The 56,102-nt window shown below is 35.0% G+C and carries 63 protein-coding genes and 1 pseudogene (1 of these 64 running past the window's edge); 32 read left to right on the forward strand and 32 right to left on the reverse strand.

Going from position 1 to position 56,102, the window contains the following annotated elements:
• Positions 1 to 7 precede the first annotated feature (7 nt).
• The 3 genes from ACQ76T_RS05850 (at position 8) to ACQ76T_RS05860 (ending at position 1,835) form a co-directional block, all read left to right on the forward strand.
• Positions 8 to 784 (forward strand): XRE family transcriptional regulator, encoded by a 777-nt coding sequence (locus ACQ76T_RS05850; RefSeq protein ID WP_431342390.1) that lies wholly within the window; start codon positions 8 to 10, stop codon positions 782 to 784.
• Positions 785 to 911: 127 nt separating this feature from the next.
• Positions 912 to 1,526, forward strand: coding sequence for an alpha-ketoglutarate-dependent dioxygenase AlkB family protein (locus tag ACQ76T_RS05855; RefSeq protein ID WP_431342391.1), 615 nt, complete (start codon positions 912 to 914; stop codon positions 1,524 to 1,526).
• A gap of 90 nt (positions 1,527 to 1,616) precedes the next feature.
• A complete protein-coding gene (locus ACQ76T_RS05860) occupies positions 1,617 to 1,835 on the forward strand; it encodes a hypothetical protein (protein WP_431342392.1) in 219 nt (72 codons plus the stop codon).
• 85 nt (positions 1,836 to 1,920) lie between these two features.
• On the opposite strand, the gene ACQ76T_RS05865 is transcribed toward ACQ76T_RS05860, so the two are convergent.
• Positions 1,921 to 2,406, reverse strand: a complete 486-nt coding sequence (locus ACQ76T_RS05865; RefSeq protein ID WP_431342393.1) for a DUF4385 domain-containing protein — start codon at positions 2,404 to 2,406, stop codon at positions 1,921 to 1,923.
• 661 nt (positions 2,407 to 3,067) lie between these two features.
• Between ACQ76T_RS05865 and ACQ76T_RS05870 the strand changes: the two genes are divergently transcribed.
• From ACQ76T_RS05870 to ACQ76T_RS05920, 11 genes are all read left to right on the forward strand, one after another.
• Complete coding sequence (locus ACQ76T_RS05870; protein WP_431342394.1) at positions 3,068 to 3,724, forward strand: MarR family winged helix-turn-helix transcriptional regulator; 657 nt, start codon at positions 3,068 to 3,070, stop codon at positions 3,722 to 3,724.
• Between the two features lie 44 nt (positions 3,725 to 3,768).
• Positions 3,769 to 5,259, forward strand: a complete 1,491-nt coding sequence (locus ACQ76T_RS05875; RefSeq protein WP_431342395.1) for a phytoene desaturase family protein — start codon at positions 3,769 to 3,771, stop codon at positions 5,257 to 5,259.
• 1 nt (position 5,260) lies between these two features.
• A complete protein-coding gene (locus ACQ76T_RS05880; protein ID WP_431342396.1) occupies positions 5,261 to 6,097 on the forward strand; it encodes a phytoene/squalene synthase family protein in 837 nt (278 codons plus the stop codon).
• A 59-nt stretch (positions 6,098 to 6,156) separates the two neighbouring features.
• Positions 6,157 to 6,630: an SRPBCC family protein gene (locus tag ACQ76T_RS05885; RefSeq protein ID WP_431342397.1), complete on the forward strand. Its 474-nt coding sequence runs from the start codon at positions 6,157 to 6,159 to the stop codon at positions 6,628 to 6,630.
• Complete coding sequence (locus ACQ76T_RS05890) at positions 6,627 to 7,079, forward strand: beta-carotene hydroxylase (RefSeq protein ID WP_431342398.1); 453 nt, start codon at positions 6,627 to 6,629, stop codon at positions 7,077 to 7,079. The genes ACQ76T_RS05885 and ACQ76T_RS05890 overlap by 4 nt, the downstream gene beginning before the upstream one ends.
• Positions 7,076 to 7,765: a lycopene cyclase domain-containing protein gene (locus ACQ76T_RS05895; protein ID WP_431342399.1), complete on the forward strand. Its 690-nt coding sequence runs from the start codon at positions 7,076 to 7,078 to the stop codon at positions 7,763 to 7,765. Before ACQ76T_RS05890 ends, ACQ76T_RS05895 begins: the two co-directional genes overlap by 4 nt.
• Complete coding sequence (locus ACQ76T_RS05900) at positions 7,755 to 8,303, forward strand: lipocalin family protein (protein WP_431342400.1); 549 nt, start codon at positions 7,755 to 7,757, stop codon at positions 8,301 to 8,303. Before ACQ76T_RS05895 ends, ACQ76T_RS05900 begins: the two co-directional genes overlap by 11 nt.
• 25 nt (positions 8,304 to 8,328) lie before the next feature.
• Positions 8,329 to 8,919: a GTP cyclohydrolase II gene (ribA, locus tag ACQ76T_RS05905; protein WP_431342401.1), complete on the forward strand. Its 591-nt coding sequence runs from the start codon at positions 8,329 to 8,331 to the stop codon at positions 8,917 to 8,919.
• Positions 8,920 to 8,970: 51 nt separating this feature from the next.
• Positions 8,971 to 10,404, forward strand: coding sequence for an SDR family oxidoreductase (locus tag ACQ76T_RS05910; protein ID WP_431342402.1), 1,434 nt, complete (start codon positions 8,971 to 8,973; stop codon positions 10,402 to 10,404).
• A 199-nt stretch (positions 10,405 to 10,603) separates the two neighbouring features.
• Positions 10,604 to 10,903, forward strand: coding sequence for a hypothetical protein (locus ACQ76T_RS05915; protein WP_431342403.1), 300 nt, complete (start codon positions 10,604 to 10,606; stop codon positions 10,901 to 10,903).
• Between the two features lie 215 nt (positions 10,904 to 11,118).
• A complete protein-coding gene (locus tag ACQ76T_RS05920; protein ID WP_431342404.1) occupies positions 11,119 to 11,793 on the forward strand; it encodes a MarR family winged helix-turn-helix transcriptional regulator in 675 nt (224 codons plus the stop codon).
• Positions 11,794 to 11,899: 106 nt separating this feature from the next.
• Here the strand turns inward: ACQ76T_RS05920 and ACQ76T_RS05925 are convergent, their stop codons facing one another.
• A complete protein-coding gene (locus ACQ76T_RS05925) occupies positions 11,900 to 12,793 on the reverse strand; it encodes a cation diffusion facilitator family transporter (RefSeq protein ID WP_431342405.1) in 894 nt (297 codons plus the stop codon).
• Positions 12,794 to 13,464: 671 nt separating this feature from the next.
• Between ACQ76T_RS05925 and ACQ76T_RS05930 the strand changes: the two genes are divergently transcribed.
• The 6 genes and pseudogenes from ACQ76T_RS05930 to ACQ76T_RS05955 all read left to right on the forward strand — a co-directional run.
• Positions 13,465 to 14,571, forward strand: coding sequence for a hypothetical protein (locus ACQ76T_RS05930; protein ID WP_431342406.1), 1,107 nt, complete (start codon positions 13,465 to 13,467; stop codon positions 14,569 to 14,571).
• 194 nt (positions 14,572 to 14,765) lie between these two features.
• Positions 14,766 to 15,047, forward strand: coding sequence for a helix-turn-helix domain-containing protein (locus ACQ76T_RS05935; protein WP_431342407.1), 282 nt, complete (start codon positions 14,766 to 14,768; stop codon positions 15,045 to 15,047).
• Between the two features lie 97 nt (positions 15,048 to 15,144).
• Positions 15,145 to 15,651, forward strand: a complete 507-nt coding sequence (locus ACQ76T_RS05940; protein ID WP_431342408.1) for a hypothetical protein — start codon at positions 15,145 to 15,147, stop codon at positions 15,649 to 15,651.
• Positions 15,609 to 15,926: a DUF4099 domain-containing protein gene (locus tag ACQ76T_RS05945; RefSeq protein WP_431342409.1), complete on the forward strand. Its 318-nt coding sequence runs from the start codon at positions 15,609 to 15,611 to the stop codon at positions 15,924 to 15,926. Before ACQ76T_RS05940 ends, ACQ76T_RS05945 begins: the two co-directional genes overlap by 43 nt.
• Positions 15,904 to 16,599, forward strand: a complete 696-nt coding sequence (locus tag ACQ76T_RS05950; RefSeq protein ID WP_431342410.1) for a DUF3945 domain-containing protein — start codon at positions 15,904 to 15,906, stop codon at positions 16,597 to 16,599. Before ACQ76T_RS05945 ends, ACQ76T_RS05950 begins: the two co-directional genes overlap by 23 nt.
• A 20-nt stretch (positions 16,600 to 16,619) precedes the next feature.
• Positions 16,620 to 17,606: pseudogene (locus tag ACQ76T_RS05955) on the forward strand (DNA topoisomerase); the annotation flags it as partial.
• Positions 17,607 to 17,964: 358 nt separating this feature from the next.
• Here ACQ76T_RS05955 and ACQ76T_RS05960 read toward each other — a convergent pair.
• From ACQ76T_RS05960 to ACQ76T_RS05990, 7 genes are all read right to left on the reverse strand, one after another.
• Positions 17,965 to 19,383, reverse strand: coding sequence for an aldehyde dehydrogenase family protein (locus tag ACQ76T_RS05960; protein ID WP_431342411.1), 1,419 nt, complete (start codon positions 19,381 to 19,383; stop codon positions 17,965 to 17,967).
• A gap of 29 nt (positions 19,384 to 19,412) precedes the next feature.
• Positions 19,413 to 19,565 carry a hypothetical protein gene (locus ACQ76T_RS05965; RefSeq protein ID WP_431342412.1) on the reverse strand — a complete coding sequence of 51 codons (153 nt, stop codon included), beginning with the start codon at positions 19,563 to 19,565 and terminating at the stop codon, positions 19,413 to 19,415.
• A 650-nt stretch (positions 19,566 to 20,215) separates the two neighbouring features.
• A complete protein-coding gene (locus tag ACQ76T_RS05970; protein WP_431342413.1) occupies positions 20,216 to 21,031 on the reverse strand; it encodes an SDR family oxidoreductase in 816 nt (271 codons plus the stop codon).
• 35 nt (positions 21,032 to 21,066) lie between these two features.
• Positions 21,067 to 21,513, reverse strand: a complete 447-nt coding sequence (locus ACQ76T_RS05975; protein WP_431342414.1) for a nuclear transport factor 2 family protein — start codon at positions 21,511 to 21,513, stop codon at positions 21,067 to 21,069.
• A 4-nt stretch (positions 21,514 to 21,517) separates the two neighbouring features.
• The gene (locus ACQ76T_RS05980; RefSeq protein WP_431342415.1) at positions 21,518 to 22,336 is read right to left on the reverse strand and encodes a helix-turn-helix domain-containing protein; all 819 of its coding nucleotides are present in this window, start codon (positions 22,334 to 22,336) and stop codon (positions 21,518 to 21,520) included.
• Positions 22,333 to 22,833: a hypothetical protein gene (locus ACQ76T_RS05985; protein WP_431342416.1), complete on the reverse strand. Its 501-nt coding sequence runs from the start codon at positions 22,831 to 22,833 to the stop codon at positions 22,333 to 22,335. Before ACQ76T_RS05985 ends, ACQ76T_RS05980 begins: the two co-directional genes overlap by 4 nt.
• A 337-nt stretch (positions 22,834 to 23,170) precedes the next feature.
• Positions 23,171 to 23,890: an IclR family transcriptional regulator gene (locus ACQ76T_RS05990; RefSeq protein ID WP_431342417.1), complete on the reverse strand. Its 720-nt coding sequence runs from the start codon at positions 23,888 to 23,890 to the stop codon at positions 23,171 to 23,173.
• Between the two features lie 97 nt (positions 23,891 to 23,987).
• Between ACQ76T_RS05990 and ACQ76T_RS05995 the strand changes: the two genes are divergently transcribed.
• Positions 23,988 to 24,938: an aldo/keto reductase gene (locus tag ACQ76T_RS05995; RefSeq protein ID WP_431342418.1), complete on the forward strand. Its 951-nt coding sequence runs from the start codon at positions 23,988 to 23,990 to the stop codon at positions 24,936 to 24,938.
• A 295-nt stretch (positions 24,939 to 25,233) separates the two neighbouring features.
• On the opposite strand, the gene ACQ76T_RS06000 is transcribed toward ACQ76T_RS05995, so the two are convergent.
• Entirely contained in the window at positions 25,234 to 25,863 is a 630-nt protein-coding gene (locus ACQ76T_RS06000; protein ID WP_431342419.1) for a hypothetical protein, read from the reverse strand.
• A 1,444-nt stretch (positions 25,864 to 27,307) separates the two neighbouring features.
• On the opposite strand from ACQ76T_RS06000, the gene ACQ76T_RS06005 reads away from it, so the two are divergent.
• The 3 genes from ACQ76T_RS06005 to ACQ76T_RS06015 are packed head-to-tail and all read left to right on the forward strand — an operon-like array spanning position 27,308 to position 29,106.
• Positions 27,308 to 27,727, forward strand: coding sequence for a single-stranded DNA-binding protein (locus tag ACQ76T_RS06005; protein WP_431343720.1), 420 nt, complete (start codon positions 27,308 to 27,310; stop codon positions 27,725 to 27,727).
• A gap of 41 nt (positions 27,728 to 27,768) precedes the next feature.
• Positions 27,769 to 28,842 carry a DUF932 domain-containing protein gene (locus tag ACQ76T_RS06010; protein WP_431342420.1) on the forward strand — a complete coding sequence of 358 codons (1,074 nt, stop codon included), beginning with the start codon at positions 27,769 to 27,771 and terminating at the stop codon, positions 28,840 to 28,842.
• Positions 28,843 to 28,890: 48 nt separating this feature from the next.
• Positions 28,891 to 29,106 carry a hypothetical protein gene (locus ACQ76T_RS06015; protein WP_431342421.1) on the forward strand — a complete coding sequence of 72 codons (216 nt, stop codon included), beginning with the start codon at positions 28,891 to 28,893 and terminating at the stop codon, positions 29,104 to 29,106.
• 249 nt (positions 29,107 to 29,355) lie between these two features.
• On the opposite strand, the gene ACQ76T_RS06020 is transcribed toward ACQ76T_RS06015, so the two are convergent.
• From ACQ76T_RS06020 to ACQ76T_RS06070, 11 genes are all read right to left on the reverse strand, one after another.
• Positions 29,356 to 29,814 (reverse strand): DUF3872 domain-containing protein, encoded by a 459-nt coding sequence (locus ACQ76T_RS06020; RefSeq protein ID WP_431342422.1) that lies wholly within the window; start codon positions 29,812 to 29,814, stop codon positions 29,356 to 29,358.
• Positions 29,815 to 29,826: 12 nt separating this feature from the next.
• On the reverse strand, positions 29,827 to 30,318 hold the full coding sequence (locus ACQ76T_RS06025) for a conjugal transfer protein TraO (protein ID WP_431342423.1): 492 nt from the start codon (positions 30,316 to 30,318) through the stop codon (positions 29,827 to 29,829).
• Between the two features lie 64 nt (positions 30,319 to 30,382).
• Positions 30,383 to 31,282 carry a conjugative transposon protein TraN gene (traN, locus tag ACQ76T_RS06030; RefSeq protein WP_431342424.1) on the reverse strand — a complete coding sequence of 300 codons (900 nt, stop codon included), beginning with the start codon at positions 31,280 to 31,282 and terminating at the stop codon, positions 30,383 to 30,385.
• A gap of 21 nt (positions 31,283 to 31,303) precedes the next feature.
• On the reverse strand, positions 31,304 to 32,608 hold the full coding sequence (gene traM, locus ACQ76T_RS06035) for a conjugative transposon protein TraM (RefSeq protein ID WP_431342425.1): 1,305 nt from the start codon (positions 32,606 to 32,608) through the stop codon (positions 31,304 to 31,306).
• The gene (locus tag ACQ76T_RS06040; RefSeq protein ID WP_431342426.1) at positions 32,605 to 32,883 is read right to left on the reverse strand and encodes a hypothetical protein; all 279 of its coding nucleotides are present in this window, start codon (positions 32,881 to 32,883) and stop codon (positions 32,605 to 32,607) included. Before ACQ76T_RS06040 ends, traM begins: the two co-directional genes overlap by 4 nt.
• Before the next feature lie 10 nt (positions 32,884 to 32,893).
• Complete coding sequence (gene traK, locus ACQ76T_RS06045) at positions 32,894 to 33,517, reverse strand: conjugative transposon protein TraK (protein WP_431342427.1); 624 nt, start codon at positions 33,515 to 33,517, stop codon at positions 32,894 to 32,896.
• A 15-nt stretch (positions 33,518 to 33,532) separates the two neighbouring features.
• Entirely contained in the window at positions 33,533 to 34,525 is a 993-nt protein-coding gene (gene traJ / locus ACQ76T_RS06050; RefSeq protein WP_431342428.1) for a conjugative transposon protein TraJ, read from the reverse strand.
• A gap of 1 nt (position 34,526) precedes the next feature.
• On the reverse strand, positions 34,527 to 35,132 hold the full coding sequence (locus tag ACQ76T_RS06055; RefSeq protein WP_431343721.1) for a DUF4141 domain-containing protein: 606 nt from the start codon (positions 35,130 to 35,132) through the stop codon (positions 34,527 to 34,529).
• A gap of 48 nt (positions 35,133 to 35,180) precedes the next feature.
• Positions 35,181 to 37,691 carry a TraG family conjugative transposon ATPase gene (locus ACQ76T_RS06060; protein WP_431342429.1) on the reverse strand — a complete coding sequence of 837 codons (2,511 nt, stop codon included), beginning with the start codon at positions 37,689 to 37,691 and terminating at the stop codon, positions 35,181 to 35,183.
• Positions 37,688 to 38,020 (reverse strand): DUF4133 domain-containing protein, encoded by a 333-nt coding sequence (locus ACQ76T_RS06065; protein WP_431342430.1) that lies wholly within the window; start codon positions 38,018 to 38,020, stop codon positions 37,688 to 37,690. The genes ACQ76T_RS06060 and ACQ76T_RS06065 overlap by 4 nt, the downstream gene beginning before the upstream one ends.
• A gap of 10 nt (positions 38,021 to 38,030) precedes the next feature.
• Positions 38,031 to 38,336 (reverse strand): DUF4134 domain-containing protein, encoded by a 306-nt coding sequence (locus ACQ76T_RS06070; protein ID WP_089696771.1) that lies wholly within the window; start codon positions 38,334 to 38,336, stop codon positions 38,031 to 38,033.
• A 166-nt stretch (positions 38,337 to 38,502) separates the two neighbouring features.
• Between ACQ76T_RS06070 and ACQ76T_RS06075 the strand changes: the two genes are divergently transcribed.
• A complete protein-coding gene (locus ACQ76T_RS06075; RefSeq protein ID WP_431342431.1) occupies positions 38,503 to 39,369 on the forward strand; it encodes a DUF4238 domain-containing protein in 867 nt (288 codons plus the stop codon).
• Between the two features lie 26 nt (positions 39,370 to 39,395).
• On the opposite strand, the gene ACQ76T_RS06080 is transcribed toward ACQ76T_RS06075, so the two are convergent.
• Genes ACQ76T_RS06080 through ACQ76T_RS06090 form a run of 3 tightly spaced genes read right to left on the reverse strand, consistent with a single transcriptional unit; the run spans position 39,396 to position 41,204 of the window.
• Positions 39,396 to 40,025, reverse strand: a complete 630-nt coding sequence (locus ACQ76T_RS06080) for a conjugal transfer protein TraD (RefSeq protein WP_431342432.1) — start codon at positions 40,023 to 40,025, stop codon at positions 39,396 to 39,398.
• 2 nt (positions 40,026 to 40,027) lie between these two features.
• Complete coding sequence (locus tag ACQ76T_RS06085; RefSeq protein ID WP_431342433.1) at positions 40,028 to 40,426, reverse strand: DUF3408 domain-containing protein; 399 nt, start codon at positions 40,424 to 40,426, stop codon at positions 40,028 to 40,030.
• A 10-nt stretch (positions 40,427 to 40,436) separates the two neighbouring features.
• Complete coding sequence (locus ACQ76T_RS06090; protein WP_431342434.1) at positions 40,437 to 41,204, reverse strand: ParA family protein; 768 nt, start codon at positions 41,202 to 41,204, stop codon at positions 40,437 to 40,439.
• A 607-nt stretch (positions 41,205 to 41,811) separates the two neighbouring features.
• Between ACQ76T_RS06090 and mobA the strand changes: the two genes are divergently transcribed.
• A complete protein-coding gene (gene mobA, locus ACQ76T_RS06095; RefSeq protein WP_431342435.1) occupies positions 41,812 to 42,243 on the forward strand; it encodes a conjugal transfer protein MobA in 432 nt (143 codons plus the stop codon).
• A gap of 7 nt (positions 42,244 to 42,250) precedes the next feature.
• A complete protein-coding gene (mobB, locus tag ACQ76T_RS06100) occupies positions 42,251 to 43,534 on the forward strand; it encodes a conjugal transfer protein MobB (RefSeq protein WP_431342436.1) in 1,284 nt (427 codons plus the stop codon).
• 18 nt (positions 43,535 to 43,552) lie between these two features.
• Here mobB and ACQ76T_RS06105 read toward each other — a convergent pair whose 3' ends face one another.
• Complete coding sequence (locus ACQ76T_RS06105) at positions 43,553 to 44,560, reverse strand: PDDEXK nuclease domain-containing protein (RefSeq protein WP_431342437.1); 1,008 nt, start codon at positions 44,558 to 44,560, stop codon at positions 43,553 to 43,555.
• Positions 44,561 to 44,739: 179 nt separating this feature from the next.
• Between ACQ76T_RS06105 and mobC the strand changes: the two genes are divergently transcribed.
• Complete coding sequence (gene mobC, locus ACQ76T_RS06110; protein ID WP_431342438.1) at positions 44,740 to 46,737, forward strand: conjugal transfer protein MobC; 1,998 nt, start codon at positions 44,740 to 44,742, stop codon at positions 46,735 to 46,737.
• A gap of 168 nt (positions 46,738 to 46,905) precedes the next feature.
• On the opposite strand, the gene ACQ76T_RS06115 is transcribed toward mobC, so the two are convergent.
• The 4 genes from ACQ76T_RS06115 to ACQ76T_RS06130 form a co-directional block, all read right to left on the reverse strand.
• Positions 46,906 to 48,975 carry a DNA topoisomerase gene (locus tag ACQ76T_RS06115; RefSeq protein WP_431342439.1) on the reverse strand — a complete coding sequence of 690 codons (2,070 nt, stop codon included), beginning with the start codon at positions 48,973 to 48,975 and terminating at the stop codon, positions 46,906 to 46,908.
• A gap of 26 nt (positions 48,976 to 49,001) precedes the next feature.
• A complete protein-coding gene (locus tag ACQ76T_RS06120; RefSeq protein WP_431342440.1) occupies positions 49,002 to 50,405 on the reverse strand; it encodes a DUF3945 domain-containing protein in 1,404 nt (467 codons plus the stop codon).
• 276 nt (positions 50,406 to 50,681) lie between these two features.
• Positions 50,682 to 50,909, reverse strand: coding sequence for a hypothetical protein (locus tag ACQ76T_RS06125; protein WP_431342441.1), 228 nt, complete (start codon positions 50,907 to 50,909; stop codon positions 50,682 to 50,684).
• 35 nt (positions 50,910 to 50,944) lie between these two features.
• Positions 50,945 to 51,259, reverse strand: coding sequence for a hypothetical protein (locus tag ACQ76T_RS06130; RefSeq protein ID WP_431342442.1), 315 nt, complete (start codon positions 51,257 to 51,259; stop codon positions 50,945 to 50,947).
• 106 nt (positions 51,260 to 51,365) lie between these two features.
• Here ACQ76T_RS06130 and ACQ76T_RS06135 point away from each other — a divergent pair, with 106 nt between their 5' ends.
• The 3 genes from ACQ76T_RS06135 (at position 51,366) to ACQ76T_RS06145 (ending at position 52,134) form a co-directional block, all read left to right on the forward strand.
• Entirely contained in the window at positions 51,366 to 51,566 is a 201-nt protein-coding gene (locus ACQ76T_RS06135; RefSeq protein WP_431342443.1) for a transposase, read from the forward strand.
• Between the two features lie 83 nt (positions 51,567 to 51,649).
• A complete protein-coding gene (locus ACQ76T_RS06140) occupies positions 51,650 to 51,874 on the forward strand; it encodes a hypothetical protein (protein ID WP_431342444.1) in 225 nt (74 codons plus the stop codon).
• 8 nt (positions 51,875 to 51,882) lie between these two features.
• The gene (locus ACQ76T_RS06145) at positions 51,883 to 52,134 is read left to right on the forward strand and encodes a DDE-type integrase/transposase/recombinase (RefSeq protein WP_431342445.1); all 252 of its coding nucleotides are present in this window, start codon (positions 51,883 to 51,885) and stop codon (positions 52,132 to 52,134) included.
• Positions 52,135 to 52,395: 261 nt separating this feature from the next.
• Here ACQ76T_RS06145 and ACQ76T_RS06150 read toward each other — a convergent pair whose 3' ends face one another.
• Entirely contained in the window at positions 52,396 to 53,559 is a 1,164-nt protein-coding gene (locus ACQ76T_RS06150) for an NUMOD4 domain-containing protein (protein WP_431342446.1), read from the reverse strand.
• 187 nt (positions 53,560 to 53,746) lie between these two features.
• Here ACQ76T_RS06150 and ACQ76T_RS06155 point away from each other — a divergent pair, with 187 nt between their 5' ends.
• On the forward strand, positions 53,747 to 55,177 hold the full coding sequence (locus ACQ76T_RS06155; protein ID WP_431342447.1) for an exodeoxyribonuclease VII large subunit: 1,431 nt from the start codon (positions 53,747 to 53,749) through the stop codon (positions 55,175 to 55,177).
• Positions 55,178 to 55,298: 121 nt separating this feature from the next.
• Here ACQ76T_RS06155 and ACQ76T_RS06160 read toward each other — a convergent pair whose 3' ends face one another.
• Positions 55,299 to 55,832 carry a type 1 glutamine amidotransferase domain-containing protein gene (locus ACQ76T_RS06160; RefSeq protein ID WP_431342448.1) on the reverse strand — a complete coding sequence of 178 codons (534 nt, stop codon included), beginning with the start codon at positions 55,830 to 55,832 and terminating at the stop codon, positions 55,299 to 55,301.
• A gap of 139 nt (positions 55,833 to 55,971) precedes the next feature.
• Positions 55,972 to 56,102: the end of a PA2169 family four-helix-bundle protein gene (locus ACQ76T_RS06165; protein ID WP_431342449.1), read on the reverse strand. Its footprint extends 322 nt past the window's final position; only the last 131 of its 453 coding nucleotides appear in the window; its start codon lies off the right edge, out of view; it ends in the stop codon at positions 55,972 to 55,974.

Below are 56,102 nucleotides of genomic sequence, written 5' to 3' on the forward strand. Positions count from 1 at the left end.
TGTAACAATGTCAAAATTCTCTGATAACATCGTGTTTTTGAGAGGAAAGAAAAATATGACTCAGCAAGAGCTGGCAGATCTATTAATTCTTACCCGATCCAGATATGTCGCCTATGAATATGGCAGAACAGAACCTCCTATTGAAATATTGCTTAGAATTTCAAAATTTTATAACATAAGCATCGACTTATTGTTGACTGTAGATGTCAGAAAATTTTCTATCGATGAAATCATGGAGCTTCCTGAGAATAGGATTGTTCTGCCTATAAAGGTTGATCAAGATGGAAACAATCAGATTGAGATTATCCCCCAAAAAGCTTCTATGGGCTACTTGAATGGCTATGGAGATCCGGAATACATAGAAAGTCTGGAGACCATATCATTACCTTTTTTAAAAGGTGGTAAGTTCAGGGCATTTCCAGCTGATGGAGATTCAATGCCCCCCTATAAGAACGGAACCTATATCGTAGGAAAATATGTAGAAAATCTTTCGGATTTAAAAACCGATAGAACGTATGTTTTCATTACCACCAATGATGGTATCAGTTACAAAAGGTTTCAGTTTCATGAAGCAGATGGTATATGGGTGAAGGCTGACAATCAATTTTATGAGCCTTATAAAATTCCATTGCCTGAAATTAAAGAGATCTGGGAATTTGCCTGTAGTATTAATACCAAAGAATATGAGCCTGATGAATTTGCAGAACACCATATTCAAAATTTTATCACAGAAATTAAAACTGATATCAGACATATCAAAGAAAAAATGGGAGATAAGAATTGAATTTATTTTGAGTACATGGCATAATTAAAAAACTTCGCCGAAGGGAAGTAAAAACACAAATGATGAAAAAAAATTATTCCGTAAAAACGGAATAAGACAAAGTTAAATGATTTAAAGAAAAATTACAATGAGTCAGCTTAGTTTATTTGATGCAGAAGAGTTGTATGAGTTTCCAAAAGACCTTTTGGAATACAGAGAGAGTTTTCTGAGTAGGGAAGAAGCCGATCTGCTTAAAAACAAATTGTTGGAAACTGCTCCCTGGGAACAGCGTACTCAAAAAATGTATGATAAGATGGTGCTTACTCCAAGATTGACCGCTTGGTATGGGGATTCAAAATATAATGGTTCTGAAGCAGATAAAAAGCCAACCCATCCATGGACTCCTGAATTGTTTTCATTAAAACAAAGAATTGAAAAGGAATTTGGCTGCCAATTCAATGGGGTTCTGTTAAATCTGTACCGTGATCATAATGACTCCGTTGCCTGGCATCGGGATAAGGAAAGCCGTTATGGGAAACGACCTGTTATCGCATCAATAAGTCTTGGACAAACCAGAAACTTTGATTTCAGAAAAAAAGACCATCATCAAAGTAAATACAGTCTGCCACTTCCTAATGGCTCATTACTGATTATGAAAGGTGATCTTCAGGAAAGTTGGGAGCATCGGATCGCTAAGTCTACTGTTCCAATGAAAGAAAGAATTAATCTCACATTTCGATTCATCCGAATGTTAGGTCAATAATATTTAAATGTATTAACTTCCAACTTAACGTCTTGTTTGCAAAAAGAAAATTCATGTTCTCCGGCAGATATAAAATTAAAAACCAACCCTATGTCCATCACATATTACGATTTTAAAAATCTATCAAAGGAATCTCAATATAAACTTGTTAGTACTGAAGGAGTTGTAATCAGTGAGACTCATAAGAATAAATTAAAGTTTATACTGTATAAATTATCATCCTTTTCAGTTGAAATTGTTTATAATGTTACCAATGAGAAGATAGAAGGTTTAAATGTATTTCAGAATAACGCAGCGTATGAAAAATAGTATTTATAAATTATTACAATAGTTATAACCCAGTTAAAGTCCTGCTGTTTCAAAAAAGAGGATATAATAAAGTTGTCAAAACAATTTATCCATACTTCTCTTTCCATATTTTTTTTAATTGGGTGTATTTTTGGTTTTTCTCTGCTTCTTTCCATTTTTTATAAAAAATATCCGCAGCTTTAGCTTTCTCTGGATCACCCGTTCCTTTTTTCAACTGTTGATATCCTTTTTCAGCATTGTATTTTTTGCCTCCTTTAAAATTAAAGTACCGCCTTGCCCTTGTAAAGCCCATTTGAAGATATTTTCTTGCCATATCTGCTCCGACAAAGTCATCCTGTTCCAGATAATCCAAAAATATAGAAAAGATCATTTCTGAGCTTGCTTTGGCAATTTCTGTATTTTTGAAACGCCAGTGTTTTCCTATTTCTGACTTATAAGGTTCACAGATCAAAACGCCCTGTTCACCTTTACCAACTTTATATTTCTCAGGATACAGACGGTAGTCTATATCGGGCTTCCAGACATAGTTGTCCTTATCAAAATTGAGGTATGTTGGTTTGTCGCTGATCATTTAAATGAAGAAATAAACATGATGCCCTTAACTTGTAATGTAATAGTCTTATTATAACAACATATGGAGGAAAGGAAGCTGATCTTCCGCTATAACTATAGACAATGCAGCAAACCCTTTGGAAGACTTTTGATCAGTTCTCTTATTGAAAAGGCAGTACGGCAAGGCTTAATAAGCTACAATCAATTTCAGTCTTTGAAGGATTGTATGAAGGTACCCAGAAGTAAAGCTAGCTGATAGAAATCAATGTAATCCAGGCATTAACCATCGTAGTAAACCAAGAGGTATATCTTTAAGCAGAGTGCAGACTCCAACGCTTGCTTTAATCTGTCAACAGTTTCTTCAGCATAAAAACTTCACAAAAAGAATATACAGATTCATTAGTCTTTCATTATCAACCTATTTTTTAATACATCGTTTAATTAAAGGACATTTTTTTCATATTTTAAAAAATATATAGTTTATTAATATACTATTTTTTATTGTGTTACATATCCTCCATGCACCTGTCTTTTAAAGGTGTTTTGTTTATATATTGTTGATTATAAGGTGTTTTTTTAAAGTGCTTTTAACACTTAGTTATAATTATAGAACAAAAACAAAAAATAAAAAGTATATTTATACACTATAATAAGTATATTTGTGTACTAATTTAGTTGATATGAATTTTGATCTTATAAAAGAAGTTGTTGAACTTGTTCAGCAATTTATGGAACAGAATGAAGATAAAGTGTATTATAGTAAAGATCTTCAGGGATTTACAGAATGGATCAATGCTTCTTCGAAATCTTATTCTGAACAGGAACATCCGAATTGGGTAGGAAAGGAATTAGGAAGAAGTTCTGATAGTATTATCAATACCTTATTGATAAGAATGGGAAGGTATGCAAAAACGTACTCCCGTTCAATTGGTAATTCCGTTTTTTCAAGCCAAGATGATTTTATTTATCTGATAAGTCTGAAAACCATGGGAGCTATGACAAAAATGGAACTCATAAGATATAATGCTAGTGAAAAATCTTCCGGGATACTTATTATTAACCGCTTGATCCGTAATGGCTGGGCTGAACAGACCGCTTCCTATAAAGATAAAAGGATCAAATATATTCAAATAACTGAAAAAGGACTTTCTGTGCTGGATGAGCACATGGATGAGATCCGTAAAGCTTCAAGGGTGGTAGTGGGAAATCTGAACCATTCTGAACAAATGCTGCTTATTGCTATACTTTCTAAATTAGATGAATTTCATGATTCTTTTTACCGTATGAATATCGAAGCCACAGACTTGCTGGATATTGTCTACAATAGACTGAACTGATAAAATATTATGAGAATCTGCTAAAAACTATTAAATAAACAACAATGAATACTGGAAACTTAAGAAAGAAAATTGCGGTGATAGGTTCCGGGTTTTCCGGAATATCAGCGGCAGCTTATGCAGCAAAATCAGGTAATGAAGTACATGTATTTGAAAAGCACCCTCAGCCAGGGGGTCGTGCAAGACAATTTAAAACAGATGAAGGGTATGTGTTTGATATGGGTCCCAGCTGGTATTGGATGCCAGATATTATAGAGGGGTTTTTTAATGATTTTGGCTGTAAAACATCCGATTTTTTTAATCTTGTTTCTTTGGATCCTCAGTTTGAGATGGTTTTTTCAGAAGAAAAGATTGTAGTTCCAAAGAAAAATGAAGACATCCGTGAGCTATTCGAAAAAATAGAATCCGGAGCAGGCAGGCAATATGATCAGTTTATGAAGTCTGCCCAATATAAATATGAGGTGGGGATGAAAGACTTTGTAACAAAACCTTGTTATAACTGGATGGAATTTGCTTCTTTAAAAATAGCAGGAAGTGCACTGAAACTTGATCTTTTAAGCAATTTTAGAAAATATGTTTCAGGATATTTTACTGATCCGAAACTAAGATCTCTTATGGAATTTCCGGTTATATTTCTTGGAGCTTCTCCAAAGAATATTCCAGCCTTATATAGTCTTATGAATTACGGTGGCTATGTTTTGGGAACAAAATACCCAATGGGAGGTTTTTATCAGCTTGTTCTCGCCATGAAGGAAGTAGCAGAAAAGCAGGGGGTGACCTTTCATTTTAATCACGAAGTACAGAAAATCAATACAGAAAACGGAAAGGTATCTTCCATAACAATTGATGATGAAACATATGAGTTTGATGCCATAATTGCTTCCTCAGACTATCATCATACAGAAACGTTAATCCCCGAATCTCTCAGAAACTATAACGAAAAATATTGGAAGACGAAAACCTTTGCTCCTTCATGTCTTATCTATTATCTTGGAATCAAAGGAAAAATTCCTCATATAAAGCATCATACTCTGTTTTTTGAAAACGAACTTGACAACCATATAGGCTGTATCTATGAAAATAAGCAATGGCCATCTGAGCCGCTTTTCTATACCTGTTGCCCATCTAAAACAGATCCGGAGGTAGCTCCTGAAGATTGTGAAAATCTCTTTTTGCTGTTACCCCTTGCTCCTGGAATACATGATGAAGAATCTATAAGAGAAAAATACCTGATTGAGATGCTCAAACGAATTGAAAAGTACACCGGTGATGCTGATCTTATTTCCAGAATAGAATACAAAAGAAGCTATTGTGTAAGTGATTTTATTTCCGATTATAATGCTTATGAAGGTAATGCGTACGGACTGTCCAATACTTTATCACAGACAGCTGTCTTAAAACCCAAAATAAGAAACAGAAAGATCAAAAATCTTTTTTATACAGGGCAGTTAACCGTTCCCGGTCCCGGCGTTCCGCCATCGGTAATTTCCGGAAAAATTGTAGCGACTGAAGTCAGTAAACTAAAAATAAAATAATATGAAAAAATTGTTTGATGAATTGTCTTATGAAGTCAGTAAGTACACTACGCAAAAATACAGTACGAGTTTTTCATTGGGAATACTGGCGTTGAAGCCTTCCATCAGACCTGCAGTTTATGCTGTTTACGGGTATGTTCGTCTGGCGGATGAAATTGTAGATAGCTTTCATGGGTATGATAAAGAAAAGCTCCTGAAGAGATTAAAGACTGAAACTTATGAGGCGTTGGAAGATGGCATATCACTCAATCCTATTTTACATTCATTTCAGGAAACAGTTCGGCAGTATGAGATTGATAGACATCTGATTGATCAGTTTCTGCACAGTATGGAAATGGATCTTCATAAAATTGATTTTAACTCCGAATTGTATAAAGAATACATCTATGGATCTGCGGAAGTTGTAGGATTGATGTGTCTGCAGATATTTTCAGAAGGTGATAAACAGCAGTATGAGAAACTGAAACCCTTTGCCATGAAATTAGGATCTGCTTTTCAGAAAGTTAATTTTTTACGGGATCTGAAAGATGATTATCAAATTTTAGGAAGAACTTATTTTCCCTCCCTGAATATGTCAGTCTTTGATAATAACGTTAAAACGCTGATTGAAAAGGAAATTGAAGAAGAATTCAAAGAAGCGTTGCAGGGAATTAAAAAACTCCCGGGCTCCTCCATTTTCGGAGTATACCTAGCTTACAGATATTACCTTTCTCTGTTTGAAAAAATAAAAAAAACAAGTTCCCAGAATATATTACAGCAAAGAATCAGAATTGCTAACTCACAAAAGCTGTTGGTTGCTTTTAAAAGCTATATTCGCTACAAATCAGCTTATTTCTGATTGTAGAATTCCCTTTTAAAATGATTTTTTTAAAGTGTTTAACAATCAATAAAAAATAAATGATGTACACATTATACAGAGAACAACAGCTGAGCTGCAATATTGAAACGGCATGGAAGTTTTTTTCATCCCCTCATAATTTATCAGAAATAACTCCTGAGAGTATGGATTTTGTGGTTCTTTCAGAGGTTCAGGATAAGGCTATTTTTAAAGGAATGGAAATAGATTATACGGTCTCTCCTTTATTGGGGATTCCCATAAGGTGGAAAACTATTATAAGCCAGGTTGAAGATTATAAAAGTTTTACAGACTTTCAGAAAGAAGGTCCCTATAAGTATTGGAATCATTTCCATGAATTTATTCCTAATGAGCATGGAGTGCTGATGAAAGATACGTTAGACTATGAACTTCCAATGGGGATTTTTGGTAAAATAGCCCATCAGTTATTCGTAAAAGAAAAGCTTAAAAGTATTTTCGATTTCAGATACAGGGTTTTAAATGATCGTTTTAACGATACACATAAAGAATCATGAATTTTCTGATCGTTTTTGGAGTTTTTATTTCCATGGAAGGAGCAACATGGCTTATTCACCGGTATATTATGCACGGTTTCCTGTGGATCCTGCACCGGGATCATCATGATCACAGCCATGACGGCCAATTAGAAAGAAATGACTGGTTCTTTTTCATTTTTGCGAGCCCGGCTATTGCCTTACTGTATCTGGGAGTAAAACAGGATTTTAGTTATTGGTTTTTTATCGGTTTGGGAATAAGCCTTTACGGCATGGCCTATTTCTTTGTACATGATATTTTTATCCATCAGAGGGCTAAGATTTTCACTAAAACAAAGAATCCGTACTTCCTTGCAATCAGACGTGCTCATAAGCAGCATCACAAGCATTTGGGAAAAGAAGATGGAGAATGTTTCGGTTTTTTGTGGGTACCTGTTAAATATTTTAAAATATATTTCAATAAAAAATGATGCCTTATACTTACATACTGATTAACTTTTTCACTGTCATTATCTGCTTTTTAGCATCTTTTGACAGAAGAATACAGTTTAATAAACTTTTTGGGAAATTTTTGCTGTCTTCCACCATTGTAGCCATTCCCTTTATTGCCTGGGATATTTGGTTTACTGCAAAGGGAGTATGGTGGTTTGATCTCAATTATACCTTAGGAGTTAAAATAGCGGGACTTCCTGTAGAGGAATGGCTGTTTTTCTACTGTATTCCTTTCGCTTGTGTTTTTACTTATTATTGCCTTGAAAAGTATTTTACGCTGAACTGGACGAGTGCTTTTAATAATCTCATTGTATTTACTTCTTTTATTGTTCTTGTTGTAGTAGGCCTTCTTTATTATGAAAGAATATATACATTGCTGACGGTAATTGTAACGATACTTACACTTTGTTACCTTCATTTTATCGCTAAAAAAGAATGGTTAGGCAAAGCCAGTTTTGTATATCTGGTTCTGATGCCTGGTTTTTTTGCAGTGAATGGAATTCTGACAGGCTCTTTAATTCCTTCACCGGTTGTTAATTATAATCCTGATGATTTTTTAGGTATTAGAATGGGAACAATTCCTCTTGAAGATGCCGTCTATGGTTACAGCCAGTTTTTACTCAATATTTATTTCTTTAAAAAAATAACTGAAAATGAAAAATAGAATAATTCTTACACTATTCCTATGCTTCGTTCTGTTGCATAGTATGACTTCCTGTTCTTCTATGCCTGAAAAAGCTCAGCCTGTCAAACAATTTGATGTCAACCGGTATTTAGGTACATGGTATGAAATAGCAAGATTCGATTATTATTTTGAAAAAGACCTTGATAATGCAATGGCTCAGTATAGCCTTAATGCGGATGGAAGTGTAGATGTAGTGAACAGCGGCTATAATCTTAATAAGAACAAATGGGTATCAGTCAATGGTACTGCTAAATTCAGAGGAGATAAGGATGCTGCAGCTCTTAAAGTGAGCTTTTTCGGACCTTTTTATGCCGGATATAACGTAGTTGCATTGGAAGATTACAAATATGCATTGGTTGCAGGTAAAAACTTAGATTATCTATGGATTTTGTCCCGTGAAAAGACTATTCCTGAGAATGTAAAACAAGATTTTATCATTAAGGCTAAAGAGATTGGTTATGATACATCAAAACTTATTTGGGTAAAGCAGGACAAAAAAAGCCCATTCGATAAATAATTATATAAACTTAAAAAGGGAAAAAATGCTCAAAATACAAGCACAATCAAAAATACCTACAGATTATGGGGTGTTCACAGTATATGCATTTTCAGAAAATGAAGGAGACTGGAATCCTCATTTGGTTTGGGTGGCAGATAATACAGATTTTAATACAACCGTAAATGTACGTTTTCATTCAGAATGTATTACAGGAGAAGTTTTTCATTCCAAAAAATGCGAATGTGGACAGCAGCTGGATGCTGCGATGGCATATATGTCTGAAAAGGGTGGAGTGATTATCTATCTTCGTCAGGAAGGAAGAAATATTGGGATCATCAACAAGCTGAGGGCTTATGAACTGCAGGAAAAAGGATTGGATACCGTTGAGGCCAATCTGAAACTGGGACTCCCAGCAGATGGAAGAAACTTTGATGTGGCCGTTAAAATGTTAAATATTTTGGAAATAAGGAAGATTAATCTTATGACTAATAACCCAGATAAGATCAAATCCATAGAGAATAGCGGAATCATCCTCAACAGTAGAATTCCTTTAGAAATTGATTCTAATGAAGTGAATGAAAGCTATCTTGCTAAGAAGAAAAAATACTTTGGCCATCTTTTGGAAAAGATATAAGAGTGTATCGGCAGGATAATGTTTTTTATGATCCATTTAAATTCAGATGCCATGGAAAAAATTTTGCTTACCGGTGCTACAGGATATATTGGAAAAAGAATGATCAGTGTTATTGCGGCACAGGGGTATAAAGTGATATGCTGCTGCAGGGATGTCAATCGGTTTGAAACTGAAATGGATATCGATGACAAGCGCATTGAACTTATTGAGGTTGACTTTCTGAAGTCTGAAACATTAAAGAATATCCCTAAGGATATCACAGGAGCATATTATCTGATGCATTCTATGAATACTGCTGAAGATTATGAAGATTCCGAAAAGAAATGTGCTGGTAATTTTTCTGAATATATAGAAACAACACGATGTAGACATATCGTGTATCTTTCCGGTCTGGTGAATGAAAAACAATTGTCAAAGCATTTAAGCTCGCGTTATCAGGTTGAAAAAATTCTGATGGAGTGTAAGATTCCGGTGACTGTTCTTCGGGCGGGTATTATTATTGGCTCAGGAAGTGCTTCTTTTGAAATTATAAGAGATCTTGTGGAAAAATTACCTGTAATGATCGCTCCTAAATGGCTTTATACGAAATGTCAGCCCATAGGAATTGCCAACGTCTTGGATTTTCTGATTTTTGTTTTGTTTAAAGAACAGGCTTACCGCAAAGACTTTGATATAGGGTGTGATGACGTTCTTACTTATAAAGATATGTTGCTGAAGTTTGCCGAAGTAAGAGGATTGAAAAGAACTATTTTTACCCTTCCGGTAATGACTCCAAAGCTTTCTTCCTATTGGCTGTATTTTATTACTTCAACCTCTTATAATTTGGCAAAGGCACTTGTGGGAAGTATGAAAGTAGAAGTTGTGTGCAGACCTGAAAGCTTATTAAAGATTAAATCCATCACACAGATACAGCCGTTTTCTTATGAAACTGCACTCCAGAGAACATTGGTAAAAATTCAGTCCAATGAAATCATCTCAAGCTGGAAAGACAGTTTTATCAGCAGCCGGAATGATTCAACTTTAAAAGAATATCAGGATGTACCTAAATTTGGTTGTTTTACAGATCTAAGGAGTGAAGAGTATGACAGTTGGGAAGCTTGTGTGAATAGGATTTTCCAGTTAGGAGATAATAATGGCTGGTATGGGCAGGGGCTGTGGAAAATAAGAGGTTTCATTGATAAAATGTTTGGCGGACCGGGACTTAGAAGAGGGAGAAGGCATCCCTCAGACCTTAAAGAGGGAGATGCTTTGGATTTCTGGAGGGTTTTGTACGCAGACCGTAAAGAGGGAAAGCTGATTTTATTGGCAGAAATGAAGCTTCCTGGAGATGCCTGGCTCATGTTTAAAGTGTATAAAAATAAGATATGGCAGAAAGCTGTATTCCGCCCAAAAGGCCTGTGGGGGAGAATATATTGGTTTATGGTCCTTCCGTTTCATGGAATTATTTTTAAAGGAATGGTTAAAAACCTTGGTAGAGGTAAATAGGGTTTCATCAGACGCAAAAACATCATCATCATACACTTCCATGATAGAATAAATTATGCTTTGAATATGAGGTAAATAGGTTAATATGCAGTAATTGTTATAAATGATAATTTGATATTTTAAGAAATTTTAACGTTTTGAATAATATTTTAGGTACAGAAATTGTTTATTTATATACCAATTACTAAAATATTATATTATGAATAATTCAGATTATAACAAAGCGGAAAAAGCAGTTAATGAAACCGAAAACTCTTTAAAGAATGCAGCGGATAATGCGAAATGGAAGATTAATGAGTTAGCGGATAAAGCGAAAGATTATATCAATGAAAAAAGAGATAATGATCAGGAAGCAACACAGGAGGACTGGTTAGATAGAGTGAAATCAAATGTTTCTGATGCATGGGAAGATATCAAAGATAAAGCCGATGAAGCATGGGGAAGTACAAAAGATGCAGCGGAAGATGTTAAGGCTGAATGGAGAAAAAAAACAAATTAATTTTAAGATCGTATATACAAATTGTCCGAAGCTGATAAAGTTTCGGACAATTTTTTTTGTTTTTAGTTTATTTATATACTTGTTATTTAGGAACGATAAATTGTGTATAAAATAGTAAGTTTTTTTTTATCATTTTTTGAACAAACTTAATATGTCCTGAGTAGAGAATTAATATTAAATCTAAAGCTGGTATATTTGTATAGTATTTTTTTAAAATGAATTTTGCCCTTATTAAAGAATTTATGACTCTTCTTGAGGAATTTGAGTCAGATAATAAAACATCTTCGAATTCTTATCCACCTACTATTGAAGGCTTTAAATTATGGGTTTCAGGTGGAGAGAAAGTAAAGAGTGTTCCTGATGAACCGTATTGGGAAGGAAAAGAGAACGGAAGAACAGCTGAAAGTGCAATAAGCACATTAATTGTTCATTTAAATCGCTATGCGAAGACTTATTCAAAGTCTGCTATTGTAAATTCTGAATTTTCGACTCAGGAAGACTTTATCTACCTGATTAATTTAAAAGCTTTTGGTGAAATGACTAAAATGGCCCTTATCAAAAAGAATATTCAGGACAAACCAGTAGGCATGCTTATTATTACAAGACTGCTGCGCCAGGGACTTATTGAGCAAACTGATTCTAATAACGATAAACGTAGTAAATTGATTCGAATTTCCGAAATAGGACTTATCGTTTTGGAAAAGCAAATGGAGAAGATTCGTCATGCTACCAATATCGTCGCAGGAAATCTTACTCATAAAGAAAAGATGGACCTCATTCGTATTCTTAACAAGCTTGATGCTTTTCACTATCCCATTTTTTCACGAAATATTCATTCTGATGAACTTATCAATACCGTATACGAAGAGTATCCATTCAAAAATTCATAACATTCTGCTATAAATTGTGATCGATTGTCAGTTTAGGGAGTTTTTAGTCATTGTTTTGCTTATGTATCGAAAATTGAAAATTCCCAAGATCATAAAATATAATGAGTTATTCCGGTTGAATAATTACGAACCTTACGAATGGGAATTCATTTTTAATATGGTCACGAATACGATGTATGGCCTCTGTGATCTCTTCTGTATCAAGATGATCTTCGAAATCGATGATCAGCATCAGTACCACTTCTTCAGGTGACTGGTACGTAGAGAGTATACTTTTTGTTCTGACGACAGCAGTATCTTTTTCAGCCAGTTTAGCAATCTTTTCTCTTGTTTCAGGTGCTATGCCTTCACCCATCAGAAGGCTCCTGCTTTCCCTGGCCAGAATAAGCGAGACAAAAACCAGTATTAAGCCTACGATTACCGATGCCAGCCCATCCAATTCAGGAATTTGTAACCAGTGGCTGATCCCCATTAATATCATAACAACAAGCAGACCGGCCACTGCGGCACCATCTTCAAAAACCACAAGAAAGCTTCCCGGATCTTTGCTTTTGATGATTGCATCCCACCATCTCAACCCGTTACGGGTCTTGTTAAATTCTTTTACAGCGATAAACAAAGAGGTACCTTCGAAAATAAGGGAAAGTATCAATACGACATAATTCCAGAATGGATCTTTCATCACCTCGGGTTCCATAATGTGTAAAATTCCCTGATAGATAGATAAAGCACCCCCTAAACCAAATATAAGAATTGAAACCACGAAGGACCAGAAATAGAGCTCCTTGCCGTACCCAAATGGATGAGACTCATCTGCGGGCTTCCTACTCCTTTTGATTCCATATAAAAGCAGCAGCTGATTCGCGGTATCTACTGTTGAATGAATTCCTTCGGATATCATGGAAGAACTATTGGTAAATGCCCCTGCAATAAACTTTGTAAGAGCGATCAGTAGGTTAGCGGCAAGTGCACTGTAAATTGATTTGCGATTATTGGCCATTAATGATGGATATTAATAAGAGAACAATAAAATTACTTCAATACATTTAAACAGATAGATTTCCTATATGAGCTGATGTATTTAAATCATTAATAAAATTATGGCTTTTGTTTCAAAATAAAAAATATCTGATCAGATACTTAGAATTGAATTTACGAATTAAAACAATTTTATCGCTTCCATTATTATCTTATGGATTAAGATGTCGATCATTCTTAAATGCTATTTAAAAAAATCACTACTTTTTCGTTACTACGAAAAAGTAGTGATTTTATTGGACAAACTACAAACTTTGATTTCAGAAAGAAAGACGGATATACGAACTATATTTACCAACGGCTCCATATGAAAAAAGGAGCAATAAGCTTTATTTCATCTAGAGTTTGGTTCATATAATCACTTATAAAGTTTGTCATTTACAAGTTTAAAAAATTACTAATAAATAATTATCATAAAAATCGTCTTCTTCCTTCTATTTCATAATTTCCAATCCCTTAGGTTAGTAACAATTCATTGTATTGAAAAACTCACTCTTTGAATTTATATTTGTGGATATTTTTCCACAACCTTATCAATGTATTTCCACAATATTTATAAATTTCTCTATAAATCTTCAGATATCTTTACTCCTGTAATAACAATATCAAATAAGATATATAAAACAATAAAGAATGGGTAAGATTTATACAAAATTATTTTTTGCAATGTTGGCTTTAAGCCCTGCTATTGTCTTTTCTCAGGTAGGAAATATTGGTATTAATACTGCAAATCCCGGTTCCACCATGGATATTTCCGGATCATTAGCAGCAAATTATAACTTTGTTAATACAAACTCTTATAATTTAACCTCATCAGATTTCCATGTCTCTTATAATGGAATTTCCGATGCTATTTTTACCCTGCCTCCTGCTATAAGTGGAATTGGAAATTATAAAGGACGCATTTATAGAATTAAAAATAATACAAACTTTAGCATTACGGTAAATTCCACATCTCCAGAGACCATTAATGGCAACCCCAGCGTTATTGTGTCCGCAAACCAAAGCTTAGAACTTATTAGTACTGGACTTACAGGGCCTACTTCGACATGGGAAATACTTTCAAAAGTGACTGCGAGTAACGGTATTACATTGTCAGCTACAGATGTAAAACTGGGAGGAACTCTTTTGCAAGCTACTAATATTGCAATGGCTGGAAACAATTTGAGTATCAACGGTACAGGAAAAGTACTGATGGGAACCAATACCGTACCATTGGGTGCTTCTAATGCAAAAGTTGTTATTGACAACGGAACTACTAATGGAGCCCTTCAGATTAAAGACGGTACTCAGCAGCTGGGTTATGTACTTACAAGTGACACTAATGGTTTAGCAACATGGTCATCCACTGTTACTACGGCATTTGCGAATAATTGGACACCATATACCGGAATATTGATAAATCCTTTTACAGGGGGCACCGGGGCCTCTGGATTGAATACGGGAATTCAGGTAACAATTCCAGCTAAGGGTTGGTATTTTTTCAGATGTGGAGTCGCCATCAATTCTGACTGTAATGATTACTTTTTCTATATTAATGGAATTGGTGATGTCTGGAGAAGTTACTGTGGATCAAACACTGCTGCATTCATGTTTCCAAGAGATCAAAACCGTGTATTATATTTTGCGACCCCCGGAACTTATACTGTCTTTGGGGGTAAAACAAATGGAATTATACCAGCTTCATTCAATGCAGGAAATCCTTCTTTTTATCTGGATTTTGTAAAATTCCAAAACTAATAGAGTAGCTTTTTTCCCCTAAATAGCAAGGTTCAGCGATTCTAAAAACACATAAAAATACTGCAAAGAATAAATTCTTGCAGTATTTTTTATTGATTAAAACCAAAATCTTTTGGGTACTACGAAAAAGTAGTGATTTTATATCATTTCTGTTGTCCAATTTTACATCACCAACAATCATAAAAATCACAGTTATGAATATTGAGAGAACAGAATTTATAGCCTGGATGGAGAGAATTATGGAAAGATTTGACCTATTGAAAGAGCAAATGATTAAGAACCAATCCAGATTTATAGAAGTAGACGGAGAGCAGCTTTTGGATAACCAGTATGTTTTACAACTTTTAAAGATAAGTTCCCGATCATTACAGCGATACCGGACTGATAAAAAGCTGCCTTACTATACGATCAGCGGAAAGCTGTATTATAAGCTTTCTGATGTCCATCAATTGATTAGAGAATGTTTAAACTCTTGATCGTAACAAGACATCTACAGCCAAACTATTCATCACCATTCCAATCTTCAGGATTTTTTTAATTGACCTATACCTTGGTTCCATTAAATGAAATACAATGGAAAATGAATTGATAACTCCTCAGGAACCCTATGAACTCAAACCATCAACAGACACTCTAATAGTCCTGAACATTCATACCAACCAGGTTGAAATGGTCAAAGGAATTGATCAAGATGGGAATCTGCAAAAGGTTCCTCCACAAGAAAAAAAGGATAATGAGCCGCTGATCAGAGTTGATAAGCACGGCGATTTATTCTCCAACTTCTTTTCCAATTTTTACCGGCAGCTTAAAAATCCCACGCATTTCAACTTTTTCAAAGTTTCAGAATACGATGCAGTTAATACCGCTAACGATCTCCAAAAACATGTCGATCAGGCGTCACCCGAAGAAAAAGAAAAGCTGAAAGACTACGAAGTTTTACCTAAAAACAATAACAATCCCAAAATCAAAATACAATGGACAACAAAACAGACAATCAGGAATATCGTTTTCAGCCTGAGCAAATCGACTGGAAAACGATGGAGAAGTTCGGACTTAATCAGGAGAAGCTTGAAAAAATGAATGCTATGGATTCATTACTCAGAGGTTTTAAAACCAATACATTAATTCCCATTACCATTAATTTGGGAACGGCAGTGAGCAAAATGGATGTTCGATTATCTCTCCAAACAGGAGATACAGGACAGGTTGCCGTTCATCTGCATGGAATCCGAAAAGAGCCCAGTCTCAATAATAAATTCTTAGGGCATCAGTTCAGTGATGAAGACAAAAAGAACCTTAGAGAAACCGGGAATATGGGCAGGGTAGTAGACCTTGTCAATCCTAAAAACAGATGAAATCATTCCATCAGTGATCAGCCGTGATCGTTTAACCAATGAATTGGTTGCCTATAGAGCAGAGTACATGAAAATTCCTGATGAAATCAAAGGAATACAACTTGATGAACATCAGAAACAAACACTATTGGAAGGAGGTCCATTGTATCTTGAAGGCATGACCTCTAAAAAAGGTGAACTTTTCGATGCCACCGTACAGTTCAATGCGGATAAGCGGTATGTGGAATTTTTATTCAACAATAACCAGGCACCGCAACAAAGTCAACAACATCATCATAACCAACAACAAAATCCACTTTCGGATAAAGAAGCACCCAAAATATTCAGAGGAAAAGAGCTGGACGATTCACAATATGAAAAGTTCAAAGCTGGGCAAACCGTGTACGTTGATGGCCTTACCGATGCTAGAGGTAAAGCATATCAAGGCTATATTACCTTCAATAAAGAAACCTTTAAAACCGATTTCTCCTTTAATCATCCTAATAAGCTCAAAGAAGAGGCAAAGCCTACAGAAGATCATAAAACGCAAACTGCGGTTAACACCCATGGTAAAACCAATGAGGCTACTAAAAATGTGAAGGAGCCTTTAGAATCAAAACAGCAGCAGCCTGCCAATAAACAGCAGGAGGATCAGCAAAAAAAGGTTAGAAAACCAAGAGGGCAAAAACTATAATAATCATCTAAATCCATCATATGAAAGCAATCATCGCAGAAAAACCGAGTGTCGCAAGAGAAATCGCACAATTGTTAGGAGCTCATGAAAAGAAAGATGGTTATTTATCCGGTAATGGCTATTGTGTCACCTGGGCATTAGGACATCTGATCGCATTAGGAATGCCAGAGGATTATGGTATAAGAGGCTTTAACAAAGCCTCTTTGCCTATCTTTCCGAACCCTTTTATTCTGACTCCCAAAAAACTAAAGAAGCCCAACGGCTATGAGCCAGATCCTTCCGCTTTAAAACAACTCAACACAATAAAAAAAGTCATCAACCAATGCAGTAGTATTATTGTCGCCACAGATGCTGGAAGGGAAGGAGAGTTGATCTGCCGCTATATCTATCACTACCTACAATGCAATAAACATTTCGAAAGACTCTGGATCAGTTCCCTTACTGAAAAAGCAATACAGGAAGGCTTCAACAAGCTTCAGCCAGGCGATACCTTTGACAGTTTGTATGAAGCTGCTAAAGCCAGAAGCGAAGCGGACTGGCTGGTAGGAATCAATGCTACTCAGGCATTAACCATCGCAGGAAACCAAGATGTTTATTCATTAGGCAGAGTACAAACACCAACTCTTGCTTTAATCTGTCAAAGATTCCTACAAAATCAAAACTTCACCAAGCAAAAGTACTTTCAAATCGAGCTGAATCACAGAAAAGAATATACAGACTTCACCAGTCTTTCACTATTACAATGGAAAGAAAAAAAGCAGTCAGAACAAATCCAAAAATCCATCGAGCGGGAGGGAAAAGCTATTGTAGAAGATGTATCCATTACAACAGTGCAGGAACAGTCTCCGTTACTTTTCGATCTCACGGAATTACAGAAAGAAGCCAACAGGAAGCTTGGTCTTTCTGCCGATGAGGTTTTACAGATTGCCCAAAGCTTGTATGAAAAGAAATTCATTACCTATCCCAGAACTGGCAGCAAGTATATTCCTGAGGACTTATGGCCTGAAACGGTTATCGTAGTTCTTGAAAAATATTTTAAGATAAGATTGATATAATCCAAGATATCTTAGAATGTAATATACTCATTACTTTGTTAAAATTAGAGGTATTGCTACTCTTTAAGGTAAATATGTGAATGTAGTACGGGAATACTCATTATGAAGCTTTTGACCTTAATGATAGGGTTAATGAGATAGCTAGAGTTCTAATGATAGAAAAAATATTTTGGCAAGCTTTGAAGAAAATCTTATAGATAAGAAAAGATAAACAGCTGTACGATTAACACCAGCTGCTTAAATTTTTTTTTCTATTGTTATATCAAATCTTGACTATTTCAAATAACTTTATTTGTAACAAATACTTTGTTTAGCCCAAAACTGCTCTAGCCTCCAAGTATTCTTCCAAACCAAATCGACCATATTCTCTTCCGATACCACTTTGTTTAAATCCTCCGAATGGAGCTTTGGAATCATGTGATAAACCATTAACACAAACTCGTCCAGCATCTAATTTAGAAGCGATGCGATATGCCCTTTCCTTATCTCCTGCACTTATATATGCTGCCAATCCATAAGGACTATCATTAGCAATTCTAATTGCATCATTTTCATCTTCATATGGAATGACCACTAGGACTGGTCCAAAAATCTCTTCTTGTGCTATTCTCATATGATTATCAACATTGGTAAATATGGTGGGTTTTACATAATTTCCGGCTTCTAAACCTGTAGGTTTTCCGTGGCCACCCACTAATAATGTTGCGCCTTCTTCGATACCTATTTTAATATATTCTTCTACACGATCAAATTGTTTTTGGCTTACCATGGGGCCTATCAATGTATCCGGATTGGATGGGTCTCCCACTTTTACATTGGTCTCAATAAAGTTTTTTAGAATGGCATTGGCTTCATCTAGTCTGGATTTTGGGACTAGTAATCTCGTCGCTGCAGCACAAGCTTGACCACTATTTAAGAATGCTGAGTAAACTGCTGTAGGGAGGGCTTCTGAAAAATTAGCATCATCCAAAATGATATTTGGCGATTTTCCACCCAATTCTAAAGTTACTCGTTTCATCGTGTCTACAGCTCCTTTGGCAATTAGTTTTCCAACAGCTGTAGATCCTGTAAATGAAATTTTATCAATATCTGCATTTCTTGTAATTTCCACACCAACTGTATTTCCATACCCATTTACAAAATTGATAACACCTTTTGGTAATCCCGCCTCGTGAAAAACTTCGGAAATGAATTGGGTTTGTTGGACACTGAGTTCACTTGGTTTTACAACAACTGTACAGCCTGCTGCAATAGCCGTTGAAAGTTTAGTACAAATAAAGCCGTTGCTCATATTCCAAGGAATAATGATTCCAACTACACCCACTGGAACTAATTGAATTTGAGAAGTCCCTTCTTTTGGATTTAGATCAAATTCTTTTAGGGTATCAATCATCGCATTGAAGTCATCAATAGCATTTTGAGCTACAAAAGAGCAGAAGTAAACCGTTCCACCATATTCGTTCACCATTATATCAGTAAAGTCTTGTTTACGTTTTATTAAAATATCACGCACCTTTTCTAAATATTTTATGCGTTCTTCTTTAGTTGTATTTTTAAAGGATTTTAATGCTTCTTTTGCTACTAAGGCGGCGTTTTGTGTATCGATTTCATCACCCAATGTCACTTCGCCTACTTTCTCATTAGTGGTTGGACTAATTAAGTCCATTACCTCCTCGCCGTGTGGTGTTACAAATTCACCATTTACGTAAATTTTGTTTATTGTTATCATTTAAATTTTGTTTTTGAATGTTATTACTATTATTGGTCTTCCATTTTTATTACAGCCCTTGTTACTTTCCCATTTTTAAAATCTTCTACAGCTTTAGGGATCTTCTCAAATTTGTATTGAGTAATAAGTTCGTCAGATAGGAAAAGTCCTGTTTTGTATAAATCAATTAACTTTGGAACCATAATATCAGTGTGTATGCCAACTCCTGTAGCTACAATTTTGATGAGAACTTCATCCGAATATAATCCTTCTTTAAGTGTTAATTTCTAGATTTCAAAAGGAGAATATTCTTTTTGTTTAAAGAACTATATGTACTATATTTTCATGACAATTTTTTACAAAATTCTCAAATCTAAACCCCAAAACACTTGTTGTTTAACTCACATTTTATTTTTGTAAGGCTCGGAAAACCAGATGGACTCATAAAAGGCCTGTCTCAACAAGAATATTGATTTTAATTTTAAAGGAAATAGAAAAAAGGAGGATATTTACTAATACTGCCAGTTATTTATTGAAAAATATGTTTAGTATAAAATTTCAACTAGCAATATTATGGTATGTGAAAGTTTTATGTATTTGATTATCAGATTGTATATGGGATTTTGTATATCAACTTTCATTTATTAATTTAAATAGTATTGATAAAAGTAAGTCACAAATGATGAAAACAATATTTACAGTATTTAAGAACTAGCTATTTAAAGAATATTCGGTAATACAATGAACATTTCAAAAAACAAGATGCATTTACGATTTAAAAACTTTTATCAAAACTAACTTTTTAAAAAAATTGTTGTTTATATACTTTACACTCAATTATTGTCTATAGTGATTATAGGCCAAAGTGTGTTTTAAATCCACCCAAAAAAATATCATCACTTTCATTAGAGCGTTTTTCAAGTAATGTTTCTGCATCAGGAGTCGCCGGATAGCGCAAACGATTTGTACCATCAGTCGCCGCTTCATAAATTTTTTCTGCTACTACACTTGAAGGGACGCTATTTGCATTGACTTCCTCTATCATTTTAATGAGTTTGGTTATTAGCTTCTGATATTCCTCAATATTTTCATCATTTTTAAAATCAAGGGAACGACCTGCAAAATTTGTATTTGTTGCACCTGGTTCAATAATTTTAACTTTAACACCGATAGTTGCCATTTCAAAGCTCAAAGATTCTGAAATACCTTCTACCGCAAATTTTGTCCCATGATATAAAGTTCCATAGGGAAATGCAAATCTACCACCCATCGAAGAAACATTAATAATAATACCAGTATGATTTGCTCTGAAATGAGGGATAATTGATCGGGTTACATCTAATAGACCAATAACGTTGGTGTTGAATTGACGGATAATACTTTCTCTGTCAAAAACTTCCAAAGGACCAAATGCACCGTATCCAGCATTGTTGACTAAAACATCAATTTTACCGAAGCGCTTAAGTCCATCTTGTATAGTATTATTAATGCTTGCTATATCTAATACATCAAGCGATGTAACGCAAATGTTTTTAAAATCTTTGAATTCTGCAATGTTTTCCGGTGTACGCATTGTAGCAATTACATTCCAGCCATGTTCTGCAAATAATATTGCAGTTGCTTTTCCAATTCCGCTACTACTCCCTGTTATTAATATTGTATTGCTCATAATATTTTTATATTTCTTAGAAGAAATGAGTTGTTTTATCGGTTTTCAATCCAATCCACAAGTAACTTACGTTCTGCAAAAAGCCATTTTCCATTTTGCTTTATGTAAGTATCGTGGTATTTAATAGCTGCCACCATTAGTTTTTGTTTACCATCTTCTATAGTTAAATGATGTGCTAGACAATAAACGATTCCCTTCGCATGGTTACCGTTGAGTTCCAGAGAATTTTGTCCATTAAAATGCATGGTTCTTTTATATGTATTCAGATTATCAAACACGGGAAATAAATCAGTTCTGCTGCTGACAACCTGCGATGGAGTGTCTGATTCCGGATCGTAATAAACCTCAAAATTGGTGTCTTCTGTAAACAAATCCATTTGTCCCTGCGCATTTCTTGTATCAGCGCAAAAAGCATAATTATCTACTAATTGACGAATAGCTAAGCGGTCTTCCGCATCTGTAATTTTTTGTTCGTAATTCATTTTCTTATTTTTTGATTGTTAAACTTTCAGTGGGCGTAACACCATACTTTTTTTTAAATGCAGTATAAAAATGAGATAGGTTTTCAAATCCTAATTCTAAGTAAATGTCTGATGATTTTTTGTTTTCAAGGTGAATAAGTCTATATGCCTCTTCCAGCCTTTTTTCTTTTAACCACTTTGCTGGAGGAATAGTAAACACATCTGAAAAATCACGTTTAAACGATGCTAAGCTTCTACCTGAAAGTCTGGCAAAGTTTTCTATGGAGGTATTGTATTGAAAATTATTGAGCATGAAATTCTCAAGATTAATTTTGTGAGGTTCACTGAAATCAAATAAAAAGTTTTTGAATTCAGGGTTAATATTGAGTAATAATTCGACTGCTTCCGAAATTTTAGAAAATATCATCCCATTACTTCCAATCTCTGGTTGTTCCAAATAAGGGATAAGAGACTGAAAATAACTTTTTAGAAAATTATCCGAAGGTAATATGATATTATTTTTCCCGGAGTATTTTTTGTCACAAGCAACATTATAAATTGCTGCTATTTTTTTTAAGTCTTCAGCCTTGAGGATAATAGAGACTGCTTTATATTCTTTTGCAGATCCCGGGATTTTCAATGTTTTAGCTAATTGATTTTTATGTGCTAAAAGGATGCGATTTTTTTTAAGTACAAAAAAGCCTTGCTGATGGAAGATATGAGTTTCACCAGATATCTGGAATGCTAAGATATGTTCGGAAATAAATTGCTCATATCCCCACTGATCTTGTGAAGTACAAGAATAAACGAATGAATTTTCGCTTTGTGGAATAATCTTTGTCATAATCTTGCAAATTTTAATAATTTTTCGCGATAGTCATTATTTCTGGTCTCTGTATTGCTGTCAACAATCATTAGAAACGAAGACATTATAATAACAGTAATTGTTATAGCCTTCCAGTTAGCTGATGCAGAAAACATAAATATGATAGCGGCTACGATAACAATGGCGGGTAGTACCTTAAATACTGTTTTAAAATCAGCTTGAGATTTTGCTGTTCTAGCAATTTCATTTTGTGTAAATTTTGTACTATCAATCTTGTATAGTTTTGTGAATTGCTCTATACGAGGTTTATTAGCTGCATACAAGCCAACACCGACAACTGCCAGAAAAATACCTGAAATGATCATCGGAATTATAAAAGCTCTGGCAGTAATTGATTTACCCCATATAGCAAATCCTGCAGAACTTAGAATAGTTATAATACTAAATAAACCAACAATTTTTGCTGAGAGTAATTCTGCTCGTGCCCATTCTGTACTTATTTTTAAGATGTCCATATGTCAATTTTATAGTACAAATTTCTGAAAACAAAAGATACGATAACTTTCTTTAAAGCTCATTTTTTACTTTCTGTATGGCTCTAGTTGTGTTCAGCTATTTCTGAAGTATATATTGATCTACTTAGGAATATAAAATCATAATGGGCAATACAGATGATATTACTCTATTCAGTTATTAAAAAAACAAATGTATTTTGTTGAAGCATTATTTGGTACTGGCTTAGGAAAGAAAAAATTGAGAACTGCTTTTATAATTCTTAGAATCCGGTATATAAGTTGACCTTGCCCGATTTTGATGGATTAAAGCAGGTGAAAGAAAGTAAAATTATGTAATTTATAATTTTAAACGAGTTGTATATTTTCCATGTTTTTCTAAAAGAAGATGCATTGTCTTTAGTGTTGTTGTGAATTGTCCATGCATAAATCTGTATGAGGGACCTGATACACAAAGTACAGCAATTACTTTATTTTTCAAGAATATAGGCATTGCGACACAGTTCAGATCAGGATCATAAGCTCCGAGATCTAATGCATATCCGTTTTCTTTAATACTATTTATTTCTTGTGTAATAAGATGGTTTTCATCAGATAAGTCTTTTAATCCACGTTGTAGATGTTCAGAATAAGCAAGAAATGCTTTACCAATAGCAGTGGTACTCATTTCATAGTCTTTACCCATATTCAGTGTGATTTTTACTGATCTATTGGGTTCACATTTCAATTCATGTCTATAATAATATCCCATCTGTACAGCTAAATATGATGATTCGTGAGTAGCAGCAGTTATATTTTCTAAAATGGGACGTAACTCTTTTTTAAGATCAATGATAGAAAATGCTGGCGCGTACAAGCATTCAAGTTTGGATGTTATCCTATATCTTGGACTTAATTCATCTTGTTCAAGATATCCCAGTTCTTTAAGACTTTTTATAAAGCCATGTACGGTTGTCTTTTCCATATCAAGAGCTTTTGCAACATCATTAACTCTAGTGAAATTCCCATTGGAAGCTATATATTCTAAAATTTGGAAGGTTTTTTGTACGGATTGAATCATAAGTTCATTATTGATGAACAAATTTACTTTTTTAATTTTATTGTTTTCTATAAAATCGATTATAGTGTACTTTTGAATTGTTAAAAAATAGTAGATTATGCTAAAAAACAGAAAATTAGGTGCATCCGATATTACAATTGCACCGCTGGTATTCGGAACCAATGTTTTCGGATGGACAGCGAATGAAGCTACAACTTTTAAGTTACTGGATTTTTTTACAGAGCAAGGTTTCAATGCTATAGATACAGCAGATGTATACTCTAAATGGGTTGATGGACATAATGGGGGAGAATCAGAGCTAGCCATCGGTAAATGGTTGAAAAAGTCCGGGAAAAGAGATCAAATTGTATTGGCAACAAAAGTAGGGGCCGAAATGGCTCCAGATAAAAGAGGACTAAGTAAGAAGTATATAATAAGTGCTGCAGAAGCTTCTTTGAAGCGGTTAAATACAGATTACATTGATCTTTATCAATCGCATTATGATGATTTTGAAACATCTATTGAAGAAACTTTAGAAGCATACGATTGCTTGATAAAAGCTGGAAAGGTAAGAATAATTGGCGCATCCAATTTCAGTCCTGAACGACTTGAAGAATCCATAAAAGTAAGTAGAACTAATAATCTTCCCACATACCAAACATTTCAGCCAGAGTATAACCTATTTGATAGAGCTGATTTTGAGAAAGATATACTACCTATCACGGCAGCGAATAACTTAAGTGTGATCAGCTATTTTTCTCTTGCAAGTGGATTTCTGACAGGCAAATATCGGAATCTTGCTGCAATTAAGGATAGCAAAAGAGTAAGTTTTTTAGAAAAATATTTTACTGAACGCGGGCTCAATATCCTTAAAGCACTTGATATTGTTGCTGAAAAGCATGAGACGGTTCCTGGGAGCATTGCACTAGCTTGGATTATTCATCAACCTGGAATTACAGCACCCATTGCCAGTGCAACTAATGTTATACAATTAACAGAATTAATTAATGCTACTAAAATCAAATTAGATGATGAAGATGTTTCATTGTTGATCAGTGTAAGTAATTGATTTGTTTATTTATGTCGATATATTGAGTCGTCCTAAAATAGGTTGACAATAAATCTACTTATTTATGAAAGAACAAGAATTAACAAAAGAAAAGCCACTGTGATAATCAGTGGCTTTTAGGTTATTTTAAGCTTAAAATAATTCAGGAACATTATATGGATTTTCTGAGTCTAAAAAATCTCAAAACCTTTTTAAAATTTTTGTGCTAAAAATCTAAAAGAACAAATGGTGCAGAATTTTATCATGGATGAGATATTTAGATTAGTAGGTACACTCATTCTTTTAATAAGTTTGATTATAAAGGAGTATAGATAATGGACATAATTGCATTTTCTTCGTAAAACGTATCAGTCCCTCCAGTATTTATATTGCATTTAACCGTGTCACCAGGATTAAGCTTTAGGGATAAAACCTGATTTACAGTATATCTGTTACCAGCTAATGTAAGGCCTCCCGCATTTTGGGTGAATGAAGTTGTTACAATGGAAAAATTGGCACTTGGGTTACTGAAATCAGATAGCTGGATACTTCCTGAAATTTGATATACTCCAGCAGTGTTAACTGTGAATGTATTGGTAGCTGCATTCCAGCTGCCTATACTTGCTTGTGGAGCGATATCAATAGTATCATAGCTTACAGTATTTATTACATTTCCTCCTGGTAATAGGGTAGTACCAGGTGTTGCAAGCCTAACACTTAATACTGTAGTTGGGATCTTAAGTTGTGCAGTTACAGTATTGGGTGCAATTTGATAGATATCACCATTGGCTTGAGAAATTAACAGGTTAGAGGTTCCAAGGTTCGATGCTACCGGGGTTTGTCTGATTCTTGCCGTGCCATTAACATCAAGGGTTTGGGTTGGGGTAGCTGTATTGACCCCTACTTGGGAGTAAAAAGTTGCTGAAGTCAACAGTGTTGTCAGCAAAAGGTGGATTTTTTCATTGTGTGCAAGTTTTATATGATTAATACAATGCAAATTTATATATAATAGTTTAAAATATTTATAGAATTATTACTATTTTTTTAATGTTAAATTTTATGTTTTTTATTGAATTTGAGGTAATTTTTTATTGTATTACTAGTATTTATCTTTATTATAAAATTATCAAAAGTCTGGTATGTTTATAAAACTTATAATGTATGATGTAGCTTGATTTAATCTTGTTGATATCTAAAATCTTAATTATCTAAAGAAGTATTAAAATAAAATGATTTTTAATGTAAATAGAAAAGTCAAAACAAATATTTAGGTTATCTTTTGGTATTGACAGTATTTATTTAATCAAAATATTATCAATAGTTAAATTATAATAGAATATTTTCCAATTGGAATATTTTTATAAATGAATTTACGATTGTAGGAAACTGTTTCTATTACAGGGTTTCGATTAATAAATTATTATTTCTTTCGCGGCGATGTTGAAAAAAAATTCCCACTCCTATTATTTATGTTAGGTGTTAATTGCTCTTAGCAAAAGAAGAATACAATAGCTGAGATTGATAGCTTACTTACATTATCTGATAATTATATCAACAAGAATGTTGGAAAGTCCTTACGGTTCACTGAAAAGCAAACGATCCTCTTAGAAAGGTTGGATCTTACTACTATATTGCACGATCCTTTGGTGTTTATTAGAGACTTTGAAAAAAGTTCAAAATATATTGATTTAGGTTTTCAAAATGATCTAGTAAAGAAAGATATGTTTTTACAGGCAAAATTTCTTACTTTATAGTGAGAATAATATGGAAGAATGTCATTGCTGGAGGAGTCATTTCAAAGTTATAATAAAGCATTAGCTCTATTAAAACCAAACAATAAATATTTAATATTCAATTTCTATATTGCAATCTACAGTAGGAGAGTTTTCCCATTCTAATTTGTCTTGATAATTTACATTAGTCAGTTTTTCCTTACGATCTCTAAGTTTCATTATTATCTAATTTAAAAGAAACCTAGAGATTGTAACCTTTTACATTGTATATAATTAAGATACACTTCTGATGAGATAAGAGACTTATGTTTCATAAATTTTTTAACTGCAAAATACTTGTAAAAGTTTTTACTATACTTTATTTCAATAAGATAAAAATTTTTCATAAATAAACTGGTAAAAAGGTAGCTAAGATATTGTTGCCAACCGTCAGCTTCTCCCACCAAAAGACTACGGCATAAACGGTTTCCTCCCTAAGGTACCCTCCAATTATTCCGTTTCCTTTTGGTTGTTTTCTTTGCCAACATTTTATATCTGCTTTCTTTTTTCCGGTTTTTCTTTTGAAAAATATTCAGCGAAGCCCACGAGGGCTTTCAGAGAAAGGACGGAGAAGAGATTCAAAACATATTAAAATGTACAATCTTGAAAAGAACAGTTATGAACATTATCGGAAGACTGACAAGAGATGTGGAAGTTCGTACTCTGTCAAACAAAAAACAAGTAGTCAATTTCTCTATTGCTACCAATGACAATTATCGCAACAAACAAAACGAGCGAATGGAACAGACAACTTTCTTTGATTGCTGCTCCTATTGGATTTCTTCAAAAGTAGCGGGATTACTTATTAAAGGGACATTAGTAAAGCTTATTGGAAGAGTTTACACAAGAGCATGGATAGGAAAAGATGGAGAAGCACACGCAGATCTGAACTTCCATACATCACAAATTAAATTACATAGTAGTAATAAAAGAGCTGAAAGTAATTCTACACCTTCCAACAAAACAAATGACAAGGAAATTGGTCAACCTAAATCCAGTGAAAGCGATAAGGATAAGGATGATGACCTCCCATTTTAAATCAATCAAAAACAACTGTATAATATTTTAATAACAATATCATGGCACATAATTTAAATTTCAACGACAGAACAGGAAAATACTCATTTTTCACTGTAAAAGAAAAAGCATGGCACAATTTAGGAAAGATTGTTGAAGAAAATCCTACAAGTGAAGAAGCTATTAGATTTGCAGGGCTTGACTACGAGGTAGAAAAGTCTCGATTATTTACAAAAGGAATTGGTCTAACAGAATCGCAAGATGAACTCATAATGAGTGATTCAGAATTAGAAGTTCCTAATTACTTCGCCAATGTCCGTACCGATAACAATACCGTATTAGGAGTAGTTGGAAAGGATTATCACATTGTACAAAATCGTGAAGCATTTTCTTTTTTTGATGCCATTGTAGGTGGGGGTAATGGTATTTTGTACGAGACTGCAGGAGCATTGGGAAATGGAGAGCGAATTTTTATCACAGCTAAACTTCCCGATTATATCCGTGTGGGAAACGGAGATGATATTACAGAAAAATATATTTTTCTGACGACCTCACATGATGGAAGTGGTAGTATTACCGCTGCATTTACTCCCATTCGTATCGTTTGCCAAAATACCTTGAATGCTTCACTCAAAAATATGAGTAACGTGGTGAGAATTCGACATACTGCAGGCGCAAAACAACGTTTGGAAGATGCTCACAAAGTCATGGGGTTAGCAAATTTGCTTAGCAATCAATTAGAAGAAACTTTTAATTATTGGGCAAAAATTAAAATTGGTGATACTGAAATGAAAAAATTAATTCAATTGGCACTCTGTCCCAATAAGGAAACTTTAAGCCATCTGCAGAAAGGAAATTTTAAAGAATTGTCTACGGTTTTTAAAAATACGGTAGATGATGCATTTGCTTATGCGATGATGAGTGATGCCCAGCAAATGGAAACCACGAAAGGAACTTTATTCGGTGCTTACAATGCGGTGACAGGTTTCTACCAGAATGTAAAAACCTACAAAGATGACGAAGCCAAATTACAATCCATTGTTATGGGCGGAACAGCTCAAATGAAGTCTCAAAAAGCGTTTGAACTGTGTACAGGATTTTCCAAAAGTGGTAAAGAGGTTTTCAATTTAAATTAATTAAAAATGTAACCGCTTTTTCAAGCGGTTACATAAAAAATCATTCTTATGAAAATAAAAGATTTACACGGGAAAAGTATTGAGGTAACCGATTTGGATAAAGCCATATGGCAGGCAGAAAATTTCAAAGAATACGCCCACGAAGATCAAAGTTTTCTGAGCTATGATAAAAAACAGAAAGCGTATTGGACTGACATTTATAACAAATTGCTGCAACTTAAAAAATACCCAAATGAGCATATTATCGGAAACGACAGCTTATAAAGCTTTGCTCCTTACCAATCACCTGATTTTTTAATCAGGCGAAAAGACAATTCCTTCCTAGGGTCGGAAACGTCTTTTCGCACATCATTAGGAGTATCCCCATTGATAAAAATTTTCTCACTTAAATTTTTTCAAAAAGGTTACGATTATTTTGCGAGGCTACTTCTTATAGCCTGTAAATTGGAAGAAAAATAAAAGGCTATTTCATCAGAAATAGCCTTTTACATTATATTTTACATTGAATTCTATCTACACAGTTCCTGCATTTTGAGGACTAAACTGTATAGTCAGCTTTTTTTCATTACCCATATTGTCTGAAATCCAAATATCAAAACTTTGAGATACTGTTGATTCAGAAGTATAATATAACCTAAATTCTTTTTCAGCCAGGAGATATGAATCATTAGGTAAAAAAGGAGGTTCATTGAAAAAACGTAATGTACCCTTTCCATCAAATTGAAAATACCTGAAGAAATACTCAGTTTCACTATAGTTTCCAACAGGAATAATACGACATCTGATCTCCAAAGTTTCTCCGTTAGCTATATATTTTGAAACAGGCATTACCTGAACTTCAAACGGAAAATTTTTCTGTATTTGTAATTCTTGATCTGAGCAAGAAGAGAAAAAGAATTCTGTACTAAGTAGTGCTATCATTATATAAACAACAGCGAGAATATGTTTGTTGATATTGATTAAATTTTTCATAGTAATTTTTGTTTATACGTTAATTCTGATTCCAAGACCAACGGTAGGTCTTATTTTATCGAGTGAAGTATTCCATACTATTTTGGCTTTATAAAAGCCTGTCAAAACAATCCGATCTGACAGATAGGTTTCAATACTCAGTTTTGCACTTCCCCCATACACTAAGGATGATTCATTCATAAGTAAAGCTCCGTCATAGAGTAGTGTCTCACTTTTATTAATATTCTCATATCCTCCGGTGGCAGAAAATGTGGAATTGATTAAAAAGCTTTTTGTCCGGTCAGCAATCAAATTAAAACTATAACCAACTTCAAGACTGTAGTTTTCAACAGGAAGGTCAATCGTTTTATAGAAAATAATCTCTCTGCTGTATTCAAAGGAATAAATCGAATAATTCCCTTTTTTTGAATAGATAACAAAATCGGTATTGACGAAATAGCTTTCGGATGATTTTTTTAACAGCAATCCTGTATTGATTCCAATGCTTTTTTGCTTAGGTAACATTCTTTGTGCTTTGACTGCATAAGCACAAAAAAGTACTATTATAAATGATAAGAAACTCTTCATGCTAGTTTAATTTTAATTGAATATCATTGACCACTTTAGCACTGATCAAATCTGAATTCTCGATCTGGATCTTCTGATGTCGTCCACCATCTTTTTCCATTAATTCAATCGCTACGATTTGATCTTCTAAAAGTGTAAACTGATCCATGAGATAAAGAAATTCACCGTCGGATTGGTAGTTTACGGTAGGGTTAGGACAATAAGTACGAAGAGGTGACAATACTTTATCCTGAACAGCTGTCCGTTTTAGATTCTTTTTGTCGGTTATTTTAAAGGTCACAAGATCAACGTCAAAGGAAACATTGCTCTTATTTTTAATTTGAAAAATAAAATAAAACTTTCCTTCGTGGACATAGAGAGATTTTAACAGAAACTGAACTCCAAAACTTTTTGAACCAATATGCTTTACTGTTCTTTTAGGAAGTTGGTACAAGGTTTTTATCAAAAGTTCAGTCAACGATGAAGATTCTCCCTTAAGTTCTTCAAACAGGACATCTGTAGAGTATTGTTTTTCCTGATTTCGCTGTAATTTCAAAAGGTCATAATTCAGAGTGTCTGGATAAGAACTGTAAAAAACATCAAAATTGTAAAATTTACCATCTTGAGTAATGACCGAAAAGTTCGTTTCTTCCTCGAAATCTCTGACTGAGGATTTTATTCTGAGAACATTCGCTACATCTTCCGCTTTATTGGCAATCAAATTTTCGCTTCCCAGATCCACGTATCGTATGGTAGATGGAAATAATAAATGTGTTGTTTTATTGTATGTAACTTCCATCTTGTAAGGTTCCAGTTTGGCCTGAGAAAGGGATGTGAAACCTGAATTTTCCTGAGCTGCTAATCTACAGATACCGAAGAGTATCAACAGAACCAAGAAAAATATATTAAGTCGTATTTTCATTAATTTTAATTTAAAGGTTAATTATTTTTTTGAAACTAAAAGTACCTGATGTCCTGCCTTAACAATAACTTTAGGCTGTCTTACCTTCTTTTGAAAGTATCCCGAAACTCCCTGAACCAGACCTCTAGTGAGATCGGCAGCAACCTGTTGTCCTGCCGATTGGGTCATCATAATATTGGTGCCGGAATTCTGGCTCATGTTGGATGCTATATCTTTAATAGCGGTCTGTTCTGAAGAATAGGGAATGTAAAGCCCCAACTGACCGTCATTATCATGAATATTAATCTCGACAGGGGTAATAGTACCTTTATATTCGATGCTTGAAATTGTTAGTGACAGTCTTCCTCCCTGAAACTTTCCTGCTGCTTTTAACACAGTACCTGAAGGAATGGTTATCTTTCCAAGGAGCAAACCTTGTGTTAGTCGTAAGGGCACAATACTTTCATTGACCAATGTCATGGTTTCATGTATTACTGCATGGATACTGCTGTTATTTTTGGATACAGTATTTTCCTGTTCATTCTGTAATCCCACAAATCGATTATGACTGATGAATGCTAAAAACGTACTGTCTGAAAGTTCTCGATACAAACTGGATACGACGTTGCGTTTTTGAAGTTGTACTGCTTTTATTTTGATTTTGTTTTCTTCAGTCGTTGCCTCAGAAGTTTTCTTTGGCTCAGGTTCTTCCTGTTGTTTGGTTGCAGGTAGATATTTTGCAGCCATTTGATAAGACTTTTCCATCAACTCTAACTGATCATTAATTCCTCCCGTACTCGGAACTGCATCCTTTTGTGAAATTTCATTCTTAAGCCTGTTAATTTCCCTTTTTAATTGGGTAACCTCATGCTCATCTATGCTGTAAAATGAACCTAATGTTTGTTGTGCATTGCGGTAGCTGTTCAAAGCATTCTGATCTGCTGTTTGAGGTGCTTTGGCATTGTTATAAGATTCTGGAGATAGAGTAGTCAGTTGATTCGAACCATTTGATTCACTCCAATAATCTGACAGGCTTGTCATGGCATTTCTTTTTTCTTCATTTTTCTGTTCCAACAACTCTAGCTCATACGCCTTCTGCTTATCTGATTGTAATTTATCATCTGCGGCTTGTGGCACTTCGGCATTTAAACCAGTCTCTTCACCAGTTTTTCTATCTTCTTTTGGTTTAAAAATCAGGTAAAGGCATCCGATACAAGCGATGAACATTAAAAAGTAAATGACCGGGTTTTTTAATTTTTCCCACCTTGGCTTACGATCCAAAGGTTCATTTTCGTCTGAGGAATGGACACTTCCTTCTGTGATTTTAATAGTTCCTGTATCTTTCATGGTGATATTTTATAGGGTGAATGATTAGCTGGGCTTTCAGGTGGCTGATATTGCATCTTTATCTCCTTTGGAATGTTATTGATATGTCCAACTGAAAGAATGGGTCTACTTTTTGAACCTTTTAACCATAGATGAATGACCGTTAAAATCGTCAACATGGCATACGCTGTAAAAAATATCTTGGTCAAAGAGCGCTGTTGTTTGATAGGTAAGGATTTCCATTTCTCTTCTGCTTTTTCAATAAATTCCTCAATTCTTATTCTTAATTTTTTCATATGACTGTTTTTATCGGTTAACAGTTTCAACATCTTTGTTCTCAATGACATTGAATTTTTCAATCGTAAACCCCTGAGGGTTGCTGTCTGATCTGACAGAATTGACCAGTTGACAGTTCGTAACAAGATTTCGGATCGTTAAATTACTTGAGCGGATAATGAATTGCTTCCCATAAGTCTTTACAGCATAGGGGTAGTTGTTAAAATCTGCTACTACACTGTCAATTTCAATTCGCTGTTGAATATTTCCGCTGATTATCCTGTTGTAATACCCTTTCTCAGAGAGATCCTTATAGTAATTGAATGCGGATTGGTCGGCCATATTAAAAGCTCTTTTCACATTGCTCTCAATAGCATTTTTATCCGGAGCCACAGTGAAGAAGAGTTCGTGAAAACGCCTTACATGTTCTCTGGCTTCTACAGGTCTGTTGATCGACATATCCTGGGATAAGGCTACCATTAATGATTTACCATTGTCAAGGACATATATCTTTTGTCTTTGCTCTTCTGCAAAAGTGTAAGATTTGTATACAACAATGCCGACAACTCCAAAACAAAGGATTGCAAAAACAAAAGTGAACAATCTGATTTGCTTAAAACTGCTCTCTATATTTCTTAAGGTTTTAAATTCCATTTTTTTGTTTTTTGATTATTTAAGGAGTTGTCCTGATATATTACCTGCAGCAGCACCCGTAGTAGCACCTGCAACATTTCCTGACTTTTGTGCCATCTGGGTAACATTACGCATAAAGTTTCCTGCTCCGCCCGCCTGAATGATCCAGCCTGTAACGGTAGGCACAGTGAAATAGCCAATGATTCCAATGATCATATAGATAATGTACACCGTATTGGAAGTATCAGGAATAAAGTTGGGGTCTGCCAGCATTTCGATGTCCCTTTCGATAATGAGGGATTGGATTTTGGCAAGGATAGCACTGAACATATCAGCAACAGGAAGCCATAAATATACACTGATGTATCTGGTCAGCCATTGGGTAAGTGTTGATTGGAAGCCATCCCAAACCGATATGGCAAATGCGATGGGACCAAGAATTGAAAGTACAATGAGAAAGAAAGTCCTGATCGTATCAATCACCAACGCAGCGGCCTGAAAGAGTATTTCCAGAAACTCTCTGAAACCGTCTCTGATATATTTTTTAATGGCAAACATTTCCCTCTCGATATACATTCCTGACATCGTCACCAAATCAGAAGGTGACCATCCCAGTTCTTCCAATTTTTTGTCAAATTCTTCATCAGAAATGAGATAAGCCATTTCAGGATTTCGTAGCATAGCTTCTCGTTCCAGCAGATCTTTTTTCTGCTGTAGCTCATTGAGATCCAAGACCTGACCCTCCAGCATCGAGTGGCTGCCCTGAACGACCGGACTTAATACTCCGTTGATACTGCCCAAGACAATTGTTGAAAAGAACATAATGCAGATTCCGATGGCAAACGGTCTTAGCATAGGAAAGAGATCGATAGGTTCGGCACGGCTTAATGCCTGCCAAACCTTTACAGCCACATAAAATAATGCTCCTAGTCCTGCAACTCCTTTTGCCACTGCTGCCATGTCAGCACACATCGGCATCATCTCTTCATACACGGAACGAAGCACCTCATGTAAATTAGTAGGTTCCATCTTACCAGTATTTTTGATTAACGGTACCATACAGGTTGAGAAATCTTTGCGTATTGTTCTGCTTTTTGGCTCTCAGATAACTGACAGAGATATTCTTATTGGTGTAATAACGTACCAAATTATGATAGTCTTTCACCTCTTTATATACTCTGTCAATAATTTCCATTCTTTCCTTATCATTCAATGATAGATTGGTAGAAGTGACAATCTGCTTTAGTTCTTTAAGCAGTTCAGTGCTTTCGTTTAAGAGGGTTGAGTAACCATTGGCTATTGCTGTTAATTCCTGCGAATTGAAATTGGGATCATTCAACATTTTTCCGAAATTATTGACATACATTTCGGAAACGTCACCCACCAGTAAAACAGTCTGCTGAACTTTGCGGGCATCTTTCACCAGATTATTAACTGCTTTTAATTGGTCATAATATTCTTTCCCCTGCTCATACACCTTTTTAACTTCATTGAAATTCTTAACTACATTCGAAACGGTCGATGAGGTCTGTACAATTTCATTAGCAGAGTTGAGTATTCCTGAAGCCAGATTAGCCGGGTCAGTAACCACAAATTGTGCTTTTGCAAATGATGTTATAGCTAATACAATAACCATAACGCTTGTAATGATTAGATTTTTCATTGGTATAAAATTTTAAATGATTTAAGTTTCTTTTGTGTTCGATTTGATTCTCCTGAGAGAAATCCTCTTGATGGCATGCTCTACATTGCCGTAAAGTTCAGAAGCAAGATGCATGACTTCCATTTTCTCTGTTTCTTCTGTGGTATAGGCCAGATATTCCTCTGTGGAAACTTCTGTCGCATATACTGCAGAGTGTGTTCCTCCCAATCCGATCCAGACTTCCTTATAAAGCCTTTTAGGATCATTATTCATATTGATGGACAGAACCTGTGCTTTTTCTTTGTCTGTAAGACCCAGCATTGCCTGAATGTCATCAAACTTGTTCATGTATTTCCGCTGATCCAACAGGATCTTACAGTCTGAATTGTTGATGATGCTTTCCTTAACGATAGGAGATTGAATAATGTCATCCACCTCCTGTGTAACGACGATGGCTTCTCCAAGGAATTTTCTGACAGTCTTGAAGAGATATTTAATGTACTCAGCCATTCCTTCTTTAGCAATTGCCTTCCAGGCTTCTTCGATAAGGATCAACTTTCTGATTCCCTTTAGTCTTCGCATTTTGTTAATGAAGACCTCCATAATAATGATGGTCACAATTGGAAATAAGATTTTATGATCTTTAATGGCGTCGATCTCAAAAACGATAAATCGCTTAGAAAGAAGATCTAATTGCTTTTCTGAATTCAATAAGTAATCATATTCTCCGCCTTTATAATAAGGCTCTAAAACATTCAGAAAGTTGGCAAGGTCAAAATCCTTTTCCCTAACCTTTTTCTGCTCCAGCACTTTCTGATAATCTTCTTTGACATATTCATAGAATCCATTAAAAGAGGGATGCTGATCATGGTTTTTGATCTTCTCGAGATATCCGCTAACTGCATTGGATAATGCCACTTCTTCGGAGCGGGTTGGCGGTTCATCATCTCTTTTCCATAGTGTGAGAATAAGTGTTTTGATGCTTTCCCTCTTTTCAATGTCAAAGATGCCGTCGTCGGTGTAGAAAGGATTGAAGGCAATAGGATTATCTTCAGTGTACGTAAAATAAACCCCATCTTCACCTTTAGTTTTACCTTTGATTAGTTCGCATAGCCCCTGATAAGAATTTCCGGTGTCGACCAGTAGTACATGGGCTCCCTGTTCATAATACTGTCTCACCATATGGTTGGTGAAGAAAGACTTCCCACTCCCCGAAGGTCCCAAAATGAACTTGTTTCGATTGGTAATGATTCCCTGTTTCATCGGAAGATCTGAAATATCCAGGTGAATAGGTTTTCCCGTCAGTCTATCTGCCATTTTGATCCCAAATGGAGAGGGTGAATTCTGATAATTGGTTTCCTCAGTGAAAAAACATAGTGCTGGTTCAATAAACGTATAAAAACTTTCTTCACTCGGAAAGTCCCCGGCATTTCCGGGAATACCAGCCCAATATAATGTGGCAGTATCTGTTGTATTATGCCGCGGCTTACATTCCATGAGTGCCAAAGCACTTCCTGTGTCATTCTTAAGTTGCTTCAATTCATGGGGATTGTCAGACCATGACATCACATTAAAATGAGCACGGATGGATTGTAACCCAAAAGAATGCGCTTCATTGAGGTATTTCTCAATCCATTCCTTATTGATTTGATTGGCTCTGCTGTATCTTGCCAGTGAATGCATATTTCTGGCGGATTTCTCAAACTTGTTCAGATTGTCATCATTGTTATCAATAAACAAGTACTGATTGTAGATATGATTACAATTGAGCAAAAGCCCTACCGGAGAAGCAAATGAAAGCAGGCAGTCACTTCGGTCGGTACTCAGTTTCTCATATCGACTATGAGATGAGACTGTTCCAGGAAGATCATCGGTATCTGACAAGGTGTGCATAGTGATACGGTTGTTACCAATACGCATTTCTTCTGCCCCTAGATTCAAATCCTGAAGAGAAGGGTTGATTTCTCGGGATAAGGTCAGATATTGTTCAAGAAGACCTGATTGTTTTTCAGTTCCTGTAATTTCATCAGCGGACATTTTTTCTAAGAAAATAGATCCGCTGTCGTTCATAATTCTTTCAAACTGATCAACTGCTTCCATAAATCGACTCATCAGTTCCTTATCCCTGATTTCTTTTGGAATCAAGACTCCTTTGCAAAGTGACGAGAAATTACTCTGCATCCTCATTCTTTCCTTCGTAGTCTTCGTAATAAAGAGGTAGCAGTAATGATTAAGGAAAGGTCTTTCATTAAAGTGTCTCTCAAAAGACTTTGATAAAAAGCTCTGATCGTCATTGGATAAATCAGGACAGTAATTCTCTTTGATAAACCAGTCCTGTTTATGAACAATACAGTAATCAGGTAATGTCTTTATGGCTTTGAACCAAGCCGAATGGATAGCTTCATACTCGGCTGAAGCTACCGTAAACAGTTCTGGAAGCCTTATCTTAAAACAAACCGTAACATCAGCATCTTTTGAAATAATGCAGTTCTCTTCGACAGCCAACAGCGGAAATCTGCTCTCCAGCGTTGCTATTTTGGATTGATTTCTCATGATGCAGTTTTTTTAGAGTGTATCTTGATACACCTGAAAATGGATTTTCGGCTGATGATGTACCTTGGATGCTTCTTTTTTGCTCCCAATTTCATTAATCCATGTTCTCCATACTTTCTATTGAGAGAAAAAGTCTTCCAAATGAGAAGACCAGCAGTAGTTCCTCCAAGAAGTAAGCAGATATAGGTATTGACACCAGCCATATACATGATCATGATGAATACGAGTATTCCCAACAATCCGCCTGTAAATATGAACAGGTACTTTGCTTTCAATCCTTTGAACTCAACCGTTCTTCCTATTCCTTTGTTGATATGATACGTAACCATAACCGATGTTTTAAAGGAAGAATGAACGAAGGATGGTTGCGGCAACAATTAAGAATATACACGCTCCAAACCAGCTGGCAGCAGTTTTACTGGTATCAGGATCACCACTGCTGAACTTATTGTAAACCTTGACCCCGCCAATCAATCCTACAACAGCTCCGATAGCATAGATTAGTTTTGTGGCAGGATCAAAATAGGAGGTGACCATCTGTGTAGCCTCAGTGATTCCTGCAGAACCGTTTCCTTGGGCATTAATACCCAAACCAATAAGCATAAGAAATGCTGTGAACATGATTTTTTTTCTTTGTCTTTTCATAATGAATAGATTTTTATGATTTTGAAACACATGCTTTATGGGTTTTGAGACAAAGGTGTTTGGTATGGGAGTACCACCTGGGAATTTGGTGTTTTCAGGAATTGTTTGGCTCTATAATGCTTTGCAAAGAATATTTTTATTACTTTCAAAAAAATAGTACTTAACCATGAAAGAACAATCAAAAAGACATCATTACATACCCAAGTTTCTAAGTAAGAATTTTAGTGATGAAAACAATATGTTGTGGGTATACAACAAAGAATCTGAAAGGATTATTAATAAGATGCAAAGTCCTAAAGCTATTTTCTTTGAAGATGGCAGGAATCTTTTTGATATAAATGGGAGTAAGGGGGACAATATTGAAAGGATGTATGAAGAAGTGGATACTTTACTGTCTAAAACTTTAGCAAAAATTTTAAAAAGTCAGCAGATGAGTGGTGGAGAACTTACATGGATGATTTATTTGGCTAATTTAACAAAGTGGAGAGTTCCCAAAGTTGATGAAATTGCTAAAAATCTTGTTAAAGATATTCCTATCGAACAATTGGGCTTAGCGATACGTCCAATTGATTCAAGTAAGGAAATAACACAAGAAGTTATAAATAATTTAAATAAGAAAGAGATAATTCAGGAAACAAAACGAATTCTTCTTTCAATACAGCCCATTTCAAATGAAGAAAGTTTAGATGAGATTCATAAGAATTGCTTTATCACTTTTTATGATAAGTTTCCCTCTCTGATAGGGGATTGTCCTATTATTGAAGAAGACAATGCAAACTATAAGACTATGGGAAACTTTATATTTCCATTGAGTGACAGCGCGACTTTGGTTTGTAAAAAAGATGCGAAAAAAGAAATAAAACGTGAGTTATTCTATATTTGGAAAGATTTGAACATTTTTCATCTATCACAAAAATATGTTGCTTGTAAAAGTCGTGAACAATTAGAAAAAATGGAAAAATTGTATAGAATAGTGGCAGAAAAAGGTGAACTTCATTTTTTACAAAGAGCTGTTTTTGATGAAATAATTTAGTTCTTTCATAAAGAAAATAGGGAACTTCAAATGAATTTCCCTATTTCAAAATCATTGAGATCGCTTTTCCGCATATCGGAAGAACCGGAAATTTCTTCGTTGTTAAAAGAATTATCTAATAGTAATGCTATTTTATGGGAATCATTTTCCATAGAGTTCTCAAGTAAGGTATATAATTCGGTTCCGTAAGTTTTCTGAACGATCGCTGCTGCTGTTTCCTTTTGAGATGTGGTAAAACTATTTTGTTTCACAAACATCTCCACAGTGCTTAGTTCTTCAAAGGTAACCCCTTGGGCTAAACTATTATCCTCACTAATTATTCTATATTTTTTCCATTCTTCTTCCTCTTCAATAAAATCAGGGATGTTACTAAAATTATCTGTGTCTTCCTGCGGATTTAATAGGTTGAAATTTTCGCTGATATCATATTCTATGTCTAAATTAGAGGGATCAAAACCAAGTTCATTTTCTTGTCTTGCAGAGGAAGTTATTGTCATAGAATGGAGTGACGTTTTTGCTTCACCCATAATATTGGGTTGTTTTTTATTACTTGCATGTTTTTCAGTTTTATAAAAGGGGAATTGCTTTGCGATAATTTTGTCATAAAATAATAACAGAATTATGGTCAGAAGACAAATAATGATGAGAGTTTCCATAGTTATAAAATGGGTTTAAAGTGATTGTTAAAGTAATCAGTAATTTCATTTCCGTATTCCAAAAAATGCTGTTCCAGAATATTGTCGATGTAGGAATAGAGGGTTGTCCTTTCTTCTCTGGTAAGCTGTACAATTCGCAATAATCTTTCATGGTACTCTGGACGTATGTAGACCACTTTACCATTCCGTCCTGAAGGAAAGCGATTCGTTAAAAAGATCTCTTCATAGTTCAGCTTTTTAGAAGAATTGGTTTTGGTTTTTTCTTTAGATTTTTGAACGGCTTGTTTGGTTACATGATTTTGTTCATCAAGAGCGCTTTGTTCACCACTGATGACCTGCATTAAAAATTCTTCATCAACGGTAGTCTTTTCTAAGTCTTTGTTGTCATTGTTTGTAGCCATCTTTCGGGTTTTACAGATTTGTGATTCTTTGAAATTCTTCAACAAATAGATCCATTCTTGTCGCTTTTAAAAGCGGATAGTCTGCTGGTAACAGTGTTGATCTGAAGATACTGTTTCCGATATGGTCGGATTCCTTGCGAAATCGTTTACTGTCCATGATTCGCGTATCCATTATATTCATCTGAAGAGTTGCAATCGCTTTTTCGTAGATTTCGTATAACCCTGTCTTTTCCCGACCATCAATCTGATTCCAGAATAGCCACAGCGCTTGTTGCTGAAGATCATGCTCACCGGAAGGAAGAGCCATAAAAGCTTTGGTAAATCCTAACGTACTTTCTACGACCAAGCGGTCAGCAGTCATAGGGGCAAAAATAAAATCCATGGATTTCAAGGTCGTCAGAACTCCTTTAGTATTGGCGGTACCAGGCAGATCGTAAAAGATAATATCCGGAACTATGGTAGTTTTTTTAATGTATCGGGTAGATTCTTCTATTGCATTTTCTGCCTTACAGCGTATAATCGGATATGCTTTCTTATTGATCAGTTGGAATTGTTTCATAGCAGCTTTCTTATGGTACTCATTGAGCATAATTGCTTTTTTATCACGTTCCCTCATATTGCTTAGACTGTATTGTGGAAAATCACAATCCATTACTAAAATATTATATCCCAAGCGATAATATAATACGCTGGCAAGTAATATGGTAATCGTCGATTTTCCCACACCTCCTTTTTGAGTAGAGAAACTTACTTTTAAAGTTTTTTTTGTTGCTTTCATGATGCATGTATTTATTGTTGTTTTATAATGCTGAATGATAAGAATCTGTATAAGTTGATGTATATGTAGGGGTACTCTTCTATTATTTTAAAACTCTAGAGATTTACACATTTACATCATTTTTACAGGGCATATCTGCAACTGCTTTGTTGAGAGAATATTTTTTTTTGAATATCTGTAACTGCTTTTCTGCTTTTGCGCTTTTATAGTTTTAAAACTTTACAATTTTATGATTTACCCGTTTCATCATCAAGTTTATGTGTTGCTGTAAAGGAAAGAGTTTTCAAAACCAGTGCTGATTTTCAGGCAATTGATGGTGTTATTTGGCAGTAATTGGAAGGGCGTAATAGGGTAGATATTTACTTGCTTCTGCTTAACTTGTTGTATTGACTTTTAAGAAGGGTGGGTGTTTATTACAACATCTGAAAGATGTTGATCGCTTGTTACAATAGTTTTTGTAATACGATAAATAGAGTGTTCACCTGAACACGGCAAGTTGTGTTTTGAGTGCCTCATAACTGTTTTTTGTGCCTCAAAACAACTTGCCCTGCCGGGAGCCTTAAAACACTCTCCGAAGTCGAGGTTTATAAACTTTAAATGGATATCTATGAATGATCAGAAAAATAATAAGAGAAGTAAAGGTGGGCGAAAGCCAAAGATAAACCCTTGTAATCACCGGTATGTTTTTCGGCTGGATGATGAAGACAATAGCAAATTTCTGACTTTATTTGAAGCCTCTGGAATAGACAATAAAGCTAAATTTATAACATCCGTATTGTTTTCGAAAGAGATAAAAACAGTAAAAATTGATAAGGGGAGTGTTGATTTTTACATGAGACTGACTTCCTTTTATTCGCAGTTTAGAGCAGTGGGTGTGAATTACAATCAGGTAGTTAAATTGTTATACACCCATTTTACCGAAAAAAAAGCCGCAGCATTTTTGTATCAGCTGGAGAAACATACTGTTGAACTTTCAGTGTTATGCCGGAAAATTATCGAATTGGCTAATGAATTTACTAACGGGAATATAGAAAAATGATGGTTCAATGATTGCAAAAATTGGCAGAAGCAGTAATTTATATGGTGCTTTAGCCTATAATCATCATAAGGTGGAAAAGGGACAGGGACAAATTTTGTTGATGAATAAAATGGTGGAATCCACAGATGGGAAATATACTATACCCCAACTCATGAGATCTTTCGATCCTTATCTGACTGCCAATCAAAAGACGGAAAAACATACTTTACATATATCGCTTAATCCAGATCCGAATGATAAGGTCAGTGATAAGGATTTTGTGAAGATGGCAGAAGAGTATATGAATGGAATGGGGTACGGTGAACAGCCTTACATGGTTTTTAAACACACTGATATCGACCGTACCCATATTCATATTGTGTCTGTATGTGTTGATGAAAATGGTAGGAAAATATCAGATCGATTTGAGAAAAGGCGGTCGATGAATATGTGCAGACAACTCGAAAATACCTATGATTTATGGCGAGCTTCAGAAGGGCAGAATGTGAAAAATAACCTGGTTTTCAAACCGGTTGATTATCAGACTGGAAATATTAATCATCAGATCGCCTCCGTCATCAGGAATATAGCTGATGTGTATTCCTTTAAAACACTTGGAGAGTACAATGCGCTGCTTTCACTTTTCAATATAGCAGTTGAAAAAATTGAAGGTGAATTGCATGGAAAACCACAGCGGGGATTGGTGTATTTTGCACTGGATACAAACAAACATAAAATTGGAAACTCATTAAAAGCTTCAAGGATTGGAAAAGCAGCACTCTTACCTACACTGGAATCTCATTTTTTAAAAAATAAAGAATCTATTCTTCAATCGAATAAAACTGAAATAAAGGGTTGGATTGATAATGCCCTCAAAGTGAGTATTCATGAAAAAGATTTTGTTGAGAAATTAAGGTCTGTGGATATTAATACGGTAATCCGTAGAAATGAGGCCGGACGTATTTATGGAGTGACATTTATCGATCATAATTCCAAAACAGTATGGAATGGTTCAAATTTGGGAAAAGAATATTCTGCTGCTGTTTTTAATGATTTATGGAAGGATCAGGAGTATTTAAAAAGACCCTCTAATGAAAAGCAGGCAGAAACGGAATCACTCCCAACAAATCAAATTTTACCTCGTCAGCTACATCCCTTATTTGGATTTTTAAATGATGATAATGATGGTTTACGTGACACTGAATCAATGGACTCATTTCCCGGATTGTTGCCAACAGTGCAGGGAGAAGACGATGAAGAACGGATTTTTTCACAACAAATGCGAAAGTGGAAAAAGAAAAGAAAAAGATAGTCTGATGATTTCTTACCCTTAACCTTCTTTTTGCATGATCGCTTGTACTTTTTGCTGTAATTCCTTTTTATCAGGTAAATACAACTGGTATTTGGAAACAAATATTTTATTAGAAATACCACCTGTTGCATATTCCACCAATACTTCATCTTTTTCCGCAGAAAGGATAATGCCTATAGGCTCATTATCATCCACAACATTTTCTTCAGATTTAAAGTAGTTCAGATATAAATTCATTTGTCCTATATCATTGTGCTCGACCTGTTTTATTTTTAAATCAATCAGCACAAAACATTTTAAGATACGATGATAGAATACGAGATCAATATAAAAATGCCTGTTACGAAGTGATATTTTATACTGTCTTCCTACAAATGTAAAACCCTTTCCCAGTTCTAAAAGAAACATCTGCAGATTGTCAATAATCTTCTGTTCCAATGCTTTTTCGGTAACACGGTGACTTTGAGGTATTTTAAGAAAGTCCAGCACATAAGGATCTTTTATAGCCTCTGTGGAGTCGTTTATGATATGACCTTTTTCCGCCAGCTGCAATACGCCTTTTTTATCTTTGCTCAATGCAAGCCTTTCAAAAAGGGAAGAGTCAATCTGTCTTTCCAGTTCGCGATAGCCCCAATTTTCCAAGACGGCCTGCTTTTCATAGAACTTCCTTGCCGTATCATCAGAAATACCGAGCAAAGTAACCAGATGAGTCCAGCTTAATTTGGCAGGCACTGCCTGCCATTTTTGATAGGTCAGATAAAATCTGCGCATATCTAAAATATTACGCCTGCCAAATCCTTTGCCGTAACGCTGCCTCAGATCTTTGGAAAGCGTTGCCAGTAAGTTACTTCCGTATTCGGCACGTTCCTCACCATGCTGCTCGTATTCCACGATATGCCTGCCAATTTCCCAGTTGGCTTTCACCAGTTCAGTATTAACTGCCTTGACCGCATTTTGTCTTGCAACCTCAATAGCGGATCCGATACTGTCCAGTAATTCAGTGTATTTTGATTGTACAGGTTTCATTGATATTTTGTTATAAGACAAATGTAAAAAATTCCTTGGTCAACAACTGTCATGATTCATGAGAAAATAAGTTTCAGCACTGTGCCAAACCCTTCCTTATAACGCCTGACACTGCCAGTGTAGCAAACAGACTTCTGTTACCCGATAAATTGATCATCCTAACTCTAAAAATAAATGATATGCAGGGTGAAGATGATCTACGGGGCTTAGCTAAAATTATGGCTTTTATGCGTGCCATCAGTATTTTAATGGTACTGATGCATTATTACTGGTATTGTTATCCATTTTTTCATGAAAAAGAATGGAAATTGGAAATCATTAACAGAATACTGCTGAATTTCCAAAGAACAGCAGGGTTGTTCTCTCACAGCCTCTATACAAAAGTTTTTACCATTGTATTACTCTCTCTAAGCTGTTTGGGAACAAAAGGAGTAAAAGACGAGAAGATAACCTGGTCTCGGATTATCGGCTTCATGGCAGTCGGAACGGTGTTGTTTTTCTTGAATACTATTTTGCTGAGATGGGGCGGGACAGGCATTGTTTTATATATGCTTTCAATGTCAGTAGGATATATCCTCCTAATGGTATCAGGGGTATGGATGAGCCGTTTGTTAAAACATAATCTGATGGATGATGTATTCAATAATGAGAATGAAAGTTTTATGCAGCAAACCCAATTGATGGAAAATGAATACTCTGTGAACCTTCCCACTAAATTCTATTACAAAGGAAAATGGAATCAGGGCTGGATCAATATTGTCAATCCGTTCAGAGCAACCATTGTACTGGGAACTCCGGGATCAGGAAAGTCATATGCTATTGTCAATAATTATATCAAACAGCAGATTGAGAAGGGTTTCTCCATGTACATCTATGATTTTAAGTTTGATGATCTTTCAACAATTGCCTATAATCATGTATTGAAACACCAGGATAAATACAAAGTAAAACCGAAATTTTATGTCATCAATTTTGATGATCCCCGAAGAAGTCATCGCTGTAATCCTTTGAATCCTGATTTTATGACGGATATTTCAGATGCCTATGAAGCAGCCTATACCATTATGCTTAATTTAAACAGAACCTGGATTCAAAAACAAGGAGACTTCTTTGTGGAATCACCTATTATTCTTTTAGCTGCTATTATCTGGTTTCTGAAAATATATGAAAATGGCAAATACTGCACTTTTCCTCATGCCATTGAACTGCTCAATAAAAAATACTCTGAGGTTTTCACGATTCTGACTTCTTATACTGATCTTGAGAACTATCTTTCCCCTTTCATGGACGCATGGCAAGGTGGAGCACAAGACCAGCTTCAAGGGCAAATCGCCTCTGCTAAGATTCCTTTATCGCGAATGATATCTCCTCAGCTATATTGGGTCATGACCGGAGATGATTTTTCATTGGATATCAACAATCCGAAAGAACCGAAAATATTGTGTGTAGGGAATAACCCTGATCGGCAGAATATTTATTCAGCAGCACTGGGACTCTATAATTCCAGAATCGTAAAACTCATCAATAAAAAAGGACAATTAAAAAGTTCGGTAATTATTGATGAACTACCCACTATTTATTTTCGGGGATTGGATAATCTGATAGCAACCGCAAGAAGTAATAAAGTAGCAGTATGTCTGGGGTTTCAGGATTTCTCCCAGTTGACAAGAGATTATGGAGATAAAGAAAGTAAAGTGATTCAGAATACAGTGGGGAATATATTCAGTGGTCAGGTTGTGGGAGATACTGCTAAAAATCTTTCAGAACGTTTCGGAAAAGTCCTGCAGAAAAGACAAAGTATGACCATCAACAGAAACGATACATCCACTTCTATATCTACGCAACTGGATAGTTTGATACCGGCTTCTAAAATTTCAACATTAAGCCAGGGAATGTTTGTAGGGGCTGTATCTGATAATTTTGATGAAAGGATTGAACAGAAAATGTTTCATGCAGAAATAGTAGTGGATCATGAAAAAGTAATTGAAGAAACTAAATCTTATCAGCGGATACCAGAGATTTTATCATTTGTAGATGAAAAAGGAAAAGACCGATTCACATCAATTATTGAAGAGAATTACAGAAATGTTAAGCAGGATGTTATGAGGATCATTGAAAATGAAATTGAGCGTATAAAAACTCACCCTGAGCTACAGCATTTAATACCAAAAGAATAAAGTAAAAATCCCCGGAGACCGGGGATAAAAACTAATAACCATGAAAACTCAAATTAAACATGAGAATCGGGTGCAAATTTATGTAAATAAGTTTTTTTTCCGATTCACATCATCTATGAGTTGTATTATAAATAAAGTTTGCTTCGTTTAAAGGGGAAAATTAACCTATCAATTTCTTTCAAATTCAAATGAACTTTCAATTTTGTCATTTAGGATGATATGAGCATTAAAAGTTTTTCCTGACTTACTTTTCATTCCCTTTATTAATGAAGTTCTACCGGTGTTAACAAGACTTTTTATATCATTCAATGAGATTTGTATACCGCAAATATTTCTAAACTGCAACCAACTGCAATGAATATCAGGACACTTTACAATATGGTCATGAATAAGCAAATATTGCGTTTTACATTTTGGACATATCATACTGGGAAGATGAGGCTGTTCAATGTGGATCTGCAGTAATTCCTCAGTAACAGATTTTGTAAAGCTTTCAATTTGTTTTTGAAATTCAGCTGCCTTGGATTCATTATTTTCTATACGCTGCATTTCTAATTCCCATTCTGCAGTTAAAGAAACATCGGCTATTTTCTTATCTTTTATCAGGCTATGAACATGTAGACCTTTATCAGTTGGGATAATTGATTTTTTATCTCTTGTGATGTAACCCCGATGAATTAACGTCTCAATAATAGATGCCCTTGTTGCAGGTGTGCCAATGCCTATATTTTTTAATATTTTCCGCTGTTCTGTTTCTTCAATATCTTTTCCGGCATTTTCCATTGCAGACAATAGGCTTCCTTCAGTATAAAGACTGGGAGCTTGGGTTTTCTTTTCAAGGATCATAATCTCTTTAATTTTGAGTTCTACAGCTTCCCTAATCTCAGGCAGCTCCTCAACCTGTTCAAAATCATCTGAAAAAATACCGGTTATATTACGCCAACCTTTTTGTAAGATTTTAAATCCCTGAGCTGCAAAATCAAGATGAAGCACCTGTAAATCGATATCTGTAATTTCTTTGATACAAGGCTGTGAAACAGCCTCCAGTAAGCGGAAAGCAATCAACTGATAGATGGCATTTTCTTTTGCCGTTAGTACTGAAGGAATTTTATCAGTAGTGAGCAATCCATGATGATCGGTAACCTTCACATCATTTACAATTCCTTTATTAAGGTTTCCCCACGGAATTGCGCCCGTTGTCTTTTTATAGGGTTCTTTTTCCTGTAGAATTCTTATAAGATCAGGGATTTCCTGCCATAGATCTTCAGGGATGTATTGACTTCCCGTTCGCGGATAGGTAATAAATTTATTCTCATAGAGACTCTGAGCAATATTCAGCGTTTCCTCTGCACTGAAATTTAATCTCTTGTTTGCCTCTTTTTGCAGGCCTGTCAAATCAAAAAGGAGAGGAGGTTGCTCTTTTAGCGTTTTTACATCAATGGAAGTAATTGTTGCTGTGGTTGGGTTTCTTTCCAATGATTTTACAATATCTTCAGCTTGTTTTCTTGCTGTGAATTTTAGTTTTCCAAGACTTTTAAATTCAATAAAGTCTTTTTGATGCATCAATTCAATCTGCCAGTATTTCTGGGTGATGAAGTTTTTGTTCTTCTGATAAAGTTTGCAGATTAAACCCAATGTCGGAGTCTGAACCCTTCCCAATGAATATAATCCGTTACCTGCAGCTATAGTTAATGCCTGAGTAGCATTAATCCCTAATAACCAGTCAGCTCTGCTTCTGCATTGACCCGCCTGAAATAATTCGTCATATTGAACGCCAGGCTTTAAATTTTGAAAACCATTTCTAATTGCTTTTTCTGTTAACGAGCTGATCCATAACCTTTCAAATGGTTTTTTGCAATCTAGATAGTCATAGATGTACCGAAAGATAAGTTCTCCTTCTCTTCCTGCATCTGTAGCCACAATAATATGATCACATGCAGCAAATAGTTTTTCAATGATTTTCAGTTGTTGGGATGCTCCTGAATCCACTCTATATTGCTTGCCCTTTTTTATTTTTTTAACGGTTAATTTGAAAGGTGCCGGTAAAATAGGTAAAGACTGTTTACTAAAACTTGAAATGCCGTAATCTTCAGGCATCCCCAATGCCAATAAATGACCAAAAGACCAGGTAACAGCATAGCCGTTACCTGTTAAGTATCCCTCGTTCTTTTCAGTTGCTCCCAAAACCATCGCTATTTCTCGGGCAACACTGGGCTTTTCTGCTAATACTACTTTCATTTTGATATAATTTTTTGAAGTTAGTATTACATTTTACGCCCTTTAGAACGAGGTTGAGGTTTCTCCTGTAGATCTTTTTGTTTTTTATCTTTTGGAGATTGTTGTGCTTTTTGTAAAGGGGTTTTAAGATTTTTAGTGGCTTCATTGGTCTTGCCTTCCGAGTTGACAGCAGTTTGTGTTTTATGGGTCTCTGTAGGTTGTGCCTGCTCTTTCAATTTATTAGGATTTTGAAAGGAAAAATCAATTTTTCCTGTTTCTTGATTAAGAGTGATATAACCTTGATAAGGCTGATCCTTTTTATCAAGCAGCCCGTCAATATAGATTGTTTGCCCTGACTTAAATTGACTGTACTGTTCTTCACTGAGCTCTTTTCCTCTGAAAGTTCTTGGAACCTCAATTGGTAGATTATGTTGGGTTTGATGCTGCTTTTGGTTGTTATCAAAAAGAAATTCAACATATTTCTTATCGGCATTAAACTGAACATGCGCATTAAAAGGTTCGCCTTTAGTGGAAATCATGCCTTCCAGATATAATGTCTTGCCTTCTATCAGGGTTTGCTTTTGTTCTTCATCTAATTTTATACCTTTAATTTCATTGGGAATTTTGATATTCTCAACTTTGTAAGCTACAAGCTCATTGGTTAATCGATCTCTGCTGATAAGGGAAGGGATGATTTCATCGGTCTTCGGGTTGACAAGATCTACAACTCGACCCATATTGCCATTCTCCATTAAGTTTTTTTTATCCTCAGAACTGAATTCATGCCCAAGAAATTTAAAGTTGAAGTTAGGCTCTTTTCTTATACCATGGATGTTGATGACAACGTCTCCCACATCATTAGTGTTTAGTGAAAGACGGGCATCCATTCTGGTAAGAGCAGTCCCCAGATTAATGGTAACAGGAACAAGACCATTGGTTTTAAATCCTTTTAGCATGGGATCTAAGGCATTTACCTTTTCTAGTTTTTCCTGGTTTAAGCCGAATTTTGACATCATATTCCAGTCGATTTGATCAGCGGAATACTGATATTCTTTTTCTGATAAAGGGTTTGTACTCATCGTATTGGTATTTGGGGTTAATATTTTGTAGGTATTTAGAAATTCTTCCCCTTCAGTACTGGGGTTTTTAAGGTGGTGCTGAATCTGTTTTCCAATGTTTTCGGACTCTTTGAGCGGCGATTTAAAAAAGTTGAACAAAGTCGGATTTTTGATCTGACTCAAAAAGTTGGAGAAAAAATTGGAGAATAAATCTCCTTGCTTATCAATTTTTAAAAATTGATTCTGATACTTTTCTGTATTGGGTACTGTCTTTAAATTACCTGTATTATCAACAGTCTTGACTGCTTCAATCTTGCTGGTTTTGGGATTTAAAACCAATAGAATATTGATTAAAGAAGGATCTGGATTTTGAGTATTAGTAATATTTTCCATGATGCTAAATGTTTATTTAACATCGAATGTAAACGGATAAAATAAAAGAAATTAAAAATGGTAGCCACTGGAAAGATTTGGCTTTAACTGTCAACGTATATTATCCAGTGGGTGACTAAAAAATCAAGTGAATTTTTTGATAGATTTTTGTTATCTATTATCTGAAAAATAACTACATTTAAAATGTCTCTTTCAAGAGATATTTTTTTTCATCATTTGTGTTTTTAACCCTGTTTTATAATCAATAAAACAGGGGTTTTTATAGGTCAAATATTGTTAATAGCTTCCTGAAAAGGGAGAAGTGTTTTCAAAAATATTCATGCCAATAATTTTGTTATGCAGGGTGTTATAGATAAGCTCCACGGAAAAATTTGAAACTTTATACAGCATATATTTTGATTGGGAAGCGGTTCTTTCACTGATAAGATGGCCGTAATTAAGAACAAAATCATACTGAGCCTGACGGTCAGCTAAGTTTTGGAAGTCATAGTAAGAGATGGTCATAAGTTATGCTGATAAAGGAATTAATATAAGAGTTTTTAATGAATTTTTGACAACTTTTCATCAAGTACCTGTATACTTTTTTGGATTTCATGAAATATTTCCTGTAAATTCTGGTTTTCAATGAGTTTAGGCTCAAAATCTTCAGGAAATATACCCGAAGCATATTGCCATATTTCAACAATTTCATCTAGAGGGATATTATAAGGGCGATAGAATGAATTATCAGCAGTTACTGTTAAGACTTTTTTATTGATAGAGGTCAATCTTTTATAAGAAATCCCATCATTCAAGGTAATAAAAACATAACTCTTGTTAAGTTTCAAATCTTGGTAAACTTCCCTGTTTTTCAAACAAATTAAAATTATTAAATTTAGTTTGTTAAACCTTATGAAAAAGAGTAAATTTTCAGAACCCCAGATTATCAATATTCTGAAAGAATATTGATAATCTGGGAAAGTGACAAATATCCTTTGTCGAGAACATGGAATCTCAGCCCCTACTTTCTACCAATGGAAGCAGAAATATGGAGGAATGGATGCCCAGTATCTTAAGGAGCTCAAAGCTCTACAAGAGGAAAATGCCCATATAAAGCGGATGTTTGCTGATCTGAGCCTGGACCATCGCATCTTAAAAGATATCATAGAAAAAAAGCTTTAAAACTCTGTGAACGAAAAGAGCTGGCTGAAGGGGTAATTAGTGAAACAGGAATCAGTGTTCATAGGGCTTGTAAGATCGTGTGTATGAGCCGTAGTATGTATTATTATGGGCATAAAAAAGACGATCAGGCAGTTATTTCAAAATTACTGGATTTGGCAGAAAGATATCCCACAAGGGGATTTGAAACCTATTATGATAAGATGCATTTGGAAGGTTTGCTTTGGAACAGAAAAAGAGTACTTCGTGTTTATCGGAATATGAACTTGAAACTAAGGGTTAACGTAAAGCTCGCATTCCAAGTCGTATAAAAGAGAAATTGATTGTTCTGGGCAGAGTCAATGAGGCATGGTCAATTGATTTTATGAGTGATGCTTTGTCTAATGGGCGGAAGTTTAGAGTACTGAATGTCATTGATGATTATAATAGAGAATCATTGATCAACGAAGTGTTCTATTCAATTTCAGGCATCAGGTTAGTGCAAAAGCTAAAGGAGTTAATCATACACAGACCTAAACCCAAGCGCATAAGAACCGATAACGGTCCGGAATTTCTTTCCAATGTTTTTTAGATTATTTAATACTTTAATTCTATTTCCAGTTAATTGATCTATTTATTCCCCCAAGTTCCTACTCTAAAACCTTTTTCATAATTAGAAAAAAAGATTATAAATACAATTATTGAAATTAAAGGGAAAAATAAAAAGTTTCTTTTTTTCATCCATAAAATGACAAAAATGCCGATGATACCTGATCCAAGGTACGCCTATGATAAAGAAAAACAATATGATATCCATAGACAGATCAGAGAAGAAGATTTCTCCTTTTAGAGGTTACATTTTTCTTAGCACAGAATAGATATTCTTTAGACAAAGTTTTGATAAATCAATATTCCAAGCAGGAGTATTTGTATTAACAACAATGAATGCCCTGCTTTTGATATCAAACTTTTCAATAAAGCAAAAATATACCCATTTTGCAATGCTTATACGGGTCTTTATGCCTTCATGACGTACTAAACAGTAAAGAGAGTAGGAGCCATTGCTATTTTGAGAGATCATCTGAGAAAGAACCTGCTCTTTAAGGAAAACAGCTTTACCTGCGGAGGTCCATCCTGCCAGTCTTTTCACTCTTCCTTGATTAGAAATAACAAATCTTTTACCAAGGCCTGGAATTATTTTCCAAATTTCTCCAGGAAGATCTTTTAAGGACAAATTCATACAAGCGGGAGGACTATTTTTATTAACAGAAGGCCTGCTCAGCTTTTCCCATAGAGAGGTATTGAGCAGCGGGCCTGGAATAATGGCAGGGTTATCTACTATAAAATCTTCTGGTGAAGGAGGAGAAGATGTTAAAAACCATCGGAATCCACCCGCTGTTAAAAATTCTTTGTGGATGACATCCATGATGCTTTCAGGAGTAATATTGAACTCCTTTCCAGCAGCATACATGTTTTCGAAATTTACCAATAATTTACCTTTCGTACTGTATTGACTAACGGCCTGCATATAAATGATTTTACGATTTTTTGCACGGTTTTTCTCAAACATTCTGAGTCGAATTTCATGAGGTGACATCTTCTCTAAATTCCTGTAATGAAGATGGAGGCTGTTGCTATCTTTAGTGGTAATAAGAATAGATCGGTCATGATAATCAAACTTTTCAATAAAATGATAATAGACCAGACGTATAACAGATTTTCGATGCTTTTTTCCATCTGAGGAGAGGCTACAGTGAACATTATAAGTATTATTCTCCAAATAATTATTGGTTCGCTGTACAAAAATCAGTTTCATGATTAATGCGCGCATTTTCAATTCTTTACCCCTGGGTGTAGAGATGAGTCTTTCCCTGCTCTTGACTCGGCCATAGTTGGAAATCATATAGTTTTCATAATTTTCAATAGGTTTCCAACGCTCATTAATGAGGTCTTTTAAAGAAGTATTATATAAAACTTCTTGTACATAGAGATCTTCAAAGTTTGGAGGCAATTTCATGAGTGAAAATTTTATAGATACTTTCATGGTATCTTAACAAAAATACAAAAGCGAATTAATAAAGAATAAAAATGTGGTATCAGTATTTTTTTATAACAGGTGCACAAAATGAATAAATAGCCCATTTACTCTTAATTCAGTAAAATAGCAATACCTTTGGCATCATTTAATTTTTGAGTTATAGAGCATGCAGGGAAATGAACTTACTTACCAGGTATATTCTCCAGGGTCAGTACTGGGGCTATTTAGTAATGCATTAAAGGCTAATGCAACAGTTAATCTTATTTATTTAAAGGGAAGATATGCTTTTGGTGGTGGTAAGGCCTACGGAAACTATTATTATGATAATCTTTTCTCAGAGTCAGATGCCGTGTCAATTGGAGTAAGAGTATCGACACTCCTTAGAAGTAAAATTGAAAACAACGAAATATATACATTAAGAGGTTACATAGAGAAAAATATCAAAAACTCCTCCATAGAACTGAGGTTTGTCGTTGATGAGATTATTCAGCAGGAAGAGCGGGCGATTTCTGAAGAAGAATTACAAAAATATGAACTTATTCAGAAAAAACTGGAACAGGGTTCTAAAGATCTTGAAACAATAATCAGACATAAGATTCTAAAAGATGAGCAGATCAGAATTGCTAATATTTATGGTAATAATGCAATTGTTCAGAAAGATTTTGGAGAAGGTCTGGATGTATCTCAGAAATATTTTCAAATTTCAGAATATACCTGTAGCATTACCTCATCGACTTCTATTGCAGCAAAACTTGAGCAGGTCGCCGAATTAGGTTATGATATTATTGCTCTGGTAAGAGGAGGAGGAGACAGACAAAGTATGGAAACTTTTAATGATATTGCCCTTTCACAATTGTTTATTACCATTGATGCTGTCACCGTAACTGCAATAGGACATACAGTAGATGAAACACTGCTTGATAAGCTGGCCGATAAAAGATTTCATCTGCCCCATGATTATGGAGCAGGACTCCACTCTATTGTGGAAAAATTATCCCATGAGAAATCAAATTCAAGAGCATTATTGATCGATGAAGTTAAAAAAGATGTGGGTAAACAGTTTTCAGAACAGGTATCCACACTAGAGAAACAGTTGAAAAAAAAGAATGATGAATTTACTGAAGCTCAGAAACTATTTAAAGAACAGTCTGAAAATCAGATAAAAACTTTTTCTGATCAGCTTAAAGTACGTAATGAAGAGGTGGAAAAGTTAAAGAAAGATCTTTCGCAGAAACATGCAGAGCAAGTGAAGACCCTGACAGAACAGCTTTCAAAAAGAACAGAGGAATTCCAGAAGTTTCAGGAATCTTCATCCAAGCAAATTCATGAAATGCAGAAGAATTTTTCAGAGCAGCAGAAACAAAGACAGGATGAAATGGAAAGCCATAAAAAAGAGCTGGCCTTTCTGCATGAAAAAAATATACAGTCAGCCATTAATGAAAAAACAGCGTCTTTAAAAGTAGGAATAGAATCTTTGCAGCTGGAAAATCTAAGATTGACAAACGAAGTCAACACCCGTAAAACAAATTATAGTAAGATTTTTATTGTAGCTATTATAGCTTTGATCGCTGGGTTTATCATTGCAAAAATTATGTAGTACTACTTCGTTTTGCTGATATTAACATAAAAAATTATAGATCACAAGGGGTATTCTTATCATCTATAAAATAATCAAGCCCGAAATCACCGGGCCTGATTATTGATTAGAAGTTTTTCATCTAATGATTGCTTTCCCTGATCTCTTCTACAAGCTTGGAATTAAAGGCGGGGAGATCCTCTGGCGTTCTGCTGGTAATGAGTCCGCCATCTACTACCACTTCACGATCTTCCCAGTGAGCTCCCGCATTTTTTAAATCCTGGCTGATCGAATGGACAGAAGTTAATTTTCTACCCTGTAAAAGATTAGCATTAATCAACACCTGAGGTCCATGGCAAATTGCTCCTACAGGTTTATGCTGATCGAAAAAATCCTTCACAAAAGAAATGGCCTGATTATTTGTTCTTAAATGATCAGGGTTTATAACACCTCCCGGTAGAACTAATGCATCGTAATCAGAAGCTTTCGCACTTTCCAAAGGTTGATCTACAGGATATGATTTACCCCAGTCTTTTTCTGCCCAAGATCTGATGCTTCCACTTTCTGGACTCACAATATGAGTGGTCCAGCCCTGTTGTTCCAAGTATTCTTTAGGAGCGCTTAGTTCACTCTCTTCAAAACCATGTGTGGCAAGTATTGCAATTTTCTTTGACATATAAGTTTGTTTTTTGTTGGAATTTTATAAATAGATCATCTACAAGCGGTATACTCATTTCCTCCTGAATCTATCATTGAGAGAAAGCTGGAGACGATCATTATGAAAAATCCGCTTCCTTATGAAACGGAGATCAATGTTAATTTTTTAAGTCCTCAAGATTTTGAAATTTGTCATGAGAGGCCCTTAGCTGATGAAGCTGATTGAGAACCAGATGTGAACTTTCAGGACATAAATCTCCACCTTCTAATGCTTGTTGATACGCATCGA

The organism is Chryseobacterium sp. JK1, assembly GCF_050632815.1.
Taxonomy (GTDB): domain Bacteria; phylum Bacteroidota; class Bacteroidia; order Flavobacteriales; family Weeksellaceae; genus Chryseobacterium.

What these genes read in the sequence shown, in the direction of transcription:
- traK (WP_431342427.1), bottom strand. Translation starts at nt 33,517, where the DNA reads ATGGAATTTAAAACCTTAAGAAATATAGAGAGCAGTTTTAAGCAAATC.
- ACQ76T_RS05850 (WP_431342390.1), top strand. Translation starts at nt 8, where the DNA reads ATGTCAAAATTCTCTGATAACATCGTGTTTTTGAGAGGAAAGAAAAAT.
- ACQ76T_RS06070 (WP_089696771.1), bottom strand. Translation starts at nt 38,336, where the DNA reads ATGAAAAGACAAAGAAAAAAAATCATGTTCACAGCATTTCTTATGCTT.
- ACQ76T_RS05915 (WP_431342403.1), top strand. Translation starts at nt 10,604, where the DNA reads ATGAATAATTCAGATTATAACAAAGCGGAAAAAGCAGTTAATGAAACC.
- ACQ76T_RS06025 (WP_431342423.1), bottom strand. Translation starts at nt 30,318, where the DNA reads ATGTTACCTAAGCAAAAAAGCATTGGAATCAATACAGGATTGCTGTTA.
- ACQ76T_RS05940 (WP_431342408.1), top strand. Translation starts at nt 15,145, where the DNA reads ATGGAAAATGAATTGATAACTCCTCAGGAACCCTATGAACTCAAACCA.
- ACQ76T_RS05880 (WP_431342396.1), top strand. Translation starts at nt 5,261, where the DNA reads ATGAAAAAATTGTTTGATGAATTGTCTTATGAAGTCAGTAAGTACACT.
- mobA (WP_431342435.1), top strand. Translation starts at nt 41,812, where the DNA reads ATGAATGATCAGAAAAATAATAAGAGAAGTAAAGGTGGGCGAAAGCCA.
- ACQ76T_RS05945 (WP_431342409.1), top strand. Translation starts at nt 15,609, where the DNA reads ATGGAGAAGTTCGGACTTAATCAGGAGAAGCTTGAAAAAATGAATGCT.
- ACQ76T_RS05970 (WP_431342413.1), bottom strand. Translation starts at nt 21,031, where the DNA reads ATGAGCAATACAATATTAATAACAGGGAGTAGTAGCGGAATTGGAAAA.
- ACQ76T_RS06140 (WP_431342444.1), top strand. Translation starts at nt 51,650, where the DNA reads ATGAGCCGTAGTATGTATTATTATGGGCATAAAAAAGACGATCAGGCA.
- ACQ76T_RS05910 (WP_431342402.1), top strand. Translation starts at nt 8,971, where the DNA reads ATGGAAAAAATTTTGCTTACCGGTGCTACAGGATATATTGGAAAAAGA.
- ACQ76T_RS05990 (WP_431342417.1), bottom strand. Translation starts at nt 23,890, where the DNA reads ATGATTCAATCCGTACAAAAAACCTTCCAAATTTTAGAATATATAGCT.
- ACQ76T_RS05895 (WP_431342399.1), top strand. Translation starts at nt 7,076, where the DNA reads ATGATGCCTTATACTTACATACTGATTAACTTTTTCACTGTCATTATC.
- ACQ76T_RS05980 (WP_431342415.1), bottom strand. Translation starts at nt 22,336, where the DNA reads ATGACAAAGATTATTCCACAAAGCGAAAATTCATTCGTTTATTCTTGT.
- ACQ76T_RS06040 (WP_431342426.1), bottom strand. Translation starts at nt 32,883, where the DNA reads ATGAAAAAATTAAGAATAAGAATTGAGGAATTTATTGAAAAAGCAGAA.
- ACQ76T_RS06120 (WP_431342440.1), bottom strand. Translation starts at nt 50,405, where the DNA reads ATGGAAAATATTACTAATACTCAAAATCCAGATCCTTCTTTAATCAAT.
- ACQ76T_RS05890 (WP_431342398.1), top strand. Translation starts at nt 6,627, where the DNA reads ATGAATTTTCTGATCGTTTTTGGAGTTTTTATTTCCATGGAAGGAGCA.
- ACQ76T_RS06125 (WP_431342441.1), bottom strand. Translation starts at nt 50,909, where the DNA reads ATGACCATCTCTTACTATGACTTCCAAAACTTAGCTGACCGTCAGGCT.
- traN (WP_431342424.1), bottom strand. Translation starts at nt 31,282, where the DNA reads ATGAAAATACGACTTAATATATTTTTCTTGGTTCTGTTGATACTCTTC.
- ACQ76T_RS06085 (WP_431342433.1), bottom strand. Translation starts at nt 40,426, where the DNA reads ATGGCTACAAACAATGACAACAAAGACTTAGAAAAGACTACCGTTGAT.
- ACQ76T_RS05875 (WP_431342395.1), top strand. Translation starts at nt 3,769, where the DNA reads ATGAATACTGGAAACTTAAGAAAGAAAATTGCGGTGATAGGTTCCGGG.
- ACQ76T_RS06160 (WP_431342448.1), bottom strand. Translation starts at nt 55,832, where the DNA reads ATGTCAAAGAAAATTGCAATACTTGCCACACATGGTTTTGAAGAGAGT.
- mobC (WP_431342438.1), top strand. Translation starts at nt 44,740, where the DNA reads ATGCAGGGTGAAGATGATCTACGGGGCTTAGCTAAAATTATGGCTTTT.
- traM (WP_431342425.1), bottom strand. Translation starts at nt 32,608, where the DNA reads ATGAAAGATACAGGAACTATTAAAATCACAGAAGGAAGTGTCCATTCC.
- ACQ76T_RS05995 (WP_431342418.1), top strand. Translation starts at nt 23,988, where the DNA reads ATGCTAAAAAACAGAAAATTAGGTGCATCCGATATTACAATTGCACCG.
- ACQ76T_RS05855 (WP_431342391.1), top strand. Translation starts at nt 912, where the DNA reads ATGAGTCAGCTTAGTTTATTTGATGCAGAAGAGTTGTATGAGTTTCCA.
- ACQ76T_RS05960 (WP_431342411.1), bottom strand. Translation starts at nt 19,383, where the DNA reads ATGATAACAATAAACAAAATTTACGTAAATGGTGAATTTGTAACACCA.
- ACQ76T_RS06080 (WP_431342432.1), bottom strand. Translation starts at nt 40,025, where the DNA reads ATGGAAACTCTCATCATTATTTGTCTTCTGACCATAATTCTGTTATTA.
- ACQ76T_RS06115 (WP_431342439.1), bottom strand. Translation starts at nt 48,975, where the DNA reads ATGAAAGTAGTATTAGCAGAAAAGCCCAGTGTTGCCCGAGAAATAGCG.
- ACQ76T_RS05985 (WP_431342416.1), bottom strand. Translation starts at nt 22,833, where the DNA reads ATGGACATCTTAAAAATAAGTACAGAATGGGCACGAGCAGAATTACTC.
- ACQ76T_RS05935 (WP_431342407.1), top strand. Translation starts at nt 14,766, where the DNA reads ATGAATATTGAGAGAACAGAATTTATAGCCTGGATGGAGAGAATTATG.
- ACQ76T_RS06055 (WP_431343721.1), bottom strand. Translation starts at nt 35,132, where the DNA reads ATGGTTATTGTATTAGCTATAACATCATTTGCAAAAGCACAATTTGTG.
- ACQ76T_RS05870 (WP_431342394.1), top strand. Translation starts at nt 3,068, where the DNA reads ATGAATTTTGATCTTATAAAAGAAGTTGTTGAACTTGTTCAGCAATTT.
- ACQ76T_RS05930 (WP_431342406.1), top strand. Translation starts at nt 13,465, where the DNA reads ATGGGTAAGATTTATACAAAATTATTTTTTGCAATGTTGGCTTTAAGC.
- ACQ76T_RS05965 (WP_431342412.1), bottom strand. Translation starts at nt 19,565, where the DNA reads ATGGTTCCAAAGTTAATTGATTTATACAAAACAGGACTTTTCCTATCT.
- mobB (WP_431342436.1), top strand. Translation starts at nt 42,251, where the DNA reads ATGATTGCAAAAATTGGCAGAAGCAGTAATTTATATGGTGCTTTAGCC.
- traJ (WP_431342428.1), bottom strand. Translation starts at nt 34,525, where the DNA reads ATGGAACCTACTAATTTACATGAGGTGCTTCGTTCCGTGTATGAAGAG.
- ACQ76T_RS06060 (WP_431342429.1), bottom strand. Translation starts at nt 37,691, where the DNA reads ATGAGAAATCAATCCAAAATAGCAACGCTGGAGAGCAGATTTCCGCTG.
- ACQ76T_RS05975 (WP_431342414.1), bottom strand. Translation starts at nt 21,513, where the DNA reads ATGAATTACGAACAAAAAATTACAGATGCGGAAGACCGCTTAGCTATT.
- ACQ76T_RS06005 (WP_431343720.1), top strand. Translation starts at nt 27,308, where the DNA reads ATGAACATTATCGGAAGACTGACAAGAGATGTGGAAGTTCGTACTCTG.
- ACQ76T_RS06015 (WP_431342421.1), top strand. Translation starts at nt 28,891, where the DNA reads ATGAAAATAAAAGATTTACACGGGAAAAGTATTGAGGTAACCGATTTG.
- ACQ76T_RS05885 (WP_431342397.1), top strand. Translation starts at nt 6,157, where the DNA reads ATGATGTACACATTATACAGAGAACAACAGCTGAGCTGCAATATTGAA.
- ACQ76T_RS06010 (WP_431342420.1), top strand. Translation starts at nt 27,769, where the DNA reads ATGGCACATAATTTAAATTTCAACGACAGAACAGGAAAATACTCATTT.
- ACQ76T_RS05900 (WP_431342400.1), top strand. Translation starts at nt 7,755, where the DNA reads ATGAAAAATAGAATAATTCTTACACTATTCCTATGCTTCGTTCTGTTG.
- ACQ76T_RS06020 (WP_431342422.1), bottom strand. Translation starts at nt 29,814, where the DNA reads ATGAAAAATTTAATCAATATCAACAAACATATTCTCGCTGTTGTTTAT.
- ACQ76T_RS06065 (WP_431342430.1), bottom strand. Translation starts at nt 38,020, where the DNA reads ATGGTTACGTATCATATCAACAAAGGAATAGGAAGAACGGTTGAGTTC.
- ACQ76T_RS05860 (WP_431342392.1), top strand. Translation starts at nt 1,617, where the DNA reads ATGTCCATCACATATTACGATTTTAAAAATCTATCAAAGGAATCTCAA.
- ACQ76T_RS05925 (WP_431342405.1), bottom strand. Translation starts at nt 12,793, where the DNA reads ATGGCCAATAATCGCAAATCAATTTACAGTGCACTTGCCGCTAACCTA.
- ACQ76T_RS06075 (WP_431342431.1), top strand. Translation starts at nt 38,503, where the DNA reads ATGAAAGAACAATCAAAAAGACATCATTACATACCCAAGTTTCTAAGT.
- ACQ76T_RS05865 (WP_431342393.1), bottom strand. Translation starts at nt 2,406, where the DNA reads ATGATCAGCGACAAACCAACATACCTCAATTTTGATAAGGACAACTAT.
- ACQ76T_RS06150 (WP_431342446.1), bottom strand. Translation starts at nt 53,559, where the DNA reads ATGAAATTGCCTCCAAACTTTGAAGATCTCTATGTACAAGAAGTTTTA.
- ACQ76T_RS06105 (WP_431342437.1), bottom strand. Translation starts at nt 44,560, where the DNA reads ATGAAACCTGTACAATCAAAATACACTGAATTACTGGACAGTATCGGA.
- ACQ76T_RS06155 (WP_431342447.1), top strand. Translation starts at nt 53,747, where the DNA reads ATGCAGGGAAATGAACTTACTTACCAGGTATATTCTCCAGGGTCAGTA.
- ribA (WP_431342401.1), top strand. Translation starts at nt 8,329, where the DNA reads ATGCTCAAAATACAAGCACAATCAAAAATACCTACAGATTATGGGGTG.
- ACQ76T_RS05920 (WP_431342404.1), top strand. Translation starts at nt 11,119, where the DNA reads ATGAATTTTGCCCTTATTAAAGAATTTATGACTCTTCTTGAGGAATTT.
- ACQ76T_RS06090 (WP_431342434.1), bottom strand. Translation starts at nt 41,204, where the DNA reads ATGAAAGCAACAAAAAAAACTTTAAAAGTAAGTTTCTCTACTCAAAAA.